The sequence below is a fragment of the Blastococcus sp. TML/C7B genome (assembly GCF_016612845.1).
Classification (GTDB): Bacteria; Actinomycetota; Actinomycetes; order Mycobacteriales; family Geodermatophilaceae; genus Blastococcus.
The window spans coordinates 1,866,540-1,923,195 of sequence record NZ_JAEOAA010000001.1; the positions used below are offsets into that span (position 1 = coordinate 1,866,540).

Annotated in this window: 54 protein-coding genes, 1 tRNA gene and 7 pseudogenes (1 of these 62 running past the window's edge); 38 read left to right on the top strand and 24 right to left on the bottom strand. The window is 73.9% G+C overall.

All coding sequences use genetic code 11. The features are described from left to right. Positions 1 to 38: 38 nt before the first annotated feature. Complete coding sequence (locus tag JKP76_RS09095; RefSeq protein ID WP_200490563.1) at positions 39 to 290, bottom strand: WhiB family transcriptional regulator; 252 nt, start codon at positions 288 to 290, stop codon at positions 39 to 41. A 297-nt stretch (positions 291 to 587) separates the two neighbouring features. Next, entirely contained in the window at positions 588 to 1,547 is a 960-nt protein-coding gene (locus tag JKP76_RS09100; protein ID WP_200490564.1) for a diacylglycerol kinase family protein, read from the bottom strand. Positions 1,548 to 1,637: 90 nt separating this feature from the next. Here JKP76_RS09100 and JKP76_RS09105 point away from each other — a divergent pair, with 90 nt between their 5' ends. After that, positions 1,638 to 2,108 (top strand): hypothetical protein, encoded by a 471-nt coding sequence (locus JKP76_RS09105; protein ID WP_200490565.1) that lies wholly within the window; start codon positions 1,638 to 1,640, stop codon positions 2,106 to 2,108. Between the two features lie 3 nt (positions 2,109 to 2,111). Here the strand turns inward: JKP76_RS09105 and JKP76_RS09110 are convergent, their stop codons facing one another. From JKP76_RS09110 to sodN, 6 genes are all read right to left on the bottom strand, one after another. Continuing rightward, the gene (locus tag JKP76_RS09110; protein WP_200491356.1) at positions 2,112 to 2,852 is read right to left on the bottom strand and encodes an HAD-IIA family hydrolase; all 741 of its coding nucleotides are present in this window, start codon (positions 2,850 to 2,852) and stop codon (positions 2,112 to 2,114) included. Between the two features lie 90 nt (positions 2,853 to 2,942). Next, entirely contained in the window at positions 2,943 to 3,422 is a 480-nt protein-coding gene (locus JKP76_RS09115; RefSeq protein ID WP_200490566.1) for a GNAT family N-acetyltransferase, read from the bottom strand. Next, entirely contained in the window at positions 3,419 to 4,216 is a 798-nt protein-coding gene (pssA, locus tag JKP76_RS09120) for a CDP-diacylglycerol--serine O-phosphatidyltransferase (RefSeq protein ID WP_200490567.1), read from the bottom strand. Before pssA ends, JKP76_RS09115 begins: the two co-directional genes overlap by 4 nt. An 8-nt stretch (positions 4,217 to 4,224) precedes the next feature. Then, entirely contained in the window at positions 4,225 to 4,890 is a 666-nt protein-coding gene (locus tag JKP76_RS09125; protein WP_200490568.1) for a phosphatidylserine decarboxylase, read from the bottom strand. A 31-nt stretch (positions 4,891 to 4,921) separates the two neighbouring features. Continuing rightward, entirely contained in the window at positions 4,922 to 6,178 is a 1,257-nt protein-coding gene (locus tag JKP76_RS09130) for a PP2C family protein-serine/threonine phosphatase (RefSeq protein ID WP_200490569.1), read from the bottom strand. A gap of 140 nt (positions 6,179 to 6,318) precedes the next feature. Beyond that, entirely contained in the window at positions 6,319 to 6,720 is a 402-nt protein-coding gene (sodN, locus tag JKP76_RS09135) for a superoxide dismutase, Ni (RefSeq protein WP_200490570.1), read from the bottom strand. Positions 6,721 to 6,770: 50 nt separating this feature from the next. Here sodN and sodX point away from each other — a divergent pair, with 50 nt between their 5' ends. Beyond that, positions 6,771 to 7,139, top strand: a complete 369-nt coding sequence (gene sodX, locus JKP76_RS09140) for a nickel-type superoxide dismutase maturation protease (RefSeq protein WP_309229872.1) — start codon at positions 6,771 to 6,773, stop codon at positions 7,137 to 7,139. A 4-nt stretch (positions 7,140 to 7,143) separates the two neighbouring features. On the opposite strand, the gene JKP76_RS09145 is transcribed toward sodX, so the two are convergent. After that, complete coding sequence (locus JKP76_RS09145) at positions 7,144 to 7,746, bottom strand: dTDP-4-dehydrorhamnose 3,5-epimerase family protein (RefSeq protein WP_200490572.1); 603 nt, start codon at positions 7,744 to 7,746, stop codon at positions 7,144 to 7,146. 53 nt (positions 7,747 to 7,799) lie between these two features. Between JKP76_RS09145 and JKP76_RS20715 the strand changes: the two are divergent. After that, positions 7,800 to 8,393, top strand: a pseudogene (locus JKP76_RS20715) (NADP-dependent malic enzyme); the annotation flags it as partial. A gap of 142 nt (positions 8,394 to 8,535) precedes the next feature. After that, on the top strand, positions 8,536 to 8,994 hold the full coding sequence (locus tag JKP76_RS23395) for a malic enzyme-like NAD(P)-binding protein (RefSeq protein WP_309232896.1): 459 nt from the start codon (positions 8,536 to 8,538) through the stop codon (positions 8,992 to 8,994). A gap of 15 nt (positions 8,995 to 9,009) precedes the next feature. On the opposite strand, the gene JKP76_RS09155 is transcribed toward JKP76_RS23395, so the two are convergent. From JKP76_RS09155 to JKP76_RS09180, 8 genes and pseudogenes are all read right to left on the bottom strand, one after another. After that, the gene (locus tag JKP76_RS09155) at positions 9,010 to 9,723 is read right to left on the bottom strand and encodes a metal-dependent hydrolase (RefSeq protein WP_200490573.1); all 714 of its coding nucleotides are present in this window, start codon (positions 9,721 to 9,723) and stop codon (positions 9,010 to 9,012) included. A 79-nt stretch (positions 9,724 to 9,802) separates the two neighbouring features. Beyond that, entirely contained in the window at positions 9,803 to 9,988 is a 186-nt protein-coding gene (locus JKP76_RS09160; protein ID WP_200490574.1) for a DUF6104 family protein, read from the bottom strand. A 6-nt stretch (positions 9,989 to 9,994) separates the two neighbouring features. Then, positions 9,995 to 10,990, bottom strand: coding sequence for a hypothetical protein (locus tag JKP76_RS20725; RefSeq protein WP_242471238.1), 996 nt, complete (start codon positions 10,988 to 10,990; stop codon positions 9,995 to 9,997). Positions 10,991 to 11,285: 295 nt separating this feature from the next. Next, a pseudogene (locus JKP76_RS20730) lies at positions 11,286 to 11,507 on the bottom strand (thiamine pyrophosphate-dependent enzyme); the annotation flags it as partial. A gap of 58 nt (positions 11,508 to 11,565) precedes the next feature. Beyond that, positions 11,566 to 13,680 (bottom strand): annotated as a pseudogene (locus JKP76_RS20735) (multifunctional oxoglutarate decarboxylase/oxoglutarate dehydrogenase thiamine pyrophosphate-binding subunit/dihydrolipoyllysine-residue succinyltransferase subunit); the annotation flags it as partial. Between the two features lie 145 nt (positions 13,681 to 13,825). After that, a complete protein-coding gene (locus tag JKP76_RS09170) occupies positions 13,826 to 14,656 on the bottom strand; it encodes an ABC transporter permease (protein WP_242471239.1) in 831 nt (276 codons plus the stop codon). Then, positions 14,653 to 15,663, bottom strand: coding sequence for an ABC transporter ATP-binding protein (locus JKP76_RS09175; protein ID WP_200490575.1), 1,011 nt, complete (start codon positions 15,661 to 15,663; stop codon positions 14,653 to 14,655). The genes JKP76_RS09170 and JKP76_RS09175 overlap by 4 nt, the downstream gene beginning before the upstream one ends. Before the next feature lie 55 nt (positions 15,664 to 15,718). Further along, positions 15,719 to 16,900 carry an MFS transporter gene (locus JKP76_RS09180; protein ID WP_200490576.1) on the bottom strand — a complete coding sequence of 394 codons (1,182 nt, stop codon included), beginning with the start codon at positions 16,898 to 16,900 and terminating at the stop codon, positions 15,719 to 15,721. Between the two features lie 89 nt (positions 16,901 to 16,989). Here JKP76_RS09180 and JKP76_RS09185 point away from each other — a divergent pair, with 89 nt between their 5' ends. The 4 genes from JKP76_RS09185 to JKP76_RS09200 are packed head-to-tail and all read left to right on the top strand — an operon-like array spanning position 16,990 to position 20,976. Next, on the top strand, positions 16,990 to 17,460 hold the full coding sequence (locus JKP76_RS09185; protein WP_200490577.1) for a universal stress protein: 471 nt from the start codon (positions 16,990 to 16,992) through the stop codon (positions 17,458 to 17,460). 13 nt (positions 17,461 to 17,473) lie between these two features. Then, a complete protein-coding gene (locus JKP76_RS09190) occupies positions 17,474 to 18,517 on the top strand; it encodes an adenylate/guanylate cyclase domain-containing protein (RefSeq protein ID WP_200490578.1) in 1,044 nt (347 codons plus the stop codon). A 31-nt stretch (positions 18,518 to 18,548) separates the two neighbouring features. After that, complete coding sequence (locus JKP76_RS09195; protein ID WP_200490579.1) at positions 18,549 to 20,186, top strand: ABC-F family ATP-binding cassette domain-containing protein; 1,638 nt, start codon at positions 18,549 to 18,551, stop codon at positions 20,184 to 20,186. A 19-nt stretch (positions 20,187 to 20,205) separates the two neighbouring features. After that, positions 20,206 to 20,976: an SDR family oxidoreductase gene (locus JKP76_RS09200; protein WP_200490580.1), complete on the top strand. Its 771-nt coding sequence runs from the start codon at positions 20,206 to 20,208 to the stop codon at positions 20,974 to 20,976. Positions 20,977 to 21,029: 53 nt separating this feature from the next. Here the strand turns inward: JKP76_RS09200 and JKP76_RS09205 are convergent, their stop codons facing one another. The 4 genes from JKP76_RS09205 to JKP76_RS09220 form a co-directional block, all read right to left on the bottom strand. Beyond that, entirely contained in the window at positions 21,030 to 21,938 is a 909-nt protein-coding gene (locus JKP76_RS09205) for an alpha/beta fold hydrolase (protein ID WP_200490581.1), read from the bottom strand. 78 nt (positions 21,939 to 22,016) lie between these two features. Further along, positions 22,017 to 22,088 (bottom strand) — tRNA-Arg (locus JKP76_RS09210). Between the two features lie 56 nt (positions 22,089 to 22,144). Next, a complete protein-coding gene (locus JKP76_RS09215) occupies positions 22,145 to 22,798 on the bottom strand; it encodes a DUF305 domain-containing protein (protein WP_200490582.1) in 654 nt (217 codons plus the stop codon). Between the two features lie 3 nt (positions 22,799 to 22,801). Further along, positions 22,802 to 23,617, bottom strand: a complete 816-nt coding sequence (locus tag JKP76_RS09220; RefSeq protein WP_200490583.1) for a DUF3105 domain-containing protein — start codon at positions 23,615 to 23,617, stop codon at positions 22,802 to 22,804. 124 nt (positions 23,618 to 23,741) lie between these two features. Between JKP76_RS09220 and argS the strand changes: the two genes are divergently transcribed. The 24 genes and pseudogenes from argS to JKP76_RS09340 all read left to right on the top strand — a co-directional run bounded on the left by argS (position 23,742) and on the right by JKP76_RS09340 (position 47,477). Continuing rightward, complete coding sequence (gene argS / locus JKP76_RS09225; protein ID WP_200490584.1) at positions 23,742 to 25,403, top strand: arginine--tRNA ligase; 1,662 nt, start codon at positions 23,742 to 23,744, stop codon at positions 25,401 to 25,403. Further along, positions 25,400 to 26,893 (top strand): diaminopimelate decarboxylase, encoded by a 1,494-nt coding sequence (gene lysA, locus JKP76_RS09230; protein WP_200490585.1) that lies wholly within the window; start codon positions 25,400 to 25,402, stop codon positions 26,891 to 26,893. The genes argS and lysA overlap by 4 nt, the downstream gene beginning before the upstream one ends. After that, the gene (locus JKP76_RS09235; RefSeq protein ID WP_200490586.1) at positions 26,890 to 28,182 is read left to right on the top strand and encodes a homoserine dehydrogenase; all 1,293 of its coding nucleotides are present in this window, start codon (positions 26,890 to 26,892) and stop codon (positions 28,180 to 28,182) included. The genes lysA and JKP76_RS09235 overlap by 4 nt, the downstream gene beginning before the upstream one ends. After that, positions 28,179 to 29,252 carry a threonine synthase gene (gene thrC / locus JKP76_RS09240; RefSeq protein WP_200490587.1) on the top strand — a complete coding sequence of 358 codons (1,074 nt, stop codon included), beginning with the start codon at positions 28,179 to 28,181 and terminating at the stop codon, positions 29,250 to 29,252. The genes JKP76_RS09235 and thrC overlap by 4 nt, the downstream gene beginning before the upstream one ends. Beyond that, positions 29,249 to 30,199, top strand: a complete 951-nt coding sequence (thrB, locus tag JKP76_RS09245) for a homoserine kinase (protein WP_200490588.1) — start codon at positions 29,249 to 29,251, stop codon at positions 30,197 to 30,199. The genes thrC and thrB overlap by 4 nt, the downstream gene beginning before the upstream one ends. A 358-nt stretch (positions 30,200 to 30,557) precedes the next feature. Continuing rightward, positions 30,558 to 30,608: pseudogene (locus JKP76_RS23995) on the top strand (hypothetical protein); the annotation flags it as partial. Beyond that, positions 30,600 to 32,585, top strand: a complete 1,986-nt coding sequence (rho, locus tag JKP76_RS09250) for a transcription termination factor Rho (protein WP_375335651.1) — start codon at positions 30,600 to 30,602, stop codon at positions 32,583 to 32,585. The pseudogene JKP76_RS23995 and the gene rho, both read left to right, overlap by 9 nt. A gap of 134 nt (positions 32,586 to 32,719) precedes the next feature. Next, positions 32,720 to 32,962, top strand: coding sequence for a 50S ribosomal protein L31 (rpmE, locus tag JKP76_RS09255; protein ID WP_200490589.1), 243 nt, complete (start codon positions 32,720 to 32,722; stop codon positions 32,960 to 32,962). Positions 32,963 to 33,046: 84 nt separating this feature from the next. Further along, positions 33,047 to 34,118, top strand: a pseudogene (gene prfA / locus JKP76_RS23400) (peptide chain release factor 1). Positions 34,119 to 34,171: 53 nt separating this feature from the next. Then, the gene (locus JKP76_RS20740; protein WP_309232966.1) at positions 34,172 to 36,469 is read left to right on the top strand and encodes a protein kinase; all 2,298 of its coding nucleotides are present in this window, start codon (positions 34,172 to 34,174) and stop codon (positions 36,467 to 36,469) included. 28 nt (positions 36,470 to 36,497) lie between these two features. Next, the gene (locus tag JKP76_RS09275; RefSeq protein WP_309229861.1) at positions 36,498 to 37,157 is read left to right on the top strand and encodes an L-threonylcarbamoyladenylate synthase; all 660 of its coding nucleotides are present in this window, start codon (positions 36,498 to 36,500) and stop codon (positions 37,155 to 37,157) included. A 179-nt stretch (positions 37,158 to 37,336) separates the two neighbouring features. Continuing rightward, positions 37,337 to 38,587: a glycosyltransferase family 4 protein gene (locus JKP76_RS09280; RefSeq protein ID WP_200490590.1), complete on the top strand. Its 1,251-nt coding sequence runs from the start codon at positions 37,337 to 37,339 to the stop codon at positions 38,585 to 38,587. Continuing rightward, positions 38,584 to 39,099 carry a hypothetical protein gene (locus tag JKP76_RS09285; RefSeq protein WP_200490591.1) on the top strand — a complete coding sequence of 172 codons (516 nt, stop codon included), beginning with the start codon at positions 38,584 to 38,586 and terminating at the stop codon, positions 39,097 to 39,099. Before JKP76_RS09280 ends, JKP76_RS09285 begins: the two co-directional genes overlap by 4 nt. 94 nt (positions 39,100 to 39,193) lie before the next feature. Beyond that, positions 39,194 to 39,457 (top strand): AtpZ/AtpI family protein, encoded by a 264-nt coding sequence (locus JKP76_RS09290; RefSeq protein WP_242471241.1) that lies wholly within the window; start codon positions 39,194 to 39,196, stop codon positions 39,455 to 39,457. Then, entirely contained in the window at positions 39,454 to 40,272 is an 819-nt protein-coding gene (gene atpB, locus JKP76_RS09295; protein ID WP_200490593.1) for a F0F1 ATP synthase subunit A, read from the top strand. Before JKP76_RS09290 ends, atpB begins: the two co-directional genes overlap by 4 nt. A gap of 64 nt (positions 40,273 to 40,336) precedes the next feature. Next, a pseudogene (gene atpE / locus JKP76_RS09300) lies at positions 40,337 to 40,565 on the top strand (ATP synthase F0 subunit C). Positions 40,566 to 40,606: 41 nt separating this feature from the next. Continuing rightward, positions 40,607 to 41,170, top strand: a complete 564-nt coding sequence (locus JKP76_RS09305) for a F0F1 ATP synthase subunit B (RefSeq protein WP_200490594.1) — start codon at positions 40,607 to 40,609, stop codon at positions 41,168 to 41,170. Next, a complete protein-coding gene (locus JKP76_RS09310) occupies positions 41,170 to 42,000 on the top strand; it encodes a F0F1 ATP synthase subunit delta (RefSeq protein WP_200490595.1) in 831 nt (276 codons plus the stop codon). The genes JKP76_RS09305 and JKP76_RS09310 overlap by 1 nt, the downstream gene beginning before the upstream one ends. A 50-nt stretch (positions 42,001 to 42,050) precedes the next feature. Continuing rightward, on the top strand, positions 42,051 to 43,688 hold the full coding sequence (gene atpA, locus JKP76_RS09315; protein ID WP_200490596.1) for a F0F1 ATP synthase subunit alpha: 1,638 nt from the start codon (positions 42,051 to 42,053) through the stop codon (positions 43,686 to 43,688). Between the two features lie 3 nt (positions 43,689 to 43,691). Further along, positions 43,692 to 44,663: a F0F1 ATP synthase subunit gamma gene (locus JKP76_RS09320; RefSeq protein ID WP_200490597.1), complete on the top strand. Its 972-nt coding sequence runs from the start codon at positions 43,692 to 43,694 to the stop codon at positions 44,661 to 44,663. 57 nt (positions 44,664 to 44,720) lie between these two features. Beyond that, positions 44,721 to 46,169 carry a F0F1 ATP synthase subunit beta gene (gene atpD / locus JKP76_RS09325; RefSeq protein WP_091765384.1) on the top strand — a complete coding sequence of 483 codons (1,449 nt, stop codon included), beginning with the start codon at positions 44,721 to 44,723 and terminating at the stop codon, positions 46,167 to 46,169. A 174-nt stretch (positions 46,170 to 46,343) separates the two neighbouring features. Continuing rightward, entirely contained in the window at positions 46,344 to 46,610 is a 267-nt protein-coding gene (locus tag JKP76_RS09330) for a hypothetical protein (RefSeq protein ID WP_200490598.1), read from the top strand. Positions 46,611 to 46,645: 35 nt separating this feature from the next. Then, the gene (locus JKP76_RS09335) at positions 46,646 to 47,038 is read left to right on the top strand and encodes a F0F1 ATP synthase subunit epsilon (RefSeq protein ID WP_200490599.1); all 393 of its coding nucleotides are present in this window, start codon (positions 46,646 to 46,648) and stop codon (positions 47,036 to 47,038) included. Between the two features lie 37 nt (positions 47,039 to 47,075). Continuing rightward, the gene (locus JKP76_RS09340) at positions 47,076 to 47,477 is read left to right on the top strand and encodes a DUF2550 domain-containing protein (protein ID WP_200490600.1); all 402 of its coding nucleotides are present in this window, start codon (positions 47,076 to 47,078) and stop codon (positions 47,475 to 47,477) included. A 28-nt stretch (positions 47,478 to 47,505) separates the two neighbouring features. Here JKP76_RS09340 and JKP76_RS09345 read toward each other — a convergent pair whose 3' ends face one another. Then, positions 47,506 to 48,120: a cob(I)yrinic acid a,c-diamide adenosyltransferase gene (locus JKP76_RS09345; protein WP_200490601.1), complete on the bottom strand. Its 615-nt coding sequence runs from the start codon at positions 48,118 to 48,120 to the stop codon at positions 47,506 to 47,508. A gap of 59 nt (positions 48,121 to 48,179) precedes the next feature. Between JKP76_RS09345 and murA the strand changes: the two genes are divergently transcribed. Further along, complete coding sequence (murA, locus tag JKP76_RS09350) at positions 48,180 to 49,460, top strand: UDP-N-acetylglucosamine 1-carboxyvinyltransferase (protein ID WP_200490602.1); 1,281 nt, start codon at positions 48,180 to 48,182, stop codon at positions 49,458 to 49,460. 9 nt (positions 49,461 to 49,469) lie between these two features. Here murA and JKP76_RS09355 read toward each other — a convergent pair whose 3' ends face one another. Further along, positions 49,470 to 49,778, bottom strand: coding sequence for a hypothetical protein (locus JKP76_RS09355; RefSeq protein ID WP_200490603.1), 309 nt, complete (start codon positions 49,776 to 49,778; stop codon positions 49,470 to 49,472). A 77-nt stretch (positions 49,779 to 49,855) separates the two neighbouring features. Here JKP76_RS09355 and JKP76_RS09360 point away from each other — a divergent pair, with 77 nt between their 5' ends. The 3 genes from JKP76_RS09360 to JKP76_RS09370 all read left to right on the top strand — a co-directional run bounded on the left by JKP76_RS09360 (position 49,856) and on the right by JKP76_RS09370 (position 54,193). Continuing rightward, a complete protein-coding gene (locus JKP76_RS09360; RefSeq protein ID WP_200490604.1) occupies positions 49,856 to 51,874 on the top strand; it encodes a protein meaA in 2,019 nt (672 codons plus the stop codon). A gap of 18 nt (positions 51,875 to 51,892) precedes the next feature. Beyond that, positions 51,893 to 52,663 (top strand): enoyl-CoA hydratase-related protein, encoded by a 771-nt coding sequence (locus tag JKP76_RS09365; RefSeq protein WP_200490605.1) that lies wholly within the window; start codon positions 51,893 to 51,895, stop codon positions 52,661 to 52,663. A gap of 171 nt (positions 52,664 to 52,834) precedes the next feature. Continuing rightward, positions 52,835 to 54,193: a dicarboxylate/amino acid:cation symporter gene (locus JKP76_RS09370; RefSeq protein WP_200490606.1), complete on the top strand. Its 1,359-nt coding sequence runs from the start codon at positions 52,835 to 52,837 to the stop codon at positions 54,191 to 54,193. 75 nt (positions 54,194 to 54,268) lie between these two features. Here the strand turns inward: JKP76_RS09370 and JKP76_RS09375 are convergent, their stop codons facing one another. Then, positions 54,269 to 55,150 carry a hypothetical protein gene (locus JKP76_RS09375; RefSeq protein ID WP_200490607.1) on the bottom strand — a complete coding sequence of 294 codons (882 nt, stop codon included), beginning with the start codon at positions 55,148 to 55,150 and terminating at the stop codon, positions 54,269 to 54,271. A 65-nt stretch (positions 55,151 to 55,215) separates the two neighbouring features. On the opposite strand from JKP76_RS09375, the gene nucS reads away from it, so the two are divergent. Further along, the gene (gene nucS / locus JKP76_RS09380; RefSeq protein WP_200490608.1) at positions 55,216 to 55,887 is read left to right on the top strand and encodes an endonuclease NucS; all 672 of its coding nucleotides are present in this window, start codon (positions 55,216 to 55,218) and stop codon (positions 55,885 to 55,887) included. A gap of 103 nt (positions 55,888 to 55,990) precedes the next feature. Beyond that, positions 55,991 to 56,656 (top strand): annotated as a pseudogene (locus JKP76_RS09385) (3-hydroxyacyl-CoA dehydrogenase family protein) (its annotated part continues 276 nt past the right edge of the window); the annotation flags it as partial.

Below are 56,656 nucleotides of genomic sequence, written 5' to 3' on the forward strand. Positions count from 1 at the left end.
GATCGGTGTGGCCGCGGCGCGGCCGGTGCTGCTGGCGGTCAGGCGGTGCGGACCCGGGTGCGAGCCTGGCGGCGCTTGAGCGCCCGCCGCTCGTCCTCGGACAGGCCGCCCCAGACGCCGGAGTCCTGGCCCGAGCTGAGCGCCCAGTCCAGGCACGACGTCACGACGGGGCAACGCTGGCACACGGCCTTGGCCTGCTCGATCTGGACGACGGCCGGGCCGGCCGTCCCGATCGGGAAGAACAGCTCCGGATCCTCGTCCCGGCAGAGCGCGCGGTGGCGCCAGTCCATGGCGGTGTTCTCCTCGGTGTCGTCTACGGTTTCTAGGTCAGTCGCTGGCCCGGCCTGCGGCCGGGCCGACGCCACCGGGCCGACACCGGGGTCTCCAGCGCCTTGCGGCAGTGACTGCCTGCTGTGTTACCGGCAGGTTGCGTTCCTGCAGCGATGCTTTCACGCGGGCGGCGACTGTCAAGCGAAACGAGGCCAGTGCCGACCCCCGCGTGAGCAACCTCACCACGCTCGTGATAGGCCCGCCACTCGGCAGGGCGAGGCACCATGCGCTCGGCGACGTTTACTGCCAGGGAGCCGTCAGGAGACGACGCGCAGGGCGTGCGGGACCGACCGCAGCCGCAGCCCCGTCGCGGTGCCCAGGTGCTCGCCGTCGACCTGCCAGCCCTGCGGCCGGACGGCGGTCAGCGTGAGCTCCGCCAGGTCGTGCCGGCGGTGCAGGCCGCGGCCGCGGTGCTGCGGCCGCTCGGCGAGCGCCCGGCGCAGGGTGCGCAGCATGCCGACCGGGTTGGTCCGCCCCAGCGCGAAGACGTCCAGCCCGGTGTCGAACGACGCCTCGGGGGAGGGCTGCACCGGCCGCGCACCGAGATAGGTCCAGGGGCTCACGTTGGAGACCAGGCAGAGGAAGAGCCCCTCGACGTCGTCCTCGCCGGGGATCTGCAGGGTCATCGCCGGACGGCGGCGCTCGCGGCCGCGGAGGAATGCGCTGGTCCCCTCGCGCACGTACAGCGCCCCCGTGGAGCGCCGGCCGCGGGCCCGCTGCGCGTCGACCCGGGCGATGACCTCGGCGTCGAAGCCGAGCCCCGCGGCGAAGACGAACCAGCGGGGGTCGGTCCACCCCGCCTCGTGCGCGGTGCCGGTGGCGCTGGCGGTGCCCAGGGAGACCAGCCGGGTCCGGCCGGCCCGCACCGAGGCGAGGATCTCCGCGGTCGCCTCGACCGGGTCGCGGGAGCGGCCCAGCGCCCGGGAGAACACGTTGGTGGAGCCGCCCGGCACGACCGCCAGGGTCGGCAGGTGCGCGCCGGGGCCGTGCGCCAGCAACCCGTTGACGACCTCGTTGACCGTGCCGTCGCCGCCGAGGGTGACGACGAGGTCCAGGCCGTCGGAGGCCGCCCGCTCGCCGAGCTCCCGGCCGTGGCCGCGGTGCTCGGTCTCGGCGACGTCGACCTTGAGCTCGCTGGCCAGCGCGCCGACGAGGACGTCGCGCATCTTGGACGTGGTGCTGGTCGCCGCGGGGTTGACCACCACGAGCGCGCGCATGACCACCAGGCTAGCTCCGGGCACCCGGCCCGCGTGGGAGGTGTGCGCAACCGGCGGACCGGCCCGCGGGGCCCGCGTAACCTCGCCGTCGTGACCGAGCAGACGCCGCAGCCGCGCCGGCTGGCCGACCGGCTCTTCGGTGCGGTGACCCCCGCGCCCGAGGTGCGGCCCGCGCCGCCGCGCGAGGAGGCACCCCGCTCGGTGCGGCAGGCGGCCGCGCTGGTCGCCGTGGAGGCCGCCGGCTTCGTCGTCCTCGCGCTGGTGCTGCTCTGGCTGACCCTCACCGGCGACCCCGAGAGCGTGCCCCGCGCGCTGGCCGAGGTCGTGCTCGCGGGGCTCGCCGCGGGCGTCCTGGGCGCCGCCGCGGTCGGCCTGCGCCGGCTCGCGGGGTGGGCGCGGGGGCCGGTCATCGCCCTGCAGGTGTTCTTCGGGGCCGCGGGCTTCGTCGCGACGTTCCAGGCCGCGCGGCCGGAGATCGGCATCCCGGTGCTGGTGCTCGTGGCCGGCGTCGTCTACCTGCTCATGACCCCCGAGGCGCGGCTGGCCTACCTCGACCGCTGAGGTTCAGACCAGGTCGATGACGTCGGCGATCGAGTCCAGGACCCGGCCCGGGCGGAACGGGAAGCGGGCCACGTCGGCCGCCGCGGTGGAGCCGGACAGCACCAGGATCGTGTCCAGGCCCGCCTCGATGCCGGCGACGACGTCGGTGTCCATGCGGTCGCCGATCATCACCGTGGACTCCGAGTGCGCCTCGATCCGGTTCATCGCGCTGCGGAACATCATCGGGTTGGGCTTGCCCACGAAGTAGGGCTCGGCGCCGGTCGCGCGGGTGATCATCGCCGCGACCGAGCCGGTCGCGGGCAGCGGCCCCTCCGGCGAGGGGCCGGTGACGTCGGGGTTGGTGGCGATGAAGCGGGCGCCGCGGCCGATCAGGCGGATGGCGCGGGTGATCGCCTCGAACGAGTAGGTGCGGGTCTCGCCCAGCACCACGTAGTCGGGGTCGGTGTCGGTCATGACGTAGCCGACCTCGTGCAGCGCGGTGGTCAGCCCGGCCTCGCCGATGACGTAGGCCGACCCGCCCGGCAGCTGGGTGCGCAGGAAGTCCGCGGTGGCCAGCGCGGAGGTCCACAGCGACTCCTCGGGCACGTGCAGCCCGGTGCGGGCCAGCCGGGCGGCGAGGTCGCGCGGGGTGAAGATCGAGTTGTTGGTGAGCACGAGGAAGCGGCGGCCGCGGTCGACGAGCCGCTCGAGGAACTCGGCCGCGCCCGGCAGCGCCTGCTCCTCGTGGACCAGCACGCCGTCCATGTCGGTCAGCCAGCACTCGGCGGGGACGCGCTCGGTGGTCACGGCGGTCACGCTAGGCCCTGCGGGGTGGCCGGGCCTCCCGTGACCGGTCTACCGCGGGGCGGCGAAGGCGGTCAGGGCGTCGTCGGTCAGCCGGAAGACCGTCCAGTCGTCCATCGGGACGGCACCGGCCGCGCGGTAGAACTCGATCGACGGGGTGTTCCAGTCCAGCACCGACCACTCCAGCCGCGAGTAGCCGCGCTCCACGCAGACCGCGGCCAGCGTGCTCAGCAGCGCGCGGCCCAGCCCGCGGCCGCGCTGGGCGGGCTGCACGTAGAGGTCCTCGAGGTAGATGCCGTGCGTGCCGCGCCACGTGGAGAAGTTGAGGAACCACAGCGCGAGGCCGACGACGCGGCCCTCGTCGTCCTCGGCGACGTGGCCGAACAGCGCGGGGGCCTCGCCGAAGAGGCACGCGGTGAGCTGCTCCTCGGTGAGGCGCACCTCGTGCAGGGCCCGCTCGTAGTCCGCCAGCTCGCGCACCAGCCCCACGGCCGCGGGGACGTCGCCGGGCCGGATGGGTCGCACCGTCACGACAGCGCCTCCTTGATCGAGGCCGGCACCAGACGGGCCAGCGGGGAGAGCACCGGCACGAGCACCGGCGCGAACAGGTAGCCGTAGGCCAGGACGATCCCGGTGTGGACCGGGGCGAGCGCGAAGGCGACGACGAGCAGCAGCGCCACCGCCATCGGGCCGTACGGCCGGCCGCTGCGCGGGCTCACCAGCGAGCGGAACGACCGGTAGCGCACGTTGCTGACCATCAGCAGCGCCGGCACGGCCATGACCAGCAGCACCCAGAGCCGGTCCCGGCCCTGCATCTGGTCGCCGAACGCGAACACAGAGGCCAGCACGACGCCGGCGGCGCCGGGGCTGGGCATGCCGGTGAAGTACCGCTTGTCGGCGGTGGGGTCGATGGTCACGTTGAACCGGGCCAGCCGGATCGCCGCGCACGCGACCCACAGGAAGCAGGCCACCCAGCCGAGCACGTCCCACTCGTCGCGGCCCTCGGAGAAGAGCGTGAAGGCCACCAGCGCCGGGGCCAGGCCGAAGGAGACGAGGTCGGCCAGCGAGTCGAACTGCAGGCCGAACGGGGTGACGGCGCCGACCTTGCGCGCCACCGCGCCGTCGAGGATGTCGAACAGCACCGACAGCCCGATGAGGACGGCGGCCACCCCGTGCTCGCCGCGGATGGACACGAGGATCGCCCCGAAGCCGCAGCCCATGTTGGCGAGGGTGAACAGGCTGGGCAGGGTGGCCAGGGCCCGTCGCCGGGAACCCGTGACCGAGCCGCGCACGAACTCGGCCGTGGCGGTGCGCCGCGTCGGCACCGGGGGCCTCAGCGGGCGGCGGGCCAGCGGGCGATGACGGTATCGCCGCCGCGCACGCGCTGCCCCGTCGTCACGGTCAGCTCGCAGTCGAGCGGCACGAAGACGTCCATCCGGGAGCCGAACTTCATCAGGCCCATCCGCTCACCGGTGGCCAGCCGCTGACCGACGCCGGTGCGGGTGACGATCCGCCGCGCCAGGACGCCGACGATCTGCCGGAAGACCACGGTGCGCTCGCCGTCGCGGAGCCAGAGCTCGCTGCGCTCGTTGCGGTGCGCGGAGTCCCGCCGGTAGGCCGCGAGGAAGCTGCCCGGCCGGTAGGAGCTCTCGACGACCTCGCCGCGGTAGGGCGACCGGTTCACGTGCACGTCGACGACGGAGAGGAAGACGCTGACCTGCTGCCACTCGCCGGGGGGCGCGACACCCTCCTGCGGCTCGCCGGCGACCATGACCACGCCGTCGGCCGGGGAGAGCACCTCGTCCGGGTCCGCCGGCTCGACGTCGCAACGCCGGTCGGGGTCGCGGAAGAACAGCGCCATGTACGCGGACAGGCCCAGCAGCGGCCAGGCGGCCGCCCGGGCTCCGCGGCGGCCGGTGACGCGGCTCAGCGCCAGCAGGCCGGCAGCGGGGACCAGGGGTCCGGTGAGGAAAGGCCACCCGGCCCGGTCGATGCGCATCGTGGTTGAACCGTACCGGCCGGGCACCGGCTCACTCCGGGCGCGCGACGGTCGACGCCCGGGAGGGGTCGGCGCCGAGCTCGGTGCTGCGGTCGCGCTGCGGGCCGCCGTACCAGTCGAGGCAGACCATCGTCGCGTCGTCCTTGAGGTCGTGACCAGTGGCTCGCAGCACGGCGCCCCCGAGCTCGTGCACGACCTCGCGAGGGTGCAGGTCGGCGCTGTCGGCCAGGGCAGCGGCGACGTCGAGGGTGGCGGCGTTGCGCTCGAGCATGCCGTCGGTGAGGAAGACGATCCGGTCGCCGGGCTCCAGCGGGAACGGCTGCACCTGGAAGGACTTGCCGGGCAGGACGCCGAACGGCGGCTCGACGCGGAGGTCGATCTCCTCGACGTGGCCGTCGCGCAGCCGCAGGGGCAGGGTGTGCCCGGCGTTCACGACGCGCGCGGCGCCGGTGCGCAGGTCGAGGTCGAGCAGCTGCCCGGTGACGAACTGACCGGGCAGGCAGTTGTCGGCCAGGCTGTCGTTGGCGTAGGCGGCCTGCGCGGCGAGGTCCAGGCCGCGCCGCCGGCCGTTGCGCAGGCTGCCGACCAGCAGGGTGGCCAGCAGCGCCGCCTCCACCTGGTGGCCGACGGCGTCGGTGATGGAGAGGTGCAGCGCGTTGCGCTCGAGGGTGTAGTCGAAGGTGTCGCCCCCGACGGAACCGGCCGGCTCCAGCCAGCCGGCCAGCGTGAACTGCCCGGCCTCGCAGGTGTAGGAGGCCGGCAGGAGCCGGCGCTGGATCTCGGCGGCCAGCGCGAACGGGGTGGAGCGCTGGCCCCACTCGAACACGTCGGTGTGCCGGCGCGCGGCGATCACCACGTAGGCGAGGGCGTGCGCCGCGCTGCCGATGTCGGCGACGTCGTCCGCCGACGGGTAGCCGGGGAGGACCAGCTCCAGGACACCGATGGCGTCGCCGCGGTCGGTGACCGGGGCCAGCACGCGCGCGCCGTCGCCGAGCTCCTCGACGTGGACGCGCTGGGTGCGGATCACGCGGTCGTACGGGGTGCCCTCCAGCGGGAGGGTCTCGGCCTGCTCGCCGTCGTGGGTGCGGGCCCCGGAGACGGGCCCTGCCGAGGTCAGCCGGACGACGGAGTGGCCGCTGAAGTCGGCGATGAGCAGCGCGGCCGATCGGGCGGCGACCATCTCGCGGAGCGCTCCGGCGACGGCTTCGACCGCGGCGATCGGTGCCGCGTTCTCCACCTTCTCCAGCAGAGCGCCGACGTCGATCACGAGGTCCTCCGGTCCGCGCACGGGCGAACCCCAGGCGCACGCGCGGTAGTGCGCCGGGCGGACAGACGACTGCCGGGTCACCCCGTGGGGTGGCCCGGCAGCTGAGCTTCGTCGACCAGCGTATCGCCGGATCGGCGAGGACGCAGGGGGAGTGCGGACCGTCAGGCGGCCTTGGTCTCCCAGAAGATCTTGTCGATCTCGGCGATGTAGTCGAGCAGCTTCTGGCCCTCGGCGGGGTCCATGCTGCCCTTGCCGCCGGCGGCGCCGGCCTGCTTGGTGGCCTTGTTGAACAGCTCGTGCAGCTGCGGGTACTTCTCGAAGTGCGGGGCCTTGAAGTAGTCGGTCCAGAGCACCCACAGGTGGTGCTTGACCAGGTCGGCGCGCTGCTCCTTGATGAGCACGCAGCGCATCTTGAAGACCTCGTCGTCGCTGCCCTGGTACTTCTCCTGGATCGCCTTGACGGATTCCGCCTCGATGCGGGCCTGGGCGGGGTCGTAGACGCCGCAGGGGAGGTCGCAGTGCGCGGTGGCCTCCACGGCGGAGAACATGCGGAACAGGCGCATGGGGATAGCCTCCGGTCTCATGGGTGGGTTCGTCTGCGACCCTACTCCCGGTGAGGACGGACGACAGCGGGGACGACCTGGGCGTTCGGGCGCTCGACGCGGTCTGGACGCGGGTACGGGTGAGCGGACCCTCGATGTCCCCGACGCTGCGCGACGGCGACCAGGTCCTCGCCCGGTCGGTGCGCGACCCCTCGCGGGTGCGCCCGGGGGACGTCGTCGTCGCCCGGTTCCCCGCCCGCCCGGAGCTGCTGGTCGTCAAGCGGGTGCGCCGGGCCGTCGAGGGCGGGCACTGGGTGGAGGGCGACAACGCCGTCCGGAGCGACGACAGCCGCGCGTTCGGGCCGGCCGTCGTCGTGGGGCGGGTCGTGGCCCGGCTGTGGCCGCGCCCGGGCCGGGTCGCCCCGGCGCCGGAGGTCTGAGCGCTCAGGCCCCGCGCAGCTGCGCGTAGCGGGCGGTGCTCTCCGCCCAGGTGGGCAGCAGGCCCTTCTCCCGGGCCTCGGCCAGCGTCGGGGCGACCTGGTCCCGGGCGGAGAGCTCGAACTCCACGTCGGCCGGCCACGGCAGGTCCAGCTCGGTGTCCAGGGGGTGGATGCCGAACTCGCGGGTGGGGTCGTAGCCGGTGGAGACCAGGTAGGTCAGGGAGCTGCCGTCGGCGAGGGAGACGAAGGCGTGCCCGAGCCCCTCGGCCAGGTAGACCGCGCGCGGCGCATCGCTGTCGAGCACCACGCTGTCGTGCACGCCGAACGTCGGCGAGCCCACCCGGATGTCGACGACGACGTCCAGGACGCGGCCGGCCGGGCAGTAGACGTACTTCGCCTGCCCGGGCGGGACGAGCGCGAAGTGGATGCCGCGCAGTGCACCCCGGGCCGAGACGCTGTGGTTGGCCTGCGCGAGGCCCAGCGGGTGGCCCACGGCCTCGGACAGGACGTCCGCGCGGTACCACTCGGTGAAGCTCCCCCGGGAGTCGCCGTGCGGGACGAGATCGATGACGTAGCTGTCGGGCACGGCCAGTTCTCGGATCTCCACGGTGGCACCGTAGCGGCACGGCTGCTCCGGGCCCGGATTACGCTCCTGGCACCATGAGCGGCAACCCGGGTGCGGACGACGCCCAGCCCGACCGTTTCGCCGACGACCCGGCCTTCGCCGTGCACGAGGGCGGCAAGCTCTCCGTCGTCCCGACCCGGCGGATCGAGTCGATCGGCGACCTCGCGCTGACCTACACGCCGGGCGTCGCCCGCGTGTCCAGCGCGATCCACGCGGAGCCGGCGCTGGCCCGCCGGTTCACCTGGGCCTCCCGGGTGGTCGCGGTGGTCTCCGACGGGACCGCGGTGCTCGGGCTGGGGGACATCGGCCCGGCGGCCGCGCTGCCGGTCATGGAGGGCAAGGCCTGCCTGTTCTCCGAGTTCGCCGGCCTGGACGCGGTGCCGATCGTGCTGTCGACCACCGACGTCGACGAGATCGTGGACACCGTCGTGGCGATCGCCCCCTCGTTCGGCGGCATCAACCTCGAGGACATCAGCGCGCCGCGCTGCTTCGAGATCGAGGAGCGGCTGCGCGAGCGGCTGCCCATCCCGGTCATGCACGACGACCAGCACGGGACGGCGATCGTCGTGCTCGCCGCCCTGCGCAACGCGGCCCGGGTGACCGGGCGGGCGATGGCGGACCTGCGGGTCGTCGTCTCCGGCGCGGGCGCGGCGGGCGTGGCCTGCACCAAGATCCTGCTGGAGGCGGGCGTCGGGGAGCTCGTGGTGGCCGACTCCCGGGGCCTGCTGCACGCCGGCCGGGGGCGACCTGACCGCCAGCAAGCAGTGGCTGGTGGAGAACACCAACCCGTCCGGCCACGCCGGGACGATGGCCGACGCGCTCGTGGGCGCCGACGTCTACCTGGGGCTCTCGGGCGGCTCGGTGCCGGAGTCGTCGATCGCCGCGATGGCCGAGGACGCGATCGTCTTCTCGCTGGCCAACCCGATCCCCGAGGTCGACCCGGCGATGGCCGCCCGGCACGCCGCCGTCGTCGCCACCGGGCGCAGCGACCTGCCGAACCAGATCAACAACGTGCTCGCCTTCCCCGGCGTCTTCCGCGGCGCGATCGACGCCGGTGCCACGAGCATCACCGAGGAGATGAAGCTGGCCGCCGCCGTCGCGCTGGCCGACGTGGTGGGGGAGGACCTGCGGCCCGAGTACATCGTGCCCAGCCCCCTGGACCGCCGCGTCGCGACCGCCGTCGCCGAGGCCGTCGCGGCGTGCGCCCGGGAGCAGCACGTCACCGTCTGACGCCCGGGGCGTGGATCAACCGGCGCTGCTGAACCGGTCGACGATCGGGTCGAACGTGCGGCTGATGTCGGTGTTCACCCAGATGAGAACGACGGTGGCGAGGAGGAACGCCGGCACCAGCACGGCCTTCTCGAACACCGTCCCGGTGCGCATCGGCGAGAACGCGATGCGCGTCCGGCGGACCAGCCAGAGCACCGGCAGCGGGACCCCGGCCTTGGTGAGCGCGTCCCCGGCGATGTGGGTGAGCACGCCGAGGGCCACCGCCCACGGCAGCCAGGTCGGCTGCGGGCTGTGCTCCAGCAGCCACCAGGCTCCGGCCCACGACAGCGCCATGTTGCCGACGATCGTCGTCTCGGTGGTGCCGGGGATGACGAAGTGGAGTGCGTGCAGCGCCAGACCGATGGCCAGCGCCATGAGCAGCAGGCTGGACCAGTAGACGTCCGCCGCGAGGATCGCCAGCCCTCCCAGCGCCAGTGGCGCCAGCACCGCGTCGTGCGTGCCCCAGCGGTGCCCGCCGGTGACCTTGCCGACCAGCCCCGAGGGGACGTCGGTCACCGGCCCCCACATGTCCGAGACCGTCGACCCGCGGTGGTCGAGGTCGGGCAGCATGGCGAACCCACCGGCCGCCGCGATCCAGGACATCTGCGCGACGGTCCCCGAGACCGGGGCCCAGGGGAGGGTCGCCGCCCCGGCGGCGAGGCCGGAGAGGGCATGGGAGTGACCGAGCACCTACCCAGCGTGCGCCCGAGGGCCGGGCATGCGGGGGAGGCGCGCAGAGGGGCCCCTCCCGGTGGGAGGGGCCCCTCTGTCAGTCGTCGTCGTCCGCGTCCGCGCCGCCGCGGGCCAGCCAGGTGGCCAGCCGCTCGACCGGTACCTCGAAGTCGGGGTGCAGGTCGACGAACACCTGGAGCTGGTCGGCCAGCCAGGCGAGGCTGACCTCCTCCTGGCCGCGCCGCTGCGCGAGCTCCTCCAGGCCCCGGTCGGTGAAGTACATCGCGGGCTACTTCGCGAGCGCCTCGGCGACCAGCTGGCGCTGCTCGACGTCGTGCACCTTGGCCGAGCCGACCGCCGGGCTGGCCGACGCGCGCCGGCTGACCCGCCGGAACGTGCGGCCCGAGGGCAGGTGCTCGGGGAGGTTGACGGCCATGAACTGCCAGGCGCCCATGTTCGCCGGCTCCTCCTGCACCCACACCACGTCGGTGGCGTTCGGGTACTGCTCCAGCGCCTCGGCGATCTGCTGGGCGGGCAGCGGGTAGAGCTGCTCGACCCGGACGACGGCGACGTCGGTGGAGCCCTCGGACTCGCGCTGGGCCATCAGGTCGTAGGCGACCTTGCCGCTGCACAGCAGCACCCGGCGCACCGCCGCACCGTCCAGCGGCCGGCCGGCCACGCCCGGGTCGGGCAGGACGTGCCGGAAGCCCTCGTCGGTGAAGTCGCTGACCGGGCTGACCGCCACCTTGGCCCGCAGCAGCGACTTCGGGGTGAACACGACCAGCGGCCGGTGCACGTCCGAGAGCGCCTGGCGGCGCAGCAGGTGGAAGTAGTTGCCCGGCGTCGTGCAGTTGGCGACGGTCATGTTGTTCTCCGCCGACAGCTGCAGGAAGCGCTCGATGCGACCGCTGGAGTGATCCGGGCCCTGGCCCTCGAGGCCGTGCGGCAGCAGCATGACCACGCCGGAGCGCTGGCCCCACTTGGCCTCGCCGGAGCTGATGAACTCGTCGATGACCATCTGGGCGCCGTCGACGAAGTCGCCGAACTGCGCCTCCCAGAGGACCAGCGCCTTGGGGTTGGCCACCGAGTAGCCGTACTCGAAGCCGAGGGCGGCGTACTCGCTGAGCAGCGAGTCGTAGACGAAGAACTTGGCCTGCTCGTCGGAGAGGTTGGCCAGCGGCGTGTACTCCGCGGCGGTCTCCCGGTCGATGAGCACCGAGTGCCGCTGCACGAAGGTGCCGCGGCGGGAGTCCTGGCCGGCCAGCCGGACCGGGACGCCCTGCATGAGCAGCGACCCGAACGGCGAGCAGCTCGCCCATGGCCCAGTCGACGCCGCCCTCGGTCACCATGGCCGCGCGCCGCTCGAGCATCTTCTTGAGCTTCGGGTGCGGGGTGAACTCCGGCGGGAACGAGACGTGCGCGTCGCCGATCGCCTTGAGCACCTCGGGGGTGATGGCGGTCTGCAGCTGCGACTCGTTGGCCGTGCGCGGGTCCATGACCGGCTCGGGGCCCGAGGAGTCCTTGGAGTCGTGGGTCTCGGCGAAAGCCCGCTCGAGCTGCCCGCGGTAGTCCTTGAGGGCCTCCTCGGCCTCCTCGAGCGTGATGTCGCCGCGGCCGACCAGCGCCTCGGTGTACAGCTTCCGGACCGAGCGCTTGCGGTCGATGATGTCGTACATCAGCGGCTGGGTCATCGACGGGTCGTCGCCCTCGTTGTGCCCGCGGCGGCGGTAGCAGACGAGGTCGATGACGACGTCCTTCTTGAACGCCTGGCGGTAGTCCACGGCCAGCCGGGCGACCCGCATCGCACGCCTCGGGGTCGTCGCCGTTCACGTGGAAGACCGGGGCGCCGATCATCCGCGCGACGTCGGTCGAGTACAGGCTCGATCGGGCCGCGGCAGGGCTGGTGGTGAACCCGACCTGGTTGTTGACGACGACGTGCACGGTGCCGCCGGTGCGGTAGCCGCGCAGCTGGGAGAGGTTCAGGGTCTCCTGCACCACGCCCTGGCCGGCGAACGCGGAGTCGCCGTGCAGCAGGACGGGCAGCACGGTGAAGCCCTGCTCGCCCTTGTCGATCATGTCCTGCTTGGCCCGCACGATGCCCTCGAGCACCGGGTTGACCGTCTCCAGGTGGCTGGGATTGCTGGCCAGGGAGACGGCGATCTCGGCGTCGGAGCGGAACGGGTTGCGGAAGGTGCCGGTGGCGCCGAGGTGGTACTTCACGTCGCCCGAGCCCTGGACGGTGCCGGGGTCGATGTTGCCCTCGAACTCGCCGAAGATCTTCGCGTAGCTCTTGCCGAGCACGTTGGCGAGCACGTTGAGCCGGCCGCGGTGCGGCATGCCGATCGCGACCTCGTCCAGGCCGTGGTCGGTGCCGGCGAGCAGCACCTCGTCGAGGACGGGGATCAGCGACTCACCGCCCTCGAGGCTGAACCGCTTCTGCCCGACGTACTTGGTCTGCAGGAAGGTCTCGAACGCCTCGGCGGCGTTGAGCCGGCCGAGCACGTGCTTCTGCTTCTCGCGGTCGGGCTGCTCGTGCGCGACCTCGACCCGCTTCTGGAGCCACTCGCGCTCCTCGGGGTCGGTGATGTGCATGTACTCCACGCCGACCGTGCGGCAGTAGGAGTTGCGCAGCACGCCGAGGATGTCGCGCAGCGCCATCATCCGCTCGCCGGCGAACCCGCCGACCGGGAACTTGCGGTCGAGGTCCCACAGCGTCAGGCCGTGCTCGCGGATGTCCAGGTCGGGGTGCTTGCGGACCCGGTACTCGAGCGGGTCGGTGTCGGCCATGAGGTGGCCGTTGCGCCGGTAGGCCTCGATGACCTCGATGACGCGGGCTTCCTTGTCGATCTGCCCCTCGGTGCTCACCCGCACGTCCGGCATCCAGCGCACCGGCTCGTAGGGGATCCGCAGCGAGCGGAAGACCTCGTCGTAGAAGCCGTCCTCGCCCAGCAGCAGCGCGTGCAGGCGGCGGAGGAAGTCGCCGGACTCCGCGCCCTGGATGACCCGGTGGTCGTAGGTCGAGGTGAGCGTGATGATCTTGGAGATGCCCATCTCGGTGAGCGCCTCGGGGCTCATCCCCTGGAACTCGGCGGGGTACTCCATCGCGCCGACGCCGACGATCGCGCCCTGGCCGGCGGTCAGCCGCGGCACCGAGTGCACCGTGCCGATCGTGCCGGGGTTGGTCAGGCTGATCGTGGTGCCGGAGAAGTCCTCCATCGTCAGCTTGCCGCCGCGCGCCCGGCGGATGATGTCCTCGTAGGCGGCCCAGAACTGGGCGAAGTCCATCTCCTCGGCGGCCTTGATCGAGGCGACCACCAGGGACCGCGAGCCGTCGGGCTTGGGCAGGTCGATGGCCAGGCCGAAGTTCACGTGCTCGGGCTGGACGTGCACCGGCTTGCCGTCGACCTCGGCGAACGCGCTGTTCATGTTCGGGAAGTCGTCCAGCGCGCGGACCAGCGCGTAGCCGATGAGGTGGGTGAAGGAGATCTTCCCGCCGCGGGCCCGCTTGAGGTGGTTGTTGATGACGATGCGGTTGTCGGCCAGCAGCTTGGCCGGCACCGCGCGCACGCTCGTGGCCGTCGGCACGGTGAGCGAGGCGTTCATGTTCTTGACCACCGCCGCGGCGGCGCCGCGCAGCGGCGACTGCGTCGCGCCCGTGGCCGGCGCGGGGGTGGCGGGCTTGGCGGCCTTCGGCGCCGGGGCGGCCGGCTGCTGCTGGTCGGCGCGGTCCGCGGCGCGGGCGACGACGGTGCCCTCGGACTGCGGCTCGGGGCGCGAGGGCACGGGGGCCGGCTTCGCGGCGGGCGCGGGCGTCGGGGTCGCGGCCTTCGCGGGTGCCGGGCTCGCGGCCTTGGCCGGTGCCGGGGCGTTCTCGCGCACCCCGCCGTCGACCGGGCTGCCCGGGCGGTAGTCGGCGAAGAACTCGTGCCAGGCCTGGTCCACGCTGGACGGGTCGGACTGGTACTGCTGGTACATCTCCTCGACCAGCCACTCGTTGGTGCCGAAGCCGGTCACCGGGGACTGGGCGGAGGGCCGGGATGAGTTCTCGCTTGACACGGGGTCGAGTGCCTTCTTCGTCTCTGGGCTGCGTCTTCGGGGCAAGGATGGCTGAGCGGGCAGTCTACGCCCGTCGGCCGCGGCCGACCGGGCGTGACGGCGGCCGCGCCGGTCGCCCGGGCGCGGCCGCCGGAGGTGTCAGACGACGTCCCGCCGGACGGACAGGAACGTGCCGAGCAGCGCCGCCAGGAGGCCGTAGCCGAGCAGCAGGAAGCCGCCCTGCCAGGCGCCCAGCAGCTCGGGGCCTGTCGACCGTCGCCGTCATGGCCTCCAGGCCCCCGCCGGGCAGCCACTTGTAGGCACCGGAGGTGGCGGGGATGGAGCGGATGACCCCCTCCACCACGAACAGGTAGACCAGCGCGGCCACGATGGCGCCCACCTGGTTGCGCAGGAGCGCGCCCAGGCCCACGCCGATGACGGCGTAGATGACCAGCGCCAGGCCCGAGGTCAGCATGACCTCGAGGTTGTCGGCGGTCAGGGACGGCGCGGCGCCGCGGGCACCGGCGTAGATCACGACGGTCACGTACCCGACGAGCACCGCCACGACGGCGAAGGGCACCGCGGCCAGCGCGTAGGCGATCAGCTTGGCGACGACGACGCGCCCGCGGCGAGGCGTGGTGAGGAACGTCGGCGTCGCCGTCCGGTGCCGGTACTCCTGGGTCGCCCCGATGATCCCCAGGATGATCGTGAGGATCGTGGCGCCCGAGGCCTGGGCGAGGGCGGTCTGCTCGAACTCCGCGGTGCCGACGGGCGGCAGCCCGCTGTCGGGGTTCCCGGCGAAGGCGGTCATCAGCGCGGCGAACCCGGCGGTGAGCACGGCCGCGGCGATCAGCATGGCGAGCCAGACGCGGGTGGTGAACAGCTTGGTCCACTCGGCGCGGACGAGCCGGGTCATCGGGCTGCTCCCTCGGGGACGGCGGTACCGGCGGTCGGGGCGGCGAACTGGCCCTGCCCGGCGGTGAGCTGGAAGTAGATCTCCTCCAGGCCGCTGGTGCGCGAGCGCAGCTCGTGCAGCTCCACCCCCGCGGCGAAGGCGCGGGCGCCGATCTCGTCGGTGGTCCGCCCGGTGACCGTGAGGGCCGTGCCGTCGAGGGCCAGCTGCACGCCGTCGGCCCGCAGGGCCTCGGCCAGCCGGCCCGCCTCCGGGCTGCGCACGAGCACCGTGCCGGCTCCGTCGGCACCGGCCCGCAGGTCGCTCATCGAGCCCTCGCGCACCAGCCGGCCCGCGCCCACGATGACCACGCGGTCGACGGTCTGCTCGACCTCCGACAGCAGGTGGCTGGACACCAGCACGGTCCGCCCCTGCTCGTGCGCCAGGTGCCGGAGGAAGCCGCGCAGCCACTGGATGCCCTCGGGGTCCAGGCCGTTGGCCGGCTCGTCGAGCACCAGGACGGCGGGGTCGCCCAGCAGCGCGGTGGCCAGCGCCAGCCGCTGCCGCATGCCGAGGGAGTAGCTGCCGGCGCGGCGGTTGCCGGCGTCGGCCAGGCCCACCTGGACCAGCACCTCGTCGGCGCGCTCGATCGGCAGGCCGGCGGCGCGGCAGTACACCCGCAGGTGGTTGCGCCCGGAGCGTCCCGGGTGGAACGCCGTCTCGAGCACCGCGCCGACGGTGCGCACCGGATCGGGCAGGTCCGCGTAGGGGACGCCGTCGAAGGTCGCCGTCCCGGTGTCGGGGCGGATGAGCCCGAGGACCATGCGCAGCGTCGTGGTCTTGCCCGCGCCGTTGGGCCCCAGGAAGCCGGTGACCTGGCCGGGCTCCACGGTGAACCCCAGGTCGGTCACCGCCCGGACGGCCCCGAAGGACTTGGTCAGTCCGCGGACCTCGACCCGCACGGGGCCGGTCGCCGCGGTCGTTGCGGTGGGGATGTCGCACTCCTCGTCGTCGTCGATGGGCCCCCCCATCCAAGCGCAGCGGGCGCCCGGGGCAGCGGGTCCGCCGATCCTCGGCGTGCCCCGCTCAGCCCCGCGGGACCGACCGGGCGAGCAGCGCGGTGCCCACCCCGGCCACCACGACGGCGAGCAGCGCCACCCGCAGGCTGCTGGCGTCGGCGATCACCCCGACCAGCGGCGGGACGACGAGGAAGCCGGTGCGCAGCAGCACGTTGACCACCGCCAGGCCGAGCCCCGGCCGCAGCCCGGGCAGCTCGTCGGCGGCGGTATAGGCCGCCGGCACGAGGGTCGCGACCCCCAGCCCGGCCAGCGCGAACCCGGCCAGCGTGCTGGGCACCGACGGCATCGCGAGCGCCGCGCCGAACCCGACGGCGGAGAGCAGCCCGCCGGCCTGCACCACCCGGCGCCGGCCGAACCGGTCGACGGCGCGATCACCGGTGAACCGGCCCACCGTCATCGCCAGCGAGAGCGCGACGAAGCCCAGCCCGGCGACGGCGGGCCCGGCGTCCAGCTCGACCCGCAGGTACAGCGCGCTCCACGAGCTCCCGGCGTCCTCGACGACGACGGCGCACGCGGCCAGGGCACCCAGCGCGGCGATGCCCACGACGGCGCGCGACCGCGCGCGGGCCCGCGGGCGGGGAGCGGAGGCGTCCGGCGGCGGGTCGTCGGAGCCGGGCAGCAGCAGGCGCACGCCGGCCAGGGCGGGGACGGCGACCAGCACGGCGACCACGCCGAGGTGCCAGGACAGCGGCACGCCGAGGCCCGCGGCGGCCGCACCGAGCAGCCCGCCGGCCAGCGACCCCACGCTCCAGGTGCCGTGGAAGGCGTTGATGATCGAGCGGCCGTACCGCCGCTGCACCCGCAGCCCCTGGGCGTTCTGGGCGACGTCGACCGCGGCGTCCACCGCGCCGGCGACCAGCAGCGCGCCGGCCAGCACACCCCACTGCGGAGCGGCCGCGGCCGCCCAGACCGCCGCGGCCAGCAGCACCAGGCCGCCGCCGGCGATCCGGGCCGAGCCGAGGCGGGTCATCAGCGGGGCCACGGCCACCCCGGCGACCAGCGCGCCCAGCGGCTGGGCGGCGAGCGCGGTGCCCAGGGCGGTGTTGCTCAGCCCGAGCTCGGCCTTGAGCTCCGGCAGCCGGGGGACCAGGTTGGCGTAGAGGACGGCGTTGGCGAAGAAGCAGGCGCCGACCGCCGTGCGGGCGTGCCGCAGCCGTGCGTCGGGTCCGCCGGTGCTGATCGCGGCCACGCGCCGTCGTCCTCCCTCGCCCGGGGCGCGGCCCGGCCGCTCCTCGGCTCCGGGTGACCCCCAGCACACGGTCACATAGAGTGCCCGCCGTGAGCGACAGCGCCAGCGCGTACCGGACCGTCGTCGTCGGCACGGACGGGTCGGAGTCCTCCCTGCGCGCCGTCGCGCGGGCCGGGGCCATCGCCGGGGCGACCGGGGCCACCCTGGTCATCGCCTGCGCCTACCTGCCGACCGAGGCCGACGAGCGCGAGCTCTCCCGCGCCCAGGACGTGCTCGGCGACGAGGCCTACCAGGTGGTGGGCTCGCACCCGGCCGAGGACACCGTGCGCACCGCCGCCGAGCGGGCCGGCGCCGCCGGTGCCGGCGAGGTGCGCACCGTCGCCGTCCAGGGCTCCCCCGTGGAGACGCTGCTCGAGATCGTCCGCCGCGAGGACGCCGATCTGCTCGTCGTCGGCAACCGCGGGCTCAACGGGATCAAGGGCCGGCTGCTCGGGTCGGTGCCGGCCGACGCCACCCGTCGCTCGACGTGCGACGTGCTCGTCGTCCACACCACCGGCTGAGGCCGGGGCCGGCATGGACGACCCCGCCCCGCCGCCGGGCGACGATCCCCGGGACGCGCTGGAGCGGCTGCTGCTCGACGGCCCGCGCCGGTACACCCGGCTGCAGGTCGCCGAGATGTCCGGGCTGGCACCGGAGCGCACGCAGCGGCTGTGGCGGGCGCTGGGCTTCCCCGACGCCGCCGACGACGACCCGGTCTTCACCGACGCCGACGTCGAGGCGCTGGCGGTGCTCACCAGGCTGATCGACTCCGGCTTCGTCGACCCCTCCACCGAGGCCTCCATCGCCCGCGCGATGGGGCAGTCGCTGTCCCGGCTGGCGGACTGGCAGACCGACATGCTGGCCGACTCGCTGGCCCGCACCGTGGGGCCGGGGGAGCGGACGGTGTCCCCGGAGGTCGCCGTCGAGGCGGCCCGCGAGCTGCTGCCCAAGCTGCGGCAGGTCCTGGACTACGTGTGGCGCCGGCACCTGGCGGCCAACGCCGGCCGGCTGGTGACGCCCGGGGGCCAGGGCGACCGCCGGGAGCTCACGGTCGGCTTCGCCGACCTCGTCGGCTACACCTCGCGCAGCCGCGGCATGGGCGGCCGCGAGCTGGGCGCGATGGTGGAGGACTTCGAGAGCATCGCCGCCTCGGTCATCGCCCGGCACCACGGCCGGGTGGTCAAGACCGTCGGCGACGGGGTGCTGTTCACCGCCGCCCCGGTGGACGCCGCCGAGATCGGCCTGGCGCTGCCGGACGCCTGGTCGGCCCCCGAGCGGCCGCTGCTGCGGGTCGGCGCCGGCTTCGGCGCGGTGCTCACCCGGCTCGGCGACATCTACTCGCCGGTGGTGAACCTGGCCAGCCGGCTCACGTCGATCGCCCGGCCGGGCACCTTCCTCGTCGACCGCGAGCTGGCGCACCGGATCCGCGACCTCCCCGAGTACCGGGTGCGCCCGCTGCGCCGGGTCTCGGTGCGGGGCTACGACCACCTGCAGCCGTGGCTGGTGCGCCGGCGCCGTGCCGACGACGCCCCCGACCCGGACGGCGGCTACGACGAGGACGCCTTCGACCTGGAGTGAGCGCCCCCGGGCCGGATGGGACGCTGGTGCGGTGAGTGCCACCCTCGTCGCGCGCGGCCTGGCCGCCGGTCACGGCGCCCGCGTCCTGTTCGCCGACCTCGATCTCGTCGTCGCCCCCGGGGACGTCGTCGGGCTGGTCGGTGTCAACGGCGCCGGCAAGTCGACGCTGCTGCGCACGCTGGCCCGCGAGCTGGCGCCCGAGGCCGGCAGCATCGCGGTCAGCCCGCCGTCGGCGACGCTGGGCTACCTGCCGCAGGAGCACGAGCGGCACCCGGGGGAGACGGTGCTGGCCGCGCTCGCCCGGCGCACCGGCGTGGGGGCGGCGCAGGCGGCCCTCGACGACGCGACCGAGCGGCTGACCGCGGGCGAGGACGGCGCCGACGACGCCTACGGCGAGGCGCTGGAGCGCTGGCTCGCCCTGGGCGGGGCCGACCTCGAGGAGCGCGCCGAGGAGGTCGTGGCCGAGGTCGCCCCGGGCGTGGCCCTGGACGCGGAGATGACCGGGCTCTCCGGTGGGCAGGCCGCCCGCGTGGGCCTGGCCTCGCTGCTGCTCTCGCGCTACGACCTGCTGCTGCTCGACGAGCCCACCAACGACCTCGACCTCGCCGGCCTCGACCAGCTGGAGCGGTTCGTCGCCGGCTCCCGCGCGGGCATCGTCGTGGTCAGCCACGACCGCGAGTTCCTGGCCCGCACGGTCACCCGGGTCGTGGAGCTCGACCTGGCCCAGCAGCTCGTGCGCGTCGTGGACGGCGGGTACGAGGCGTACCTGACCGAGCGGGAGGTCGCCCGGCGGCACGCGCGCGAGGAGTACGAGGAGTTCGCCGACACGAAGGCATCGCTCGAGGCGCGCGCCCGGATGCAGCGCAACTGGATGGCCAAGGGCGTCCGCGACTCGATCAAGAAGTCCAAGGACGGCGACAAGCACATCAAGGCGGCCAACCGGGCGTCGTCGGAGAAGCAGGCCGCCAAGGCCAAGCAGACCCAGCGGATGATCGAGCGGCTCGACGTCGTGGAGGAGCCCCGCAAGGAGTGGGAGCTCCGCATGGAGATCGCCGCCGCGCCCCGCGCCGGTGCGGTGGTGGCGAGCCTGCGCGGGGCCGTGGTCCGCCGCGGCGGTTTCACCCTGGGGCCGCTGGACCTCCAGGTCGACTGGGGCGACCGGGTGGCGATCACCGGCGCGAACGGCTCGGGCAAGTCCACCCTGCTCGCCGCGCTGCTCGGCCGGGTGCCGCTGGACGAGGGGACCGCGTCGCTCGGCGCGGCGGTGCAGATCGGCGAGATCGACCAGGCCCGGGGCCTGTTCCTCGGCGAGCAGCAGCTGCTGGACGCCTTCGGCGCCGAGGTGCCGGACTGGCCCACGTCGGAGGTGCGCACGCTGCTGGCCAAGTTCGGGCTCACCGCCGAGCACGTGCTGCGCCCGGCCGCGACGCTCTCGCCCGGGGAGCGGACGCGGGCCGCGCTGGCCCTGCTGCAGGCCCGCGGCGTGAACGTGCTGGTCCTCGACGAGCCGACCAACCACCTCGACCTGCCGGCCATCGAGCAGCTCGAGACCGCGCTCGCCGGCTACACCGGCACCCTGCTGCTGGTCACCCACGACCGGCGGATGCTCGACGCGGTGCACACGACCCGGCGCCTCGAGGTGACCCGCGGGCAGGTCGCGGAGGCCTGAGCTGGGCTAGGTTCGGGCGGTGACCGACCGGACGATCCTGGACATGTTCCGCCTCGACGGCCGCGTCGCCGTCGTCACGGGGGCCTCCTCCGGCCTGGGGGCGGTGTTCGCGCGGGCGCTGGCCGAGGCCGGCGCCGACGTCGTCCTCGGGGCGCGGCGGGTCGACCGGCTGGCCGACACGCAGCGCGCGGTCGAGGCGACCGGGCGGCGGGCGCTCGCCGTCCGCACCGACGTCGCCGTGCCCGAGGACTGCACCGCGCTGGTCGAGGCCGCCATGGCCGAGTTCGGCCGGGTCGACATCCTGGTCAACAACGCCGGCGTGGGCACCGCCTTCCCGGCGACCCGCGAGACCCCCGAGCAGTTCCGCTCGGTCATCGACGTGAACCTCAACGGCTGCTACTGGATGGCGCAGGCCTGCGGGCGGGTCATGCAGCCGGGCAGCTCGATCGTCAACATCTCCAGCATGCTCGGCCTGACCACGGCCGGGCTGCCGCAGGCGGCCTACGCGGCGAGCAAGGCCGGCCTGATCGGGCTGACCCGCGACCTCGCCCAGCAGTGGACCGGGCGCAAGGGCATCCGGGTCAACGCGCTGGCCCCGGGCTTCTTCGTCTCGGAGATGACCGACCAGTACCCGCCGGAGTACATCGACTCGCAGATGCACCGCATCCTGGTCGGCCGCAAGGGCCATCCCGAGGAGCTCGCCGCCGCGCTGATCTTCCTGGTCAGCGACGCCGGCGGCTACGTCACCGGGACGACCATCCCCGTCGAGGGCGGGATGCTCACCAGCTGAGCGACGGGCACCCGGGCCGGCAGCCGGTCGGCCGGCGACCCGGGTGCCGCTCGTCAGGCGAGGCCCTCGACGGAGGCGACCAGCTTCGCGATGCGCTCGATGATCTCCGGCCAGAGCGGGCGCGGCAGGTCGTGGCCCATGCCCTCCAGCACGACCAGCTCGGCGCCCGGGACGGCGGCCGCGGTGGCCCGGCCGCCCGAGACGTTCACCAGGGCGTCGTCCGAGCCGTGGATGACCAGGGTCGGCACGGCCACCCGGGCCAGGTCCGGGGTGCGGTCGGGGCTGGAGAAGATCGCGGCCATCTGGCGGGCCACCCCGGCCGGGTCGTGCGCCCGGTCGAAGGCGAGCGCGGCCCGCGCGCTGACCGCCTCCTCGTCCAGCGGGAAGCCGGGGGAGCCGATCACCCGTGAGGTCTCCAGCTGGCGGGCGATCGCGGTCTCGCGGTCCGTCGCCGGCGGTGCGTAGAGGACGGCGGTGGCGGCCTCCGAGGCGCCACCCACCGACCGGTCGCCGGTCGTGGACATGATCGAGGTCAGGCTGCGCACCCGCTCCGGGTAGGTGAACGCCACCCGCTGGGCGATCATCCCGCCCATCGAGACCCCGACCACGTGCACCGACTCCAGGCCCAGGGCGGTGATCAGCCCCGCGGCGTCGGCCGCCATGTCGGCCAGGTCGTAGGCGACGCCGGACCGGTCGCCGCGGCGGATCGCGCCGAGGTCCGGCGGGCCGGCCTCGTGCAGGTGGGTGGACAGGCCGACGTCGCGGTTGTCGAAGCGCACGACGAACGTGCCGCGTGCCGCGAGGTCGGCGCAGAACTCGTCCGCGTAGCTGATCATCTGCGAGCCCAGGCCGCTGATCAGCAGCACGGGGGTGGCCGACCGGTCGCCGAAGGTCTCGTAGGCCAGCTCGACGTCGCCGACGGTGACCTTCTCGATGCCGCTGGTGGTGCCGCTGCTCTCCATGGGAGCGGAACCTAGTGCAGCCGGCTGAGACGCCGGTCACTGCCTTCCGCGCGGGAGGCGGCGGGTGGAACGAGAGAGTGCCCCCGGCAGGATTCGAACCTGCGCCCCTGCCTCCGGAGGGCAGTGCTCTATCCCCTGAGCTACGGGGGCTCGTCTCGTTCGGGGATGAACCTATCAGCCCCGGAGGGCCGGGCGGGCGGAGGGCCTCAGGGCGCGGGGAGGGGCGTGCCGCCACGCGCGGTGAGCATCGCCGCCATCGTCCGGGTCTCCGCCGTCTGCGCCCCGGAGATCGCCTGTGCCAGGCTGCGCACCGCGGGCAGCTCGGCGTGGTCGACGGCGTACTCGGCCATCTCGAAGCCGCCCTGGTGGTGCCGGATCATCAGCCGCAGGAACTCGACGTCGAACGGCGTGCCGGTGAGGCCGCGCAGGGTGGCCAGCTCCTCCGAGGTGGCCATCCCCGGCATCAGCCCGCCGTCGTCCGGCATCGCGTGGTCGTGCCCGCCGTCCCCGCCGGACATCCAGGCCATCGTGTCGCCGCCGCTCTGCGGGATGCCCCAGAGCGCCAGCCAGCCCTGCATGCGGCCGGCCTGGTTGGTCTGCGTGGCCGAGATGTCGAACGCCAGCTGGCGCACCTCGGGGTCCTCGCTGCGCTCGGCGACCAGGTTGGCCATGAGCACCCCTTGGAGGTGGTGGGTGCTCATGTCGCGGGCGAACCCGGCGTCCACCGACGTGGCCGAGGGCGTGTCGGTGCGGCCGATGCCCAGCGCGACGGCCAGCCCGCCGCCGAGCAGCAGCAGCCCCACGCCGATGACGGCGAGGAGCACGATCCGCAGCCCGCGACCGCCGGAGGTACCCGTCACGACTCAGCCCTGGTCCTCGTCGCTGGGCATGTCGCTGGGGCCGACCGGGGCGCTGCCCTCGCCCTCGACGAGCGGGTCCGCGGCGAAGGCCGGGTTCTCGCACGAGGCGCCGGGCTCGGGGAAGGCGAGCGCGTTGCGCTCGTCGCCGTCGCCGTAGGGGGAGCGCTGGTAGGTCATGAAGTCGGCGAACTTCTCGACCCGCTCGTCGGACGCGCTGTCGACCTTCAGCGAGTGGTTCCAGGCCTGCAGGCTGATCGGCGAGCCGAGCCCCGCGTACGGGGACAGCATCCGGCCCGACGTGCCGTCGACGAGGTCGCTGAGGGTGTCGATGTCGGCGTCGGACACCAGCTCGGGGTCGTAGGTGATCCAGACCGCGCCGTGCTCCAGGCTGTGCACCGCGTTCTCGTGCCGGATGTCGACGTCGTAGACCGTGCCCGTGCAGTCGGCCCAGGTGCCGTCGTGCGGGCCGCCCACCGGAGGGGCCTCGGTGTAGTCGACCTCGGTGGTGACGTGGTCCTGGCCGGGGGAGTACTCGGCCGATTCCACGCCGGAGATCTCGGTGATCGAGGCCAGCTTGTCCGCGTTCGCCTCGTTCACCTGCACCACCGCGTAGGTGATGACGGCGGTGGCGAAGACGACGACGGCCAGGGCGCCGGCGATCAGGCCCCACGGGCGCTTGTGCGCGTCGGCCACCACCTGCGTCGGAGGGCGCGTGCGGCCGCTGCGGCCGCCGGCTCGGGCGCGGTTGGGGTTGCCGCCTCCCGACCGGGGAGCGCCGCCGCGGGGGCGGGCGTCGTCGGGCTTGCGGTCCTTGGCCAAGGCCACTCCTCGGATGCGGGGGGTGCACGGTGCGCGGGGGAGTCTAGGTCGCGAACCTGGGCGTTCCCTGCATGCTCCGGGCGGGGGCGCAGGTGCGGCGGGGGCCGGTCAGTACGCTCGTGCGGTGACACCGGAGCAGTTGCAGGACGTCGTCCGTACCGCCGTGAGCGCGGTCGTCGACCGCGGCGCGCTGCCCGTCGAGGTGCCCGCCGAGGTCGTCATCGAGCGACCGAAGAACCCCGAGCACGGCGACTACGCCACCAACGTCGCCCTCCGGCTGGCCAAGCCCGCCGGCCGGCCGCCCCGCGAGGTCGCCGAGGTGCTCGCCGGGGAGCTGCGGGCGCACGAGGGCATCGCGCGGGTCGACGTCGCCGGTCCCGGCTTCCTGAACATCACGCTGGCCAAGGGCGTGCTCGGCACGATCGCGGTGCAGGCGGTGACCGCCGGCGCCGCCTACGGCCGCACCGACGCCCTCGCCGGCCAGAAGCTGAACCTGGAGTTCGTCTCGGCCAACCCCACCGGCCCGGTGCACATCGGCGGCACCCGCTGGGCCGCCGTCGGCGACGCGCTGGGGCGGCTGCTGGAGGCCAGCGGGGCCTCGGTCACGCGGGAGTACTACTTCAACGACGCCGGTGCGCAGATCGACAGGTTCGCGCTCAGCCTCATGGCCGCCGCCCACGGCCGGCCGGTGCCCGAGGACGGGTACGCCGGCGACTACATCGTCGACATCGCCGAGCAGGTGGTCGCGGCCGAGCCCGGCCTGCTGGAGCGGGACGAGGCCGAGCAGCAGGAGCGGTTCCGCGTCCGCGGCGTCGACCTGATGTTCGCCGAGATCAAGCGCACCCTGGCCGACTTCGGCGTCGTCTTCGACGTCTACTTCAGCGAGCGGACCCTGCACGAGACCGGCGCCCTGGACAAGGCGATCGCCCGGCTGCGCGCGAACGGGCACGTGTACGAGGCCGACGGCGCCGTCTGGCTGCGGACGACGGACTTCGGCGACGACAAGGACCGCCCGCTGATCAAGAGCGACGGCGCGCCGACCTACTTCGCCGCCGACTGCGCCTACTACCTGGACAAGCGCGACCGCGGCTTCGACAAGGTCGTGATCATGCTCGGCGCCGACCACGCCGGCTACGTCGGCCGCTACAAGGCGCTCGCCGCCGCGGTGGGCGACGACCCGGAGGCCACCCTCGAGATCCTGCTCGGCCAGCTGGTCAACCTGGTCCGCGACGGCGAGCCGGTGCGGATGAGCAAGCGGGCCGGCACCGTCGTCCTGCTGGAGGACCTCGTCGAGGCCGTCGGTGCCGACGCCGCTCGCTACGCCCTCGCCCGCGCCTCGGTGGACCAGCAGATCGACCTGGACCTCGACCTGTGGAGCCGGCAGACCAACGACAACCCGGTCTTCTACGTCCAGTACGCGCACGCCCGCATCTCCTCGCTGCTGCGCAACGCCGCCGACCTGGGGCTGGTCCTCGGCGAGGCCGCCGACGTCGACGTCGCGGCGCTCGAGCACCAGCGCGAGAGCGACCTGCTGCGCGCGCTGGGCGAGTTCCCGCGCGTGCTCACCGCCGCCGCCGAGCTGCGCGCCCCGCACCGGGTGGCCCGGTACCTGGAGGAGTTGGCCGGCACCTACCACCGGTTCTACGACTCGTGCCGCGTGCTGCCGCGCGGCGACGAGGAGGTCACCCCGCTGACCACCGCCCGCCTGTGGCTGTGCGCGGCCACCGCGACGGTGCTGCGCAACGGCCTGGACGTCCTCGGCGTGACCGCTCCGGAGCGGATGTGAGGGCGCACCCGGCCGGGCCGCTGCACGGGAGCATCCAGCAGCCGACCGGCGCCGGCGCGCCTCCCGCGGAGCTCGGGGCGCTGGACCCGCAGGTGTGGCCGCGCTCGGCCACCCGCGTCGACGGCGAGCTGCACCTCGCCGGGCGAGCTGTCACCGACCTCGCCCGCGAGCACGGCACCCCGCTGTTCGTGCTGGACGAGGAGGACTTCCGCGGCCGCGCCGCGGACTTCGCGACCGCCTTCGACGGCGCCGACGTGCACTACGCGTCCAAGGCGTTCCTGTGCGGGCAGGTGGCCCGCTGGATCGCCGACGACGGCCTGCACCTGGACGCCTGCAGCGGCAACGAGCTGGCGCTGGCGCTGGCGGCCGGCTTCCCCGCCGAGCGGATCGCGCTGCACGGCAACAACAAGTCGCTGGTCGAGCTGCAGCTGGCCGTCGACTCCGGGATCGGGCACGTGGTGCTCGACTCGTTCGACGAGATCGAGCGGCTCGCGCCCCTCGCCGCGGCCCGCGTCGCCGCCGGGGGAGCGCCCGTGCCGGTGCTCATCCGGTCGACGGTCGGCATCGAGGCCCACACCCACGAGTTCATCGCCACCGCGCACGAGGACCAGAAGTTCGGCTTCTCCCTGGCCACCGGCGACGCGCTGACCGCCGCGGTGCGGGTCATCCGCGAGCCGGCGCTGCGGCTGGCCGGGCTGCACAGCCACATCGGCTCGCAGATCTTCGACACCGCCGGCTTCGAGGCCGCCGCGCACCGCGTCGTCGGCCTGCTCGGCCAGATCCACCAGGCCACCGGCGAGCTGCTCGGCGAGCTGAACCTCGGCGGCGGCTTCGGCATCGCCTACCTCGCCGACGACGACCCGGTCGCCCCGGGCGACGTCGCGGCCAGGCTGCGCTCGGTCGTCGCCGCGGAGTGCGCCGCCCTCGGGCTGCCGGTGCCGCGGCTCGCGGTCGAGCCCGGCCGCGCCATCGCGGGCCCCGGCACCGTCACGCTCTACGAGATCGGCACCATCAAGCCGGTGCGACTCGGGTCCGGGGGAGGCCCCGGGGTGCCGGCCGTGCGCAACTACGTCTCCGTCGACGGCGGGATGAGCGACAACATCCGCACCGCCCTCTACGACGCCGACTACACGTGCGTGCTGGCCAACCGGACGTCCGACGCGCCGCCGGCGCTGTGCCGCGTCGTCGGCAAGCACTGCGAGAGCGGGGACATCCTGGTCCGGGACCTGTGGCTGCCCTCCGACGTCGCCCCCGGCGACCTGCTCGCGGTGGCCGCCACCGGCGCCTACTGCTGGTCGATGGCGAGCAACTACAACTACCTGCTCAAGCCGCCGGTGGTCGCCGTCCGGGACGGCGTCGCGACCGAGATCGTGCGGCGTCAGACACTGTCCGACGTGTTCGCCCTCGACGCCGTCCTCGCAGACGTGCCCGCCCCCTCGCCCGCTCCCGACCAGCCGGCCCCCGAGCACGCCGCCGGAGCCCGCTCGTGAGCGCGCCGCTGCGCGTCGCGTTGCTGGGCTGCGGCACGGTCGGCAGCGCCGTCCTGCGCCTGGTCGAGGAGCAGGCCGACGACCTCACCGCCCGCGTCGGCCGCCCAATCGAGGTCGTGGGCATCGCCGTCCGCCGGCCCGCGCACCACCCCGACGTGCCGCAGCACCTGCTGACCACGGACTCCGCGGCCCTCGTGCGCCGGGACGACGTCGACCTGGTCGTCGAGGTCATCGGGGGCATCGAGCCGGCCCGCAGCCTGATGCTCGCGGCGTTCGAGGCGGGCAAGTCGGTGGTGAGCGCGAACAAGGCGCTGCTGGCCGAGGACGGCCCTGCCCTGCACGCGGCCGCCGCGGCGGCCGGCGTGGACCTCTACTACGAGGCCGCCGTCGCCGGCGCGATCCCGCTGCTGCGGCCGCTGCGCGAGTCGCTGGCCGGTGACCAGCTCCGCCGGGTCGTCGGCATCGTCAACGGGACGACGAACTACATCCTGTCGCGCATGGCCGAGACCGGTGCCGGCTTCGCCGAGGCGCTGGCCGAGGCCACCGAGCTCGGGTACGCCGAGGCCGACCCGACCGCCGACGTCGACGGCTTCGACGCGGCGGCCAAGGCGGCCATCCTGGCGTCGCTGGCGTTCCACACGCCGGTCTCCTCGGCCGACGTGCACCGCGAGGGCATCTCCGCGGTCTCCGCGACCGACGTCGCGCGCGCCGCCGAGATCGGCTGCACCGTCAAGCTGCTCGCCATCTGCGAGCGGGTGCCCAACGGTGACGGGGACTCCGTCGCCGTCCGCGTGCACCCCGCGATGATCCCGACGACCCACCCGCTGGCCTCGGTCGGCGGCGCGTTCAACGCCGTCTTCGTCGAGGCCGAGGCCGCCGGGCAGCTGATGTTCTACGGCCAGGGCGCGGGGGGAGAGCCCACCGCCAGCGCCGTGCTCGGCGACCTCGTGGCCGTCGCGCGCAACCGGGTCGCCGGCGCCTCGGGCCAGGGCCCGACCGGCTACGCCGACCTGCCGGTCCGGCCGATGGCCGAGACGCCGACGCGCTACCACGTCAGCCTCGACGTGGCCGACAAGCCGGGTGTCCTGGCCTCGGTCGCGCAGGAGTTCGCCCGCCACGAGGTGAGCATCTCCACCGTCCGCCAGACCGGCCGCGGCGACGCCGCCACGCTGGTCATCGTCACCCACAGCGCCCCCGATGCGGCGCTCTCGGCCACCATCGCCGCTCTGCGGGACATGCCCGCGGTCCGTGGCGTCACCAGCGTCCTGCGCGTGGAAGGTCTGCAATGAGCTCACCGACGACGGTCTCCCCGGGCTGGCCCGGCCTGATCGAGGCCTACCGGTCGCGGCTGCCGGTCAGCGACTCGACCCCGGTCATCACCCTGCACGAGGGCGCGACCCCGCTGGTGCACGCCCGCGAGCTCAGCAGCCGCACCGGCTGCGAGGTGTACCTCAAGGTCGAGGGCGCCAACCCGACGGGATCGTTCAAGGACCGCGGGATGACGATGGCGATCACCAAGGCCGTCGAGGAGGGCGCCAAGGCGGTCATCTGCGCCTCCACCGGCAACACCAGCGCCAGCGCCGCCGCCTACGCCGCGCGCGCCGGCATCACCTGCGCCGTCCTCGTGCCGCAGGGCAAGATCGCGATGGGCAAGCTGGCCCAGGCGCTCGTGCACGGCGCCAAGCTGCTGCAGGTCGACGGCAACTTCGACGACTGCCTCGCCCTGGCCAGCAAGCTCGCCATCGACTACCCGGTGAGCCTGGTCAACAGCGTCAACCAGTTCCGCATCGAGGGCCAGAAGACGGCGTCGTTCGAGATCGTCGACGTCCTCGGCGACGCCCCCGACATCCACTGCCTGCCGGTCGGCAACGCCGGCAACATCACCGCCTACTGGCAGGGCTACCGGGAGTACGCGGCCGACGGGCCGGCGACGCGCACCCCGCGCATGTGGGGCTTCCAGGCCGCCGGCGCCGCGCCGATCGTCAACGGCGCCGTCGTCGAGAACCCGAGCACGATCGCCACCGCCATCCGCATCGGCAACCCGGCGTCCTGGACCAAGGCGCTGGCCGCCCGCGACGACTCCGGTGGCCGCATCGACGCCGTCACCGACCGCGCGATCCTCTCGGCCTACCGGCTGCTGGCCCGCAGCGAGGCGGTGTTCGTCGAGCCTGCGTCCGCGGCCTCGGTCGCCGGCCTGCTGCAGGTGCACGCCGCCGGGGAGCTCGAGCCCGGCCAGCGGATCGTCTGCACGGTCACCGGCAACGGGCTCAAGGACCCGGAGTGGGCGATCTCCGGCGCCCCGGCGCCGGTGACGATCCCGGTCGACGCCGCCGCCGCGGCCGCCCAGCTCGGGCTGTGACCGCGCCCGGCGCGCTGCGGGCGCGCGTCCGGGTGCCCGCCACCAGCGCCAACCTCGGACCCGCCTTCGACTGCGCCGGCCTCGCGCTCACCGTGCACGACGAGCTGGAGTTCGCCGTGACCGACGGCGGGCTCGTCGTCGAGATGACCGGTGAGGGCGCGGACACCCTCCCCGCCGACGAGTCGCACCTCGTCGTCCGCTCCTTCCGCGCGGCCTGCGCGGAGCTCGGCTGGTCGCCGGCCGGGCTCCGGATCACCACGCGCAACGGCATCCCGCAGGGGCGGGGGATGGGCTCCTCGGCCGCGGCCGTCGTCGCCGGCGTCGTCGGTGCGTGGGCGCTGTGCCCGTCGGTCGACGCGGTCCACCGCGAGGCGGTGCTGCGGCTGGTCACCGAGATCGAGGGCCACCCGGACAACGTGGCGGCCTGCCTGCTCGGCGGGGCGACGCTGTCCTGGATGGGTGACGGCGGTGCCCGCGCCGAACGGCTCGCGGTGTCCGACGACGTCCTGCCGGTGGTGCTGGTCCCGACGACGACGCTGTCCACCCACGTCGCGCGCGGGCTCCTGCCCGAGCTCGTCCCGCACGCCGACGCGGCGTTCAACGCCGGGCGCTCCGGCCTGCTGGTGCACGCGCTCACCGCGGCACCGGCCCTGTTGCTCGAGGCGACCGAGGACCGGCTGCACCAGGCGCAGCGCGGCGCGGCCATGCCGGCCTCGCACGACCTGGTGGCGGCGCTGCGCGCGGCCGGGCACGCCGCCGTCGTCTCCGGGGCCGGGCCGAGCGTGCTCGTGCTCGCCCGCCGGCAGCCCGGCGACGCGAACGTCGAGGACGCGGCCGAGGTGCGGGCGATCCGCGCGCTCGCGCCGGCCGGCTGGCGGGTGCTCCCGCTCGCCGTCGACCGGGCCGGCGCGACGGTGCTGGAGGGCCCCCGGGTATCGTCTCGGTAACGAGGAACACGCTGGGAACCACCGGTGTTGTCCAGTCCGTGAGCGTGCGTCTAGGCTCACGGCGTAGCCGCCCACTCGGGCGAGCCTCGCGTGGGACCGAAGCCGGCGATCAAGCCGATGATCCGCCCCACATCTTCACCCCGCTCCTCCCTGCGCCCCCGCCTCATGCCCGGGCCCACGGGGAGCGGTGCACCCCCTGCGCTGGAACGCGCAGGTCACCGCAGGGAAGGACCTGTACGTGAGCGAAAGCACCGACCTCGCCATGACCGGCGCGCAGGACGCGGCCGGCACGAGCGAGGCCCCCGCCGCTCCCGAGGCTGCGGGCCGCGCCCGCCGCCGCGGCACCGGACTGGCCGGCATGCTGCTGCCCGAGCTGCAGCGCCTGGCCGCCGAGCTGGGCATCCCCGGCACCGGGCGCATGCGCAAGGGCGACCTCGTGGCCGCCATCTCCGCCCGCCAGGTCGGCGGCGACTCGGGCACCCCGGCGCCCCGCGCCGAGGCCCCGGACACCGGCGCCGACCGCGCCCGCGGCGTGGCCGCGACGGCCGCGCCCCTCGAGGCACCGATCAGCGGTGGCGCCAACGGCGGCCCCCTGACGACGAACGACGCCGACGCGCGGCCGACCCGGTCGCGCCGCGGGGCCAGCCGCCCCGCGGGCTCCCCGGCCGCCGAGCCGGCCCCCGCCGCCGACGCCCCGGCCGCCGACGCCCGTCCGGCGGAGGCCACTGCCCCCGCCGAGGCGCCCCAGCGCGACGGCGGTCAGCGGGACGGCGACCAGCGCGATGCCGGTCAGCGGGACGCCGAGCAGTCCGACGGCGAGCAGCGCGACGGCGACCGCCCGCAGCGCAACCGCGACCGGAACCGCAACCGCGCGGACCGGGACGGCGGCAACCGCGACAACGCCCGTGACGGCGGCAACCGCGACAACGCCCGTGACGGCGGCAACCGTGACAACGGCAACGACCGCGGCGACCGGCCCGAGCGCGGCAACCGCGACGGGAACCGCGACACCGCCCGCGAGGGCAACCGCGGCCCGGACCGCGGCGAGCGGACCGACCGGGACGGCCGTCCGGGCAACCGGAACGACAACCGCACCGAGGGCAACCGCGGTCCGAACGCCGACGAGGACGACGACTTCGAGGGCGGCCGCGGCCGCCGCGGGCGTCGCTACCGCGACCGGAACAAGCGCGGCAACGCCGTCGGCGGGCGGGACCGGTTCGACCAGGGCGAGCCGACCATCAGCGAGGACGACGTCCTGCTGCCGGTCGCCGGCATCCTCGACGTGCTCGACAACTACGCCTTCGTGCGCACGTCGGGCTACCTCACCGGGCCGAACGACGTCTACGTCTCGCTGTCGCAGGTGCGCCGCTACGGCCTGCGCCGCGGTGACGCCATCACCGGCGCCGTCCGGCAGCCCCGCGAGGGCGAGCGCAAGGACAAGTACAACGCGCTGGTCCGCCTCGACACGGTCAACGGCCTGGACCCGGAGCAGGCGAAGAACCGCCCCGAGTTCACCAAGCTGACCCCGCTCTACCCGCAGGAGCGCCTGCGGCTGGAGACCGAGCCGCACCTGCTCACCACCCGGGTCATCGACCTCGTCATGCCGATCGGCAAGGGGCAGCGCGCGCTGATCGTCTCGCCGCCGAAGGCCGGCAAGACCATGGTGCTGCAGTCGCTGGCCAACGCGATCACCACGAACAACCCCGAGTGCCACCTCATGGTGGTGCTGGTCGACGAGCGGCCCGAAGAGGTCACCGACATGCAGCGCTCGGTGAAGGGCGAGGTCATCGCCTCGACCTTCGACCGGCCGCCGTCGGACCACACCACGGTCGCCGAGCTCTCCATCGAGCGGGCCAAGCGCCTGGTCGAGATGGGCCACGACGTGGTCGTGCTGCTGGACTCGATCACCCGGCTGGGCCGCGCCTACAACCTGGCGGCCCCCGCCAGCGGGCGCATCCTGTCCGGTGGTGTCGACTCCACGGCGCTGTACCCGCCCAAGCGCTTCCTGGGTGCGGCCCGCAACATCGAGAACGGCGGCTCGCTCACGATCATCGCCTCGGCGCTGGTCGAGACCGGCTCCACGATGGACACGGTCATCTTCGAGGAGTTCAAGGGCACTGGTAACGCGGAGATCAAGCTCGACCGCCGGCTGGCGGACAAGCGGGTCTTCCCGGCGGTCGACGTCAACGCGTCGGGCACGCGCAAGGAGGAGATCCTCATGTCGCCCGACGAGCTGGCCATCGTCATCAAGCTGCGCCGGGTCCTCGCCGCGCTGGAGCCCCAGCAGGCGCTCGAGCTGCTGCTGGACAAGCTGAAGAAGACGCGCAACAACGTCGAGTTCCTCATGCAGATCCAGAAGACGACGCTGGGTCCGGACAAGGACTGACCAGGGTGGCCGGTCGCCCGGTCTCCCCATCTGGGAGACTGGTCGACCGAGCCCCGCTGCGGCGCCGGAATACCAGGCGCCCGCAGGCGTTCCACCACACGCACACCAGAGACTTCTCGGAAGAGGCGCCAGCCATGAAGCCCGACATCCACCCGGCCTACAACGTCACCACCGTGACCTGTGGCTGCGGCAACACCTTCACCACCCGCAGCACCTCGCCGAGCGGCACGCTGACCGTCGAGACCTGCTCCGCCTGCCACCCCTTCTACACCGGCAAGCAGCGCATCCTCGACACCGGTGGCCGCGTCGCCCGCTTCGAGAAGCGGTTCGGCAAGCGCGGCGCTGCCTCCGCCGAGGCGCCCGCAGACGCCAAGTAGCACCCCCGACGGCGCCCGTCCCACCTCGCGGTGGGGCGGGCGCCGTCGTCGTGTCCGGACCCGACCGCACGCAGGAGTTCCCCGATGAGCAGCCTCGCCCCCGACCGGCTGGCCGTGCTGCTGGCCGAGCACGCGTCGCTGGAGCAGGAGCTCGCCGACCCCGCGGTGCACGCCGACCAGGGCCGGGCCCGCCGGCTGGGCCGCCGGTACGCGCAGCTCGCGCCGCTGGTGGAGACCGCCCGGGCCCTCGACGAGGCGCGCGGTGACCTGGCCACGGCCCGCGAGCTCGCCGCGGAGGATGCGTCGTTCCGCGAGGAGGCGGCCTCCCTCGAGCAGCGCATCCCGCAGCTGGAGGACCGGCTGCGCGAGCAGTTGCTGCCCAAGGACCCCGACGACGACAAGGACGTCATCCTCGAGATCAAGGCGGGGGAGGGCGGCGCGGAGTCCGCGCTGTTCGCCGGCGACCTGCTGCGCATGTACCTGCGCTACGCCGAGCGCCGCGGGTGGTCCACCGAGGTGCTCGACGCCCAGGACGCCGAGCTGGGCGGCTACAAGGACGTGGCGGTCGCGATCAAGAGCCGCACCGACGAGGGCATCTGGGCGCGGCTGAAGTTCGAGGGCGGGGTGCACCGCGTGCAACGGGTGCCCGCCACGGAGAGCCAGGGCCGCATCCACACCTCGGCGGCCGGTGTCCTGGTGCTGCCCGAGGCCGAGGAGGTCGACGTCACCGTCGACCCGAACGACCTGCGGATCGACGTGTTCCGCTCCTCGGGCCCCGGCGGGCAGAGCGTGAACACCACCGACTCCGCCGTCCGCATCACGCACGTGCCCTCCGGCATCGTGGTCAGCTCGCAGAACGAGAAGAGCCAGCTGCAGAACAAGGAGTCGGCGCTGCGGGTGCTGCGCTCCCGCCTGCTGGCCGCCGCCCGCGAGGAGGCGGCCGCCACCGCGAGCGACCAGCGGCGCAGCCAGGTGCGCACCGTCGACCGCAGCGAGCGGGTGCGCACCTACAACTTCCCGGAGAACCGGATCTCCGACCACCGGAGTCGGCTACAAGTCGCACAACCTGGATGCCGTGCTCGACGGCGACCTGGACGCGGTGATCGACGCGCTGAGCAGCGCGCACACCGCCGAGCTGCTGGCGGCCGGCTCCTGAGGGGCGGGTCCGGGGCGAGGGTCCGCACGCTGCTCGCCGACGCCGCGCGCCGGCTGGCCGACGCCGGCGTCGAGTCCCCGCGGGTCGACGCCGAGCTGCTGCTCGCGCACGTCGTGGGCCGGACCCGCGCCGGGCTGCTCACCCTCGACGAGGTCGACGACGACGCCGCGGCGCGGTTCGCCGGCCTGGTGGAGCAGCGCGCCGACCGCGTGCCGCTGCAGCACCTCACCGGCCGGGCCCCGTTCCGGCGGCTCGAGCTCGCCGTCGGCCCGGGGGTGTTCGTCCCGCGGCCGGAGACCGAACTGCTCGTCGAGTGGGCGCTGGAGCAGCTGGCCGGCGTCGACGGGCCGGTCGTGGTCGACCTCGGCAGCGGCTCGGGCGCCATCGCGCCTGTCGATCGCGCACGAGCACCCCGGCGCGCGGGTCACCGCCGTGGAGCGCGATCCCGGCGCCATCGCCTGGACCCGCCACAACGCCCTCGACCGCGTCGGCGCCGGGGACACCCCGGTGGGCGTCGTCGCCGGCGACATGACCGACCCCGCGCTGCTCTCCGAGCTCGACGGGCGGGTCGATCTCGTGGTCTCCAACCCGCCGTACGTGCCCGACGGCGCCCGCGTGCCGCGCGAGGTGGCCGACCACGACCCGCCGCTGGCGCTGTGGGGCGGCCCCGACGGCCTCGACGTCGTGCGCGGCATGCTCGGCGTCGCGGCGCGGCTGCTCCGCCCCGGCGGCCGGCTCGGCATCGAGCACGCCGACCAGCAGGGGACGGCGCTGCCCGCGGTGGTGCGCGCGCACGGCGGGTTCACCGACGTCGAGGACCACCCCGATCTCTCCGGCCGCCCGCGCTTCACGACCGCCCGCAGGGGGCCGGGGGAGGACCGGTGAGCGGGCCCGGGCCGCAGCCCGGCCTGCTGGCCGACCGCTACCGGCTGGGTTCGCTCATCGCCGGCGGCGGCATGGGCCAGGTGTGGCGCGGCCGCGACACGCTGCTCGACCGCCCGGTGGCGGTCAAGGTGCTGCGCGAGCAGTTCGCCGCCGAACCGGCCTTCCGCACCCGGTTCCGGGCGGAGGCGCAGCACGCCGCAACGCTGGTCCACCCGCACATCGCCGCCGTCTTCGACTACGGCGAGCTGCCCGGCACGGCCGGTTCCGCGCCGGTGGCCTACCTGGTGATGGAGCTCGTCGAGGGCGAGTCGCTGGCCGACGTGCTGCGCCGGGAGGGGCGGCTGGACGTGCCGCGCACGCTCGACGTGCTCCGCCAGGCTGCCGACGGGCTCGGGGCCGCCCACGCCGCCGGGGTCGTGCACCGCGACATCAAGCCGGCCAACCTGCTGGTCGGCTCCGACGGCGTGGTGAAGCTGACCGACTTCGGCATCGCGCGCTCGGCCGCGAGCGCCGCCGTCACCACCACCGGCCAGGTCATCGGCACCGCGCACTACCTCTCCCCGGAGCAGGCCTCCGGGCAGCGGGCGAGCCCGGCCAGCGACGTCTACGCGCTCGGGACCGTCGGCTACGAGTGCCTGGCCGGGCGGCGGGCGTTCGAGGGCGAGAGCGCCGTGCAGATCGCGGTCATGCAGATCCGCGAGCACCCCGACCCGCTGCCGGCCTCGGTCCCGCCGGAGGTCCGCGCGCTCATCGACCGCGCGATGGTGAAGAACCCCGCCGCCCGGTTCCCGGACGGCGCGGCGCTCCGCGACGCCGTCGACGAGGTGCGCGCCGGTGCGCCGGCCCGGTCCCCGGCGCCGACGGCGGTGCTCCCGGCCGTGCCGGTCCCCACTCCCGCGGACGGGCCGCCCGGCGAGCGGTCGCGCCGGCGCCGGTGGCCGGTGGTGCTGGTGCTCGCCGCGCTGCTCGTGGTCCCGGGCGTGGCCGCCCTCGTCGCGAGCTCAGGCGACGGCGGGCAGCCCGGGACCACGGCCGGGCCGACGACCGCGTCGACCACCCCCACCACGCCGCGCACGCCGGACCCGGTCGACGTCCTCGCCGAGGCGCTGGTGGGCCGCCCGGTCCGCGAAGTGCAGGCCGAGCTCATCGGGCGCGGCCTCCGGGTCGAGCTCGCCGCGGTCGAGACCGCCGACGTCGCCGCCGGGCTGGTCACCGCCGTCGAGCCCGCCGGCGCCCTGCCGCCCGACGCGCTGGTCCGGCTCGGCTACGCCGTGCCGCCGGTCCCGGAGCCCACGCAGGCGCCCGCGCCCGCGCCGGCACCGGTGGACGACGGCGGTGACGAGGAGGCGGACGAGCCGGAGGGCGGCGGCCGGGGCGAGCCCGGTGGCGGCCCGCGCGACCGGGACGACGAGAAGGGCCCCGGCCAGGGGGGCGGCCGGGGGAACCGGGGCGAGGGCGGCCGCTGAACCCGCCCGGCGCGGGGCGCGGGGAGCGGTGGGAGACTCCCTCCCCGTGGCCGAGATCTACGACTGCACCGACCCCGAGGCGCGCACCGCCGGCCTGGAGGCCGCGACCGCGGCCATCGGCAGCGGGGAGCTGGTGCTGCTGCCGACCGACACCGTCTACGGGGTGGCCGCGAACGCGTTCGACCCGGACGCCGTGACCGCCCTCCTGGCCGCGAAGAACCGCGGCCGCGGGATGCCGGTGCCGGTGCTCATCGGCGAGGCCTCGACGCTGGCCGGGCTGGTTCTGCACACGCCGCCCGCGGCCACCGCCCTGGCGCAGGCGTTCTGGCCCGGCGGGCTGACCCTCGTCGTCGAGCACGCGCCGTCGCTGGCCTGGGACCTCGGTGACGCCGAGGGGACGGTCGCCGTCCGGCTCCCCGACGACGAGCTGACCCGCGACCTGCTGCGGCGGACCGGCCCGCTGGCGGTCTCCAGCGCCAACCGCTCCGGCCGGCCGGCCGCCACCACCGCGCAGGAGGCCGCCGACCAGCTCGGCGCGCACGCCGCCGTCGTCCTGGACGGGGGGCCCCGCGCGGACTCCGCGGCCAGCACCATCGTCGACTGCACCGGCGCCACTCCGAGGGTCCTCCGCGTGGGCGCGATCCCGGTCGAGCGGCTGCGCGACGCCGTCCCGGACGTCCAGGACTGAGCCGGATCACGACCGCGGGGCCGCGGTGCGGTCCGGGGGACCCCGGGGTCCGGGCGCTACCGTGGGGAGACCGCCGCGCCACCTCGAGGTGTCGCGGCACGACGACGTGCGGGAGGGCGGCTGGATGAGCGCGCCCGCCCGCGGACCCCGTCCCGAGCCGGTCCGGGCGGGCTGAGCCGATGCGCGAGTACGCCGTCGTCCTGCTCACCGCAGCGCTGGTCACCTTCCTGACCACCCCGGTGGTGCGGATGCTGGCCATCCGTTTCGGCATGATGGCCGCCCCCCGGGACCGCGACGTGCACTCGATCCCGACGCCGCGCGGCGGCGGGGTGGCGATGTACCTGGGCGTGGCCACCGCGGTTCTGGTCGCCACGCGCCTGCCGGCCCTGCAGCGCACGTTCGACGACTCGCAGACCTACGCCGTCCTCGTCGCCGGTGGGCTGATCTGCGCCCTGGGTGTGCTGGACGACAAGTGGGGCCTGGACGCCCTGACGAAACTCACCGGGCAGATCGCCGCCGCCGGCGTGATGGTGCTGCTCGGCGTGCAGTTGTCGTTCCTGTTCCTGCCGGTGGCCGACATCGGGACCATCTCGCTGGGCCCGGACGTCGGCGTTCCGCTGACCATCCTGCTGACCGTCCTGGTGGTCAACGCGCTGAACTTCATCGACGGCCTGGACGGGCTGGCGGCCGGCGTCTCGGCGATCGCGGCGATCGCCTTCTTCGCCTACAGCTACCACCTGGGCCTGGTCGGCTACGACGACGTAGCCAGCGCCCCGGCGCTGATCACCGCCGTGCTGGCCGGCGCCTGCCTGGGCTTCCTCCCGCACAACTTCAGCCCGGCGCGGATCTTCATGGGCGACTCCGGCTCGATGCTGGTCGGGCTGATGCTGTCGGCGGCAGCGGTCACCGCGACCGGGGGAGTGGACCCGCAGTCCTTCGACTCCGCGGCCACCCTGCTGCCCCTGACGCTGCCCCTGCTGGTGCCGGTGGCGGTGCTCTTCATCCCCTTCATCGACCTCGTCATGGCGGTCGTCCGGCGCACCCGGCAGGGGCGCTCGCCGTTCGCGCCGGACAAGATGCACCTGCACCACCGGCTGCTCTCCATCGGCCACTCGCACCGCCGCGCGGTGCTCGTCATGTACTTCTGGGCGGCGCTGCTGTCCTTCGGTGCGGTCGCGCTCTCCATCACCGGCGGCACGGCGGAGCTGCTGGTCGCGATCGCCGTCCTGCTGGTCGTCGGCCTGGTCGTGGTGCTGAGCCCGCGGGCCCGCCGGGCGGCGCGCGAGGCGCGCGCCGCGGAGCTCGCGGCGCAGCGGCAGCGCAGCCGCGCCGACCACCCCACCGCCCGGGCCGTGCGGGGCCGGGGCGCCGAGGCGCGCGCCGGCCGGGCCGCCGCCCGCGCCGCCGAGAGCCGGAAGGTCCTGAGATGACCGCAGCACCGCAGCCCGCCGCCCCCGCGACCCCGGAGGCCCGGGCGCCGTGGGACCTGGCGTTCCTCCGGGTGGGGGCGATCGCCTCGGCGGTCGCGACCGCCGTCGCCGCACCCGTGGCCGGTGTGATCGGCGGCTGGGGGAGCGCCGTCGCCGTCCTGGTGGGCGCGGCCACCGTGGTCGCCTTCTTCGCCGTCTCCGGCGTCGTCATCGCCTGGGCCGGCGGCATCCAGGACGCCCTGGCGCTGCCGGCGGCGCTCGGGACCTTCCTGGTCAAGCTGCTGGTGCTGTTCGCCCTGCTCGGCGCGCTCCCGGAGGACGGCTGGCTCGACCGGCCCGTCCTCGCCTGGACGGTCATCGCCGGCGCGCTGCTGTGGAGCGGCGTGCAGATGCGCTGGGTGTGGACCCGCCAGGTGTTCTACGTGGCGCCGCCGGCCGCGCCCGCCGCCACCCGGGCGGGTGGTCCCGACGGTGCCGCCCCGGACCCGGCCCGTCCGGCGTCCGACGGCTGAGATAGTGTCCCGAGTGATGGCCGAGAACACCCCTGCACGCAGGGACGCTCGACCGCGCTCCGCAGACGCCGAGCGTCCTCCCTCCGGGGCGGACGTGGGGTGGGGGATCACCGGGACGATGCTCTCGGGGATGCTCGTGTGGGGCGGGGTCGGCTGGCTGCTCGACCGCTGGTGGGAGACGCGAGTCTTCACCCTCGTCGGCGTCATCCTCGGTCTGGGTGTGGCCATCTACCTGGTGGTCGTCAAGTACGGTGCCGTCGACCCGCCCCCCGGGGCCCGATCGCACACACGCACGACCCCGGGCGGGCAGCGGAGCTCGCCTCGGACGCAGGGCCCGACGCAGAAGGGACAACGGTGACCTCCAGCGCCTCAGCGCTCGGCAGCGTGCTCGCATCCGGCGGAGAAGGCTTCCACGCTCCGACGATCGCGGAGTTCTACCCGGAGCCCATCGCGGAGTTCTCGCTCCTGGGCGTCGACTTCGCGATCACCCGCATCACGATCATCTCCTGGGTCGCGACCGCCGCGATCCTGGTCTTCCTGGTCCTCGCCTCGCGCAAGGCCTCGATCGTGCCGAGCAGGCTGCAGTTCCTGGGCGAGAGCGGTTACTCCCTCGTCCGCGACGGGATGGCCCGCGACGTCATCGGCCCCAAGGGCCTGCCGTTCGCGCCGTTCCTCGCCTCCCTCTTCTTCTTCATCCTGGCGAACAACGCGATGAGCATCATCCCGTTCGCGCAGATCTCGCCGATGTCGAAGTTCGCCCTGCCGCTGGTGCTCGCGGTGCTCGTGTGGATCCTCTACAACTGGGTCGGCATCCGGGAGCAGGGCGCCGGCAAGTACTTCAAGGACGCCGCCATCCCGCCGGGCGTGCCCGTCGGCGCGCTGATCCTGGTGACCCCGATCGAGCTGCTGCAGGTGTTCATCATCCGGCCGTTCACCCTCGCGGTCCGGCTCTTCGCGAACATGTTCGCGGGGCACATGCTGCTCGTCGTGTTCTCGCTGGGCACCGTCTACCTGCTCCAGGTGGGCAACTTCTCGATCATCTTCAGCCCGTTCGCGTTCCTCATGGCCCTGGCCATGACGTTCTTCGAGGTGCTGGTGATCGTGCTCCAGGCGTACGTCTTCACCGTTCTGACGGCCACCTACCTCAACGGTGCCGTCGAACCCGCCCACTGACCGCTCCACCCCGCCAGCCACCCGGGACGCACCCGGGTGACCGACACAGGAGGAAGACCCCCCAATGATCGAGGTTCTCGCAGAGCTCGAGGGCAATGTCGGCGCGATCGGCTACGGCCTCGCCGCCATCGGCCCCGGTATCGGTGTCGGTGTCGTGTGGGCCGCCTACATCCAGGCGACCGCCCGCCAGCCCGAGTCGGCCGGCCTGACCCGGACCTACGCCTTCCTCGGTGCCCGCCCTCTCCGAGGCGCTGGCGCTCATCGGTCTGGTCGCGCCCTTCATCTACGGCTGAGCCAGCCGGTCCTGTCCAGCTGACGTAGGGACGTGCAGAGCATGAACATCCTGGCTGCGGAGAGCGCCAACCCGCTCCTCCCCCCGGTGGGCGAGATCATCGTCGGCCTGATCACCTTCGCGATCCTCGCCTTCGTGGTGATCAAGTTCGTGGTGCCGAGCTTCGAGAAGGCGTTCGTCGCTCGTCGTGAGGCGATCGAGGGCGGCCTCGAGCGTGCCGAGGCCATGCAGGCCGAGGCGAAGGCGGCGCTCGAGCAGTACCGGGCGCAGCTGGCCGAGGCCCGTGGCGAGGCCGCGCAGATCCGCGACGCCGCCCGCGCCGAGGGGCAGCAGATCCTCGAGGAGCTGCGCACCCAGGCCCAGGAGGAGTCGGCTCGCATCGTCGCCCGCGGCGAAGAGCAGCTGGCGGCCCAGCGGCAGCAGATCGTCCACGAGCTCCGTGGGCAGATCGGCACGCTGGCCGTGGACCTCGCCGGTCGCGTGGTGGGCGAGTCGCTGGCCGACGACGCCCGTCGCAGCGGCACCGTCGACCGCTTCCTCGCGGAGCTGGACGGCATGGCCGCCTCCGGCGACGGCCGCGGGGCCGTGGCGGAGAGCAACCGCTGATGGAGGCCTCCACCCGCGCGGCCATCGTCGAGGTGCGCGAGCGCCTCGAGCAGCTGACGCGTCGGTCCGCGCACCCCGCCACCGGGCCGGAGCTGCTCTCCATCGCGGACGAGCTCTTCGCGGTGTCCCGGGTGCTGGACGGCCAGCTCACCCTGCGACGGGCGATGGCCGACCCGGCCGGGAAGCCGGAGGAGCGCGCCGGACTGGTGCGCCGCCTCTTCGCCTCCCAGCTGTCGCCGACCGCGCTCGACCTGGTCGAGACGATCGCCCGGCAGCGCTGGTCGCGGCCGATCGACCTGGTCGAGGCGACCGTCACCGTCGCCACCGAGGCGGCACTGGACGCCGCCGACGTGAACGGCGAGCTGGACGGCGTCGAGGACGAGCTCTTCCGCTTCGGGCGCATCGTCGCCGGGGACCGCGAGCTCAACCGGATCCTCAGCGACCGCAAGGCACCGGTGGAGGGCCGCGCGGCGCTCCTGGACCGGCTGCTGTCCGGTCGGGTGAACGCCGTGACCGAGCAGCTGCTGCGCAACGTGCTCACCGGCTCGCACGCCGGTACCGCCGAGATCGCCATCGAGCGGCTGTCCGAGGTGGCCAGCCGCCGCCGGGGCCAGTCGGTCGCCCGCGTGACCACCGCGGTGGCCCTCACGCCGGCCCAGGAGCAGCAGCTGGGCGACGTGCTCGGCCGCCTCTACGGCCGGCCGGTCGGGCTCCAGGTCACGGTCGACCCCGACGTGCTGGGCGGCCTGGTCGTCCAGGTGGGCGACGAGGTCATCGACGGCAGCATCGCCCACCGGCTGGAAGCCGCCCGCCGGCGGCTGGCCGGCTGACCGCCCCTCCGCAGACCACAACGACCCCCGCAGGGAAGAGGACCAGAGCCATGGCCGAGCTGACGATCTCCGCAGACGAGATCCGCAGTGCCATCCAGAACTACGTCACCGAGTACCGGCCCGACGTCTCCCGCGAGGAGGTCGGGACGGTCACCGAGGCCGGCGACGGCATCGCCCGCGTCGAGGGCCTGCCCTCGGTCATGACCAACGAGCTGCTCGAGTTCGAGAGCGGCGTCCGCGGCCTGGCCCTGAACCTCGACGTGCGCGAGGTCGGCGTCGTCGTCCTGGGTGACTTCTCCGGCATCGAGGAGGGCCAGCAGGTCCGCCGCACCGGCGAGGTGCTCTCCGTGCCCGTCGGCGACGGCTACCTCGGCCGCGTCGTGGACCCGCTGGGCAACCCGATCGACGGTGGCGGCCCGATCGCCACCACCGGCCGCCGCGCCCTCGAGCTGCAGGCGCCCACCGTGGTGCAGCGCCAGTCGGTGCACGAGCCCATGCAGACCGGGATCAAGGCCATCGACGCCATGACCCCCGTCGGCCGCGGCCAGCGCCAGCTGATCATCGGTGACCGCCAGACCGGCAAGACCGCGGTCGCGACGGACACGATCATCAACCAGAAGGAAGCCTGGGCCACCGGCGACCCGTCGCAGCAGGTCCGCTGCATCTACGTGGCCGTGGGCCAGAAGGGCTCGACGATCGCGGCCCTGAAGACCGCCCTCGAAGAGGCCGGCGCGATGGAGTACACGACCATCGTCGCGGCCCCCGCCTCCGAGGCCGCCGGCTTCAAGTACATCGCCCCCTACACCGGCTCGGCCATCGGCCAGCAGTGGATGTACGAGGGCAAGCACGTCCTCATCGTGTTCGACGACCTGTCGAAGCAGGCCGAGGCCTACCGCGCGGTCTCGCTGCTGCTGCGCCGCCCGCCGGGCCGCGAGGCCTACCCCGGCGACGTCTTCTACTTGCACTCCCGCCTGCTGGAGCGCTGCGCGAAGCTCTCCGACGAGCTGGGTGCCGGGTCGATGACCGGTCTGCCGCTGGTCGAGACCAAGGGCAACGACGTGTCGGCCTACATCCCGACCAACGTCATCTCGATCACCGACGGCCAGATCTTCCTCGAGACGGGTCTGTTCAACTCCGGTGTCCGCCCCGCCATCAACGTCGGCATCTCGGTGTCCCGAGTCGGTGGTTCGGCGCAGGTCAAGGCGATGAAGTCCGTCGCCGGCCGGCTCCGCCTGGACCTCGCGCAGTTCCGCGAGCTGGAGGCCTTCGCCTCCTTCTCGTCCGACCTCGACGCCTCCAGCCGCGCGACCCTGGACCGCGGCATGCGCCTGGTCGAGCTGCTCAAGCAGGGCCAGTACTCGCCCTACCCGGTCGAGAAGCAGGTCGTCTCGCTGTGGCTGGGCACCACCGGCAAGCTCGACGTCGTCCCGGTGTCCGACGTGCGCCGCTTCGAGTCGGAGTTCCTCGACTTCATCGGCCGCGGCGACAACGGCATCTTCGACGCCATCCGCAGCACCAAGAAGCTCGAGGACGACACCGTCGCGAGCCTCGAGCGCGCCGTGGAGTCCTTCTACGGGCAGTTCACCACCGGGGAGGGCGAGTCGCTCCGGGTGAACGAGCCCGAGGCCGAGGCCATGGACGCCTCGGAGCGGGGCCAGGAGCGCGTCCAGGTCAAGAAGAAGGCCTGACCCGTGGCCGCCTCTCTGCGCGCCCTGCGGCGCCGCATCCGCTCCACCCAGTCGACGAAGAAGATCTTCTCGGCTCAGGAGCTGATCGCCGGTGCCCGCATCGTGCGCGCCCAGGCCCGGGTCGAGGCGTCCAAGCCCTACGCCCGGGAGATCACGCGGGTCCTCTCCGCGCTGGCGTCGTCGGCGTCGTTGGACCACCCGCTGCTCACAGAGCGGGAGAACCCCCAGCGCGCCGCCGTCCTGGTCATCACCTCCGACCGCGGGTTCGCCGGCTCGTACAACGTGAACGTCCTCCGCCGGACGGAGGAGCTGCTCGCGCTCCTCCGTCAGGAGGGCAAGCAGCCGGTGCTGTACGTCGTCGGCCGCAAGGGGGAGACCTACTACTCCTTCCGCGACCGCGAGATGGCGGCCACGTTCACCGGCTTCTCCGAGCAGCCCGGCTACGAGGACGCGCAGGAGGTCGGCTCCGCGCTGATCGACGTCTTCACCGCCGGTGCCGATGACGAGGACGGCGGTGCGGGTGCCGACGGCATCCTCGGCGTGGACGAGCTGCACATCGTCTACACCGAGTTCCGCTCGCTGCTCGCCCAGGTGCCGGTCGCCAAGCGCATGGCTCCGCTGGAGGTGGAGGAGGTCGAGGAGTTCGACTACGAGCGGGAGGACCGCGAGCGCGGTGCGGCCGCCGACTCGGGCGTCCCGACCTCCTACGAGTTCGAGCCGTCGGCCGAGGGTCTGCTGGACGCCCTGCTGCCGAAGTACATCACCACCCGGATCTACGCGGCGATGCTCGAGGCGGCAGCCTCCGAGTCGGCGTCGCGCCGCCGGGCGATGAAGTCGGCCTCCGACAACGCGGAGGAGCTGGCGAAGAACCTGTCCCGGCAGGCGAACCAGGCCCGCCAGGCGGAGATCACCCAGGAGATCAGCGAGATCGTCGGCGGCGCCGACGCGCTGGTCTCGGCCAACGCGGGCGACTGACCCGCTCACCACCGTTCCCCCACGCAGCACGAGCCCGAGGGCAGGAGAGCAGTACAGATGACCGTCACCGAGGACCGTCCGACCAGCTCGCAGACGCAGGCCAGCACCGGCCGCGTCGTGCGGGTCACCGGGCCGGTCGTCGACGTCGAGTTCCCGCGCGACGCGATGCCCGACCTGTTCAACGCCCTGAAGGTCGACGTCACGCTCGCCGACCTCAGCAAGACCCTGACCCTCGAGGTCGCCCAGCACCTGGGCGAGAACGTGGTCCGGACCATCTCGATGGCCCCGACCGACGGTCTCGTGCGCGGGTCCGAGGTCACCGACACCGGCAGCGCGATCAGCGTCCCCGTCGGCGACGTGACCACCGGCCACGTGTGGAACGCCTTGGGCGAGTGCCTCGACGAGCCCGGCTACGGCCTGGACGCGCCCCGGTGGACCATCCACCGCCACGCGCCCCGGTTCGACCAGCTCGAGGGCCGCACCGAGATGCTGGAGACCGGCATCAAGGTCATCGACCTGCTCACGCCCTACGTGGCCGGTGGGAAGATCGGTCTGTTCGGTGGTGCCGGCGTCGGCAAGACCGTGCTCATCCAGGAGATGATCCGCCGCGTCGCCCAGGAGTTCGGTGGCGTGTCGGTGTTCGCCGGTGTCGGCGAGCGCACCCGTGAGGGCAACGACCTCATCACCGAGATGACCGAGTCCGGCGTCATCAACTCGACCGCCCTGGTCTTCGGCCAGATGGACGAGCCGCCGGGCACCCGTCTGCGGGTCGCGCTCTCCGCGCTGACGATGGCGGAGTACTTCCGCGACGAGCAGAACCAGGACGTGCTGCTCTTCATCGACAACATCTTCCGGTTCACCCAGGCCGGCTCCGAGGTCTCCACGCTGCTGGGCCGCATGCCCTCCGCCGTGGGCTACCAGCCGACCCTGGCCGACGAGATGGGTGAGCTGCAGGAGCGGATCACCTCGACGCGGGGTCGCTCGATCACCTCGCTCCAGGCGATCTACGTGCCCGCCGACGACATCACCGACCCGGCGCCGCACACCACCTTCGCCCACCTCGACGCGACGACCGTGCTCTCGCGGCCGATCTCGGAGAAGGGCATCTACCCGGCCGTGGACCCGCTGGACTCCACCAGCCGGATCCTCGACCCGCAGTACGTGGGCCAGGAGCACTACGACACGGCGCAGCGGGTGAAGCAGGTGCTGCAGCGCTACCAGGAGCTGCAGGACATCATCGCGATCCTCGGCATCGACGAGCTCGGTGAAGAGGACAAGGTCACCGTCAACCGGGCCCGTCGCGTCGAGCGCTTCCTGTCGCAGAACATGTTCGTGGCCGAGGCCTTCACCGGTCAGCCCGGCTCGTTCGTGCCGCTGTCGGAGACGCTGCAGGCGTTCAAGGCGATCACCGAGGGCGAGTACGACAACGTCCCGGAGCAGGCCTTCTTCATGTGCGGTGGGCTCGAGGACCTCGAGCGCAACGCGGACAAGCTCAAGAAGGCCTGAGCACCCGCTCGGTCCTGATCGACGGCCGGGTCCTCCTCGCGGAGGGCCCGGCCGTCGGCGTCTCCGGGTCACCCGACCGGGTGTTTTTCGCGGCCGGGGCTCAGGTCCGGTCCCCGGCGTGCCGACCATCGACAGGGAACGCCCGACCGGCGGGCGCGCGCACAGGGATCCGACGTGGACGCCACCAGCACGACGACCGACCGCCCGGCCACCGGCAGCGACGCCGGCTGGACGTGGGCGCCGTTCGCCCCCGAGGAGCCGGTCGAGCGCGCCCGGTTCCGGGTGGAGGAGTGGGCGCCGGCCTCGACGGTCCGGCACCCGTGGGTGCGCGTCGGCCGGCTTCACGCTGCTCTACCGCCGCGCCGCCTGACCCTCGTGCGAGCAGGCGTCCCGGCCGCCGTTCCAGGGGGCAGGGGGAGCCGCCGCGCCGGCCGGCGCTAGGGTGGGAGCCCCGTCCGGAGAACCCGAGGAGTGTCGTGGCGACCCTGCAGGTCGAGTTGGTGGCCGTCGAGCGCAAGATCTGGTCCGGCGAGGCCACGATGGTCATCGCCCGCACGACCGAGGGTGAGCTGGGCGTCCTGCCCGGGCACGCGCCCCTGCTGGGGCAGCTGGCGCCCGGTGGCGTGGTCACCATCCGCACCGAGAGCGGTGAGGACCTCACCGTCGCCGCGCACGGTGGCTTCCTCTCGGTGAGCGAGGCCGGCGTGTCCATCCTCGCGGAGACCGCCGAGATCTCCACCGAGATCGACGTCGAGCGCGCCCGCGAGGCGCTGCGCCGCGCCGAGTCCGCCGGGGACGACGACGGCGAGGCGCTGGACGCCGCCCGTCGCGCGCAGTCGCGCCTGCGGGCCGCGGGCGAGACCGTCTGAGGCCGACCGCACCTCCCGCGCAGCGCCCGGCCTCCCCGTGACCACGGTCCTGCTGGTCCTCCTCGGACTGCTGGCCGTCGTGGTCACGGTGGTGTTCCTGCTGCGCCGCCGCTTCCTGCTCTCCGGGCTGGGGGCGGTCACCATGTGGCTGCGCGCCCCCGGCTCGACGCGCTGGTCGGTGGGCGTCGCCTGGTACGGCGGCGACGCCCTGCTCTGGTACCGGGCGCTGTCGCTCTCGGTCCGGCCGCAGCACCGGCTGTCCCGGTCCGGCTTCGCCGTGGGCGCGCAGCGCCCGGCCGGCCGGGACGACGTCGGCCTGCCCGAGGACGTCGTCGTCCTCGCCTGCGCGACGGCCCAGGGTGAGCGCGAGCTGGCGATGGACCGCTCGACGGTCACCGGCTTCCTGTCCTGGGTGGAGTCCGCCCCACCCGGGCACTGAGCCGGCGCCGGCCGGGGGAGGGGCGGGCTCAGCCCTCGGCGGGCTCCTGCGCGTCCGCGGAGCGGCCGCCGGGGACCCAGAGGATGTCCCCGCCGGGGTTGGCCACCCGCGACAGGATGAACAGCAGGTCCGAGAGCCGGTTGAGGTAGCGCGCGGGCTCGACGTTGGTGACCCCGGTGCGGCCGGCGGCCTCGTCGGCCTCGAGCAGCGCCCAGACGCTGCGCTCGGCCCTCCGGGCGACGACGCGGGCCTGGTGCAGCAGGGCGGCCAGCGGCGTGCCGCCGGGCAGGATGAAGCTGTTCAGCTTCGGCAGCGTCTCGTTGTACTCGTCGCAGGCCGCCTCCAGCCGCTCGGTGTAGGCGGCGGTGATCCGCAGCGGCGGGTACTCCGGGTCCGGCGTGATCGGCGTGCACAGGTCTGCGCCGACGTCGAACAGGTCGTTCTGGATGCTGCGGATCAGCTCGGCCAGGGCCGGCTCGGGCGCGCCCAGCGCCACCGCCGTCCCGAGCACGCTGTTGGTCTCGTCGACGTCGGCGTAGGCGACCAGCCGCGGATCGGTCTTGGCCACCCGGCTCATGTCGCCCAGGTGGGTCTGACCGGCGTCGCCGGTCTTCGTGTAGATGCGGGTCAGCCGGACGGTCATGGCCAGCAGCGTAGAGCGGGCGCACGGAGCCTCCCCGGGCGCGGCCGTAGGGTGTTCCGGTGGAGTGCTTCGAGGTGTCCGGTGGAGCGGCCCTGTCCGGCCGGGTGCGGGTCACCGGGGCGAAGAACAGCGCGCTGAAGCTCATGGCCGCGGCCCTGCTGGCCCCCGGCCGCACCGCGATCGACGAGGTGCCCGACATCCTCGACGTCTCGATCATGAGCGAGGTGCTGCGCCGGCTCGGCTGCGGCGTCACGTACACGCCGACGCCAGGGAGCGGGGGCGGCGGCCGGGTCGTCGTCGACGTGCCCGAGCAGCCCTCGACCGAGACCGACTACGACCTCGTGCGCCGCATGCGCGCCTCGATCAGCGTGCTCGGCCCGCTGGTCGCCCGCTGCGGCAGCGCCCGGGTCGCGCTGCCCGGCGGCGACGCCATCGGCTCCCGCGGGCTGGACATGCACATCGCCGGCCTCGAGCGGCTCGGCGCCACCATCGTCAGCGAGCACGGCTTCCTCGTCGCCACCGCGCCGCGGCTGACCGGCACCTCGATCTGGCTGGACTTCCCGTCGGTCGGGGCGACGGAGAACCTCGTCATGGCCGCGGTCCTGGCCGAGGGGACGACGGTCATCGACAACGCCGCCCGCGAGCCGGAGATCGTCGACCTGTGCGCGATGCTCACCGCGATGGGCGCGCAGATCGACGGCGCCGGCACCTCCACCCTCACCGTCGAGGGCGTCGAGAGCCTCGCGCCGGTCACGTACACGACCGTCCCCGACCGGATCGTGGCCGGCACCTGGGCGATCGGCGCGGTCATGACCCGGGGCGACGTCGTCATCGAGCGGGCGGTCGCCGGGCACCTGCGGGTGGCGCTGGACAAGCTCGTCGACGCCGGCGCGACCGTCGAGGAGCTGCCCGACGGGCTGCGCGTCGCGATGGCCGACCGGCCGCGGGCCGTCGACGTCGTCACGCTGCCCTTCCCAGGCTTCCCGACCGACCTCCAGCCGATGGCCGTGGCCCTCGCCGCGGTCTCCACCGGCACGGCGCTGATCACCGAGAACGTGTTCGAGGGCCGGTTCATGTTCGTCAACGAGCTGGTCCGGCTGGGCGCCGACGTGCGCATCGACGGCCACCACGCCGTCGTCCGCGGTCGCGAGCGGCTCTCCAGCGCCCCGGTGCTGGCCACCGACATCCGGGCCGGTGCGGGCCTGGTCCTGGCCGGCCTGGTCTCCGACGGCGTGACCGAGGTGCAGGACGTGCACCACGTCGACCGCGGCTACCCGCACTTCGTCGAGCAGCTGCGCGGCCTGGGCGCGCAGGTGGAGCGGACCCAGCGGCCGGACTGACCCCCCGGGTCAGCCGGTGAAGGACGCCGCCAGCGCGCGGGCGCGGGCCGCGTCGTCGGGGAAGACCAGGACGTCGGTGCGGTGCGGCGCCCGGGTGCGCTGCGTGGAGCGGATGCCCGCGTCGGAGAGCAGCGCCCGCAGCGCGCGGGCGGTCTGGGGTGAGGAGACGGTGGCGACGAGCACGAGCAGCCCGTCGTCCGGGGGCGCGGCGGGACGGGCCGACCGGCCGTAGCCGGGGCCGAACGCCCACCGCGTGACCAGCGCCAGCAGCCCCACGACGAGCAGGATCAGGACCAGCGGTCCGAGCCCCTGCGACACCCGATCGAGTGTGCCACCGTGCGCCTCCCCGCGGGCGGCGCTGCTCCCGTCCCGGGACCGCCCTAGACTCCGCCGGTATGCCGTTCCCGTCATCGCCGGAGGAGCGTGACCGTCCCTGGGTCATGCGCACCTACGCCGGCCACTCCTCGCCGGCCGAGTCCAACGCGCTGTACCGGCGCAACCTGGCCAAGGGCCAGACCGGCCTCTCGGTGGCCTTCGACCTGCCGACGCAGACCGGGTACGACCCCGACGACGAGCTCGCCGTCGGCGAGGTCGGCAAGGTCGGCGTCCCGGTCACCCACATCGGCGACATGCGCGCCCTCTTCGACGGCATCCCGCTCGACGAGATGAACACGTCGATGACGATCAACGCCACCGCCATGTGGCTGCTCGCGCTCTACCAGGCGGTCGCCGAGGAGCACGGGCACGACGTCAGCAAGCTGGCCGGGACGACGCAGAACGACATCATCAAGGAGTACCTGTCGCGCGGGACCTACGTCTTCCCGCCGGCTCCCTCGATGCGGCTGATCACCGACATGGTCGCCTACACGGTGACGACCATGCCGAAGTGGAACCCGATCAACATCTGCAGCTACCACCTGCAGGAGGCCGGGGCGACGCCGGAGCAGGAGATCGCCTACGCGATCAGCACCGCCATCGCCGTCCTGGACTCGGTGCGCGACTCGGGTCAGGTGCCGCAGGAGAAGTTCGGCGAGGTCGTCGCCCGCATCTCCTTCTTCGTGAACGCGGGTGTCCGCTTCGTGGAGGAGATGTGCAAGATGCGCGCCTTCACCCAGCTCTGGGACGAGCTGACCCAGGAGCGCTACGGCGTCCAGGACCCCAAGCACCGCCGCTTCCGCTACGGCGTCCAGGTCAACTCCCTGGGCCTGACCGAGGCGCAGCCGGAGAACAACGTCCAGCGCATCGTGCTGGAGATGCTGGCCGTCACGCTGTCCAAGGACGCCCGCGCCCGCGCCGTGCAGCTGCCCGCGTGGAACGAGGCGCTGGGCCTGCCCCGGCCGTGGGACCAGCAGTGGTCGCTGCGTCTGCAGCAGGTGCTCGCCTACGAGACCGACCTGCTCGAGTACGACGACCTGTTCACCGGCTCGGTCGTCGTGGAGAAGAAGGTCGCCGACCTCATCGAGGGCGCGCGGGCCGAGATGGCCCGCGTCGAGGAGATGGGCGGCGCCGTGGCCGCCGTCGAGTCCGGCTACATGAAGAGCGCCATGGTCGGCTCGCTGGCCGAGCGGCGCCGGCGGATCGAGAACGGTGAGGACGTCGTCGTCGGCGTCAACAAGTTCGAGACCACCGAGCCCAACCCGCTGCTGGCCGACCTCGACGCCGCGATCATGGTCGTCGACCCGGCCGTGGAGAGCGCCGCCCAGGAGGCGGTCCGGAAGTGGCGTGCCGAGCGCGACCAGCCGGCCGCCGACGCCGCGCTCGCCGCGCTGCGCGAGGCGGCCGCGAGCGACGTCAACCTGATGGCCGCCACCCTCGACTGCGCCCGCGCAGGCGTGACGACGGGGGAGTGGGCCGGGGTGCTGCGCGAGGTGTTCGGCGAGTACCGGGCGCCCACCGGCGTGGCCGCGGCCAGCAGCGGCGGCGAGGCCGACGCGACGCTCACCGACGTGCGCGAGCGGGTCCGCGCGACCGGCGAGGAGCTCGGCGGCCGGCTGCGCTTCCTGGTCGGCAAGCCCGGTCTGGACGGGCACTCCAACGGCGCCGAGCAGATCGCCGTCCGCGCGCGGGACGCCGGCTTCGAGGTCATCTACCAGGGCATCCGCCTGACCCCGGCGCAGATCGTCTCGGCCGCGGTCGAGGAGGACGTGCACGTCGTCGGCCTGTCGGTGCTCTCCGGTTCCCACCTGCAGGTGGTGCCGGCCGTGCTCCGCGGCCTGAAGGAGGCCGGCCTGGACGACGTCCCGGTCGTCGTCGGCGGGATCATCCCCGACAGCGACGCCCGGCGGCTGCGCGAGCAGGGCGTCGCCCGCGTCTTCACGCCGAAGGACTTCGGCCTCACCGAGATCATGGGCTCGGTGGTCGACGTGATCCGCGAGGCGAACGGCCTGGACCAGAAGGTGCCCGCGCCGGCCTGATCGGTCTAGCGTCGGTCCATGGCTGACGGCGCACCCCGGATCGAACGCGACGGCGACGTCGTCCGCATCACGATGGTGCGGGCGGCGCGCCGGAACGCCCTCTCGCGCGAGCACCTGACCCAGCTGCTGGGTGCGGTCACGACGGCGGGGGAGAGCGACGCCGCCGGGATCGTCCTCGCCGCCGAGGGGCCGGTGTTCAGCGCCGGGCACGACTTCGCCGACGTGTCCGGCCGGCCGCTGCCGGAGGTGCGCAGCCTGCTGAAGCTCTGCACCGAGCTGATGCAGACCCTCCAGGACGTCCCGCAGGTCGTGCTGGCGCGGGTCCACGCGCTGGCCACCGCCGCGGGCTGCCAGCTGGTCGCGTCCTGCGACCTCGCCGTCGCTGCGGAGTCGGCCGGGTTCGCCGCCCCCGGCGGCAAGGGCGGCTGGTTCTGCCACACGCCGATGGTGGCCATCGCCCGCAACGTCGGCCGCAAGCGGGCGATGGAGCTGGCGCTGACCGGCGACGTCATCGACGCACGGACGGCGCTGGACTGGGGCCTGGTCAACCGGGTGGTGCCCGACGAGGACCTGGACGCCGCCGTCGACGAGCTGATGGCGCGGGCCACGCGCGGCTCCCGGGCCAGCAAGGCGTGGGGCAAGCAGACGATGTACGCCCAGCTGGACCGCCCCGAGCGAGACGCCTACGACACCGCCGTCGAGGTCATGGCCGCCGCCAGCCAGATCCCCGGCGCGCGCGAGGGGATGGCCTCGTTCCTCGAGAAGCGCCCGCCCGTCTGGACCGACTGAGACCCTGCGCACAGGCGGGCATGGCCGCGCCGCCGCAGGCCTTGACCCTCCGTGCACAACGTGTGGGGCCTGACGCGCAGGCGCGCCCTCGACTACGGGCGGATGACGACGGCGAGCTGTTGACGCCCGCAGCTCCCGCGTCCTCCTCCCTCCCGTAGATCGGTATCCCTCGTGCTCGCTCGTCTCCGCCGCGTGCCCTTCGGCGCGCAGGTCCTCCTCGCCCTCGTGGTCGGCGTCGCCCTCGGCTTCGTCGCCCGCGAGATGGGCACCGTCTCCGACGGCTCGCCGAACTGGCTGACCAGCACCCTGCAGACCATCGGCAGCAGCTTCGTCTCGCTGCTCAAGGCGCTGGTGCCCGCGCTGATCGTCACCGCGGTCATCGTCTCGATCGCCAACCTCAAGCAGGTGTCCAACGCCGCCCGCCTGGCCGCGCAGACGCTGCTCTGGTTCGCCATCACCGCGCTGATCGCCGTCGCGATCGGCATCGGCCTGGGCCTGCTGACCCAGCCCGGCAGCAACAGCTCCGTCGACGCCTCCGCCGCGCAGGACGTCGGCACGACCGGCGGGTGGTGGGACTTCCTCACCGGCCTGGTGCCCGGCAACATCCTCGGCCTGCAGGCCTCCGCCGGTGCCGACGGCTCGGTGGGCCTGTCGTTCAACGTGCTGCAGCTGATCGTCATCTCGGCCGCCGTCGGCGTCGCGATCCTCAAGGTCGGCCCGGCCGCCGAGCCGTTCCTCAACCTCACCCGCTCCGCCCTGGCGATCGTCCAGAAGGTGCTGTGGTGGGTCATCCTGCTGGCCCCGATCGGCACCGTCGGTCTCATCGGCAACGCCGTCGCCAGCTACGGCTGGGACTCCCTGGGCTCGCTCGGCGTCTTCGCCGGCGCGGTCTACGCGGGCCTGGCCCTCGTGCTGTTCGTCGTCTACCCGGTGCTGCTCAAGTCGCACGGCCTCTCGCCGGTCCGGTACTTCGCCGGGGCGTGGCCCGCGATCCAGCTGGCCTTCGTCTCCCGCTCCTCGATCGGCACGCTGCCGGTGACCGAGCGGGTGACCGAGCAGAACCTCGGCGTCCCGCGGTCCTACGCCTCGTTCGCCGTGCCTCTGGGCGCGACGACGAAGATGGACGGCTGCGCCGCGATCTACCCGGCGCTGGCGGCGATCTTCGTGGCCCAGTTCTTCGGCGTGGACCTCGGCATCACCGACTACCTGCTCATCGCGCTGGTCTCGGTGATCGGCTCGGCCGCCACGGCCGGCGTCACCGGCGCCGTGGTGATGCTGACCCTGACGCTGTCGACCCTGGGCCTCCCGCTGGCCGGCGTCGGCCTGCTGCTGGCGATCGACCCGATCCTCGACATGGGCCGCACCGCGGTGAACGTCGCGGGCCAGGCGCTGGTGCCGACGATCGTGGCCAAGCGCGAGGGCATCCTCGACCTCGAGCGGTACAACGCGACCTCCCCGGTCGAGCCCCTGGCCGCGGCCGAGGAGCACGGCGGCGTGGACGCCGACCTGCGGCAGCCCGCCACGGCCTGACCCCTGTTGATCATCGTCATCCGGCTGCGCCCGTCGGAATGTCGGGCCACCGGATGACGATGATCAACGAGGTCGTCAGCCGGTCAGGTCGGCGCAGCCGGTCTCGTCGGGCAGCAGCGGTCGGAACGCCACCGACCACAGGGCACCGTCGGGGGTGGCCCACGGCGTGAGCACGTTCGCGTCCCGTGCGGCCGCGATGACGTCGCCCGCGACCTCCCCGGTCGCGACGACGCAGCTGATGCCCGGACCGATCGGCTCCCCGGGCAACGGCGGGCCCGGCCACGGCACGGGCTCGGGAGACCAGCCCTGGGCGACGTCCTCCTCGGACGCCGTCCACGGCTGGGCGACGGCGGCCACCGCAGCCGGGGTCCAGGGTCGCGGGACCTCCTCGGGGGTGCCTGCGGACACCAGGTTGGAGAGCTCGGTGACGAACTCCTGGAGGCGCTCGCGGGCCGTCACCTGGTCCGCGGTGAGACCACTGCCGGTCATCGCGGCGGACCCCTGGAGGGCGTAGACCTCCCGGACGTGCGTCCCCGAGGCCGTGCCCAGCGTGAACCGGGTGGAGCCGACGTCGGCCAGCGGCGGGACGCCCAGGTCGGCCTGCTCGGCCACCCCGGCCGCCAGCGCCCGGTCGGCCAGCTCCTGCACTCCGACGGCTCCGACGTCCAGCACCTGGACGTTCGGCCAGGCGAAGGCCGGCCAGATGGTCGCCACCGGACCCTGGAGGACCACCCGTCCGTCGGAGTAGACGCTGACCACCGGGAGCCGGGCGGCGAGCGCCTGCGGCGTCGTGAACATGCCCACCTGCTCGACGCGGAGCACCAGCGCCCCGGGATCTGCGGGAAGCTGCGCCCGTGGCGGAACGGCGTCGGGCGGCCGGCTGCCGACGGGGGAGGGCTCGGCGCAGGCGGCGAGCGCCAGCAGCAGCAGGACGGCGACGGCGCGCACAGGGGCCACGCCGGCATGTTCCCAGGACGGCGGGGCCGCCGGGGCCGTTGCTGCGCCGGGTACCGTCGGCGCCCGTGCGCCTGGTCATTGCCCGCTGTTCCGTCGACTACATCGGGCGGCTCACCGCCCACCTGCCGATGGCCACCCGCCTGCTGCTGGTGAAGGCGGACGGCTCGGTGTCCATCCACGCCGACGACCGCGCCTACAAGCCGCTGAACTGGATGACCCCGCCCTGCACGCTGCGCGACGAGCTCGTCGACGGCAGCGGCACCTGGACGGTCACCAACAAGGCCGGCGAGCAGCTGATCATCACCATCGAGGCCGTCGAGCACGACCACGCGCACGACCTCGGCGTCGACCCCGGCCTGCAGAAGGACGGCGTGGAGGCCGAGCTGCAGCGGCTGCTGGCCCTGCACGTGGAGACCTTCGGCGCGGGCTGGTCGCTGGTGCGCCGCGAGTACCCGACCGCGATCGGCCCGGTGGACCTGCTCTGCCGCGACGCCACGGGGACGACGGTGGCGGTGGAGATCAAGCGCCGCGGCGAGATCGACGGCGTCGAGCAGCTGACCCGCTACCTGGAGCTGCTCAACCGCGATCCGCTGCTCGCCCCCGTGAAGGGCGTCTTCGCCGCCCAGGAGATCAAGCCGCAGGCCAGGGTGCTGGCCACGGACAGGGGCATCGACTGCGTCACCGTCGACTACGCCGTCCTCAAGGGCACCGACGACCCCACCCAGCGGCTGTTCTGAGCGGTGGCCTCCGGTCGGCGGATCGGTGGATGAGAGACTGCCCACCGATCACCGACGGTGGAGGGATGGCAGCGTGGCCAGGGAATTGAACGAGGTCGGCATCGTGGGGCTGGGCACCGCGGGTGCCGCCATCGCGGAAGCATTCGCCCGGGCGGGCCTGTCGGTCACCGCCGTCGAGGTCAGCGACGAGGCGGCCGCGCGCGGCCGCGCCGCGATCGAGCGCTCGATCGCCGCCGGCGAGGCGGACGACGCCGCGCTCGGCCGGATCCGCTACAGCACCTCGCTGGAGGACCTCGCCGGGGCCGAGCTGGTCGTCGAGGCCGTGCCCGAGCGGCTCGCGCTGAAGGCGGAGATCTTCGCCCAGCTGGACAAGGTCACCGGCCCGGACACGATCCTGGCCACCAACACCTCGAGCCTCTCGGTCACCGAGCTCGCGGTCGGCACCGGCCGCCCGAGCAAGGTCATCGGGCTGCACGTGTCCACCGCGGTGCCGACGGCGACGCTGGTCCAGGTCGTCCGCACCGCCGTCACCGACCCGTCCGTGGTCGAGGACGCCGTCGCGCTGGTCGAGAAGGCCGGCAAGGTCGCGGTGACCGTGGGCGACAACCCCGGGTTCATCACCGACGCGCTGCTGTTCGGCTACCTCAACCACGCCGTCTCCATGTTCGAGAACGGCTACGCCAGCCGCGAGGACATCGACGCCGCCATGCGGTTCGGCTGCGGCCTGCCCATGGGCCCGCTGCAGGTCCTCGACCTCATCGGCGTCGAC

Bases quoted from the DNA above. Each gene is read 5' to 3' on its own strand.
- JKP76_RS09095 (WP_200490563.1), bottom strand. From the start codon at position 290: ATGGACTGGCGCCACCGCGCGCTCTGCCGGGACGAGGATCCGGAGCTG.
- JKP76_RS09100 (WP_200490564.1), bottom strand. From the start codon at position 1,547: ATGCGCGCGCTCGTGGTGGTCAACCCCGCGGCGACCAGCACCACGTCC.
- JKP76_RS09110 (WP_200491356.1), bottom strand. From the start codon at position 2,852: ATGGACGGCGTGCTGGTCCACGAGGAGCAGGCGCTGCCGGGCGCGGCC.
- JKP76_RS09125 (WP_200490568.1), bottom strand. From the start codon at position 4,890: ATGCGCATCGACCGGGCCGGGTGGCCTTTCCTCACCGGACCCCTGGTC.
- sodN (WP_200490570.1), bottom strand. From the start codon at position 6,720: ATGCGCCTGTTCCGCATGTTCTCCGCCGTGGAGGCCACCGCGCACTGC.
- JKP76_RS09160 (WP_200490574.1), bottom strand. From the start codon at position 9,988: ATGTACTTCACCGACCGGGGCCTGGAGGAGCTCGCGCAGCGGCGCGGC.
- JKP76_RS20725 (WP_242471238.1), bottom strand. From the start codon at position 10,990: ATGCAGGGCGTCCCGGTCCGGCTGGCCGGCCAGGACTCCCGCCGCGGC.
- JKP76_RS09170 (WP_242471239.1), bottom strand. From the start codon at position 14,656: ATGACCCGGCTCGTCCGCGCCGAGTGGACCAAGCTGTTCACCACCCGC.
- JKP76_RS09175 (WP_200490575.1), bottom strand. From the start codon at position 15,663: ATGGGGGGGCCCATCGACGACGACGAGGAGTGCGACATCCCCACCGCA.
- JKP76_RS09190 (WP_200490578.1), top strand. From the start codon at position 17,474: ATGGACGACCCCGCCCCGCCGCCGGGCGACGATCCCCGGGACGCGCTG.
- JKP76_RS09205 (WP_200490581.1), bottom strand. From the start codon at position 21,938: ATGGAGAGCAGCGGCACCACCAGCGGCATCGAGAAGGTCACCGTCGGC.
- thrC (WP_200490587.1), top strand. From the start codon at position 28,179: ATGAGCTCACCGACGACGGTCTCCCCGGGCTGGCCCGGCCTGATCGAG.
- rpmE (WP_200490589.1), top strand. From the start codon at position 32,720: ATGAAGCCCGACATCCACCCGGCCTACAACGTCACCACCGTGACCTGT.
- JKP76_RS09280 (WP_200490590.1), top strand. From the start codon at position 37,337: ATGCGCGAGTACGCCGTCGTCCTGCTCACCGCAGCGCTGGTCACCTTC.
- JKP76_RS09285 (WP_200490591.1), top strand. From the start codon at position 38,584: ATGACCGCAGCACCGCAGCCCGCCGCCCCCGCGACCCCGGAGGCCCGG.
- JKP76_RS09305 (WP_200490594.1), top strand. From the start codon at position 40,607: ATGAACATCCTGGCTGCGGAGAGCGCCAACCCGCTCCTCCCCCCGGTG.
- JKP76_RS09310 (WP_200490595.1), top strand. From the start codon at position 41,170: ATGGAGGCCTCCACCCGCGCGGCCATCGTCGAGGTGCGCGAGCGCCTC.
- atpA (WP_200490596.1), top strand. From the start codon at position 42,051: ATGGCCGAGCTGACGATCTCCGCAGACGAGATCCGCAGTGCCATCCAG.
- atpD (WP_091765384.1), top strand. From the start codon at position 44,721: ATGACCGTCACCGAGGACCGTCCGACCAGCTCGCAGACGCAGGCCAGC.
- JKP76_RS09345 (WP_200490601.1), bottom strand. From the start codon at position 48,120: ATGACCGTCCGGCTGACCCGCATCTACACGAAGACCGGCGACGCCGGT.
- JKP76_RS09360 (WP_200490604.1), top strand. From the start codon at position 49,856: ATGCCGTTCCCGTCATCGCCGGAGGAGCGTGACCGTCCCTGGGTCATG.
- JKP76_RS09365 (WP_200490605.1), top strand. From the start codon at position 51,893: ATGGCTGACGGCGCACCCCGGATCGAACGCGACGGCGACGTCGTCCGC.